The sequence below is a fragment of the Streptomyces sp. NRRL B-1347 genome (assembly GCF_000720325.1).
Classification (GTDB): domain Bacteria; phylum Actinomycetota; class Actinomycetes; order Streptomycetales; family Streptomycetaceae; genus Streptomyces.
This window is the reverse complement of the sequence record NZ_JOJM01000004.1, coordinates 334300-389192: the sequence shown is the minus strand read 5'-3', so window position 1 is coordinate 389192 and position 54893 is coordinate 334300. Positions and strand designations below refer to the sequence as shown.

The 54893-nt window shown below is 71.8% G+C and carries 57 protein-coding genes and 3 pseudogenes (1 of these 60 running past the window's edge); 22 read left to right on the top strand and 38 right to left on the bottom strand.

Annotated features, from left to right (window positions below):
* Positions 1–65 precede the first annotated feature (65 nt).
* Entirely contained in the window at positions 66–194 is a 129-nt protein-coding gene (locus IG74_RS49230; protein WP_078868638.1) for an SDR family oxidoreductase, read from the bottom strand.
* Between the two features lie 73 nt (positions 195–267).
* Positions 268–627 (bottom strand): annotated as a pseudogene (locus IG74_RS53270) (undecaprenyl diphosphate synthase family protein); the annotation flags it as partial.
* A gap of 631 nt (positions 628–1258) precedes the next feature.
* Between IG74_RS53270 and IG74_RS0107230 the strand changes: the two are divergent.
* Positions 1259–2389 carry an NAD(P)/FAD-dependent oxidoreductase gene (locus IG74_RS0107230; protein WP_030671454.1) on the top strand — a complete coding sequence of 377 codons (1131 nt, stop codon included), beginning with the start codon at positions 1259–1261 and terminating at the stop codon, positions 2387–2389.
* 88 nt (positions 2390–2477) lie between these two features.
* Here the strand turns inward: IG74_RS0107230 and IG74_RS0107225 are convergent, their stop codons facing one another.
* Together IG74_RS0107225 and IG74_RS0107220 are read right to left on the bottom strand one after the other, a co-directional pair.
* Positions 2478–3158: a pyridoxamine 5'-phosphate oxidase family protein gene (locus tag IG74_RS0107225; RefSeq protein ID WP_030671452.1), complete on the bottom strand. Its 681-nt coding sequence runs from the start codon at positions 3156–3158 to the stop codon at positions 2478–2480.
* Positions 3159–3332: 174 nt separating this feature from the next.
* Positions 3333–3914, bottom strand: a complete 582-nt coding sequence (locus IG74_RS0107220) for a TetR/AcrR family transcriptional regulator (RefSeq protein ID WP_030671447.1) — start codon at positions 3912–3914, stop codon at positions 3333–3335.
* 226 nt (positions 3915–4140) lie between these two features.
* Between IG74_RS0107220 and IG74_RS45650 the strand changes: the two genes are divergently transcribed.
* Together IG74_RS45650 and IG74_RS0107210 are read left to right on the top strand one after the other, a co-directional pair.
* The gene (locus IG74_RS45650) at positions 4141–4860 is read left to right on the top strand and encodes an agmatine deiminase family protein (RefSeq protein WP_420709863.1); all 720 of its coding nucleotides are present in this window, start codon (positions 4141–4143) and stop codon (positions 4858–4860) included.
* A 111-nt stretch (positions 4861–4971) separates the two neighbouring features.
* Positions 4972–5160 carry a hypothetical protein gene (locus IG74_RS0107210; protein ID WP_030671444.1) on the top strand — a complete coding sequence of 63 codons (189 nt, stop codon included), beginning with the start codon at positions 4972–4974 and terminating at the stop codon, positions 5158–5160.
* A 210-nt stretch (positions 5161–5370) separates the two neighbouring features.
* On the opposite strand, the gene IG74_RS0107205 is transcribed toward IG74_RS0107210, so the two are convergent.
* The 5 genes from IG74_RS0107205 to IG74_RS51970 form a co-directional block, all read right to left on the bottom strand.
* Positions 5371–6834, bottom strand: a complete 1464-nt coding sequence (locus IG74_RS0107205; protein WP_234334251.1) for a WGR domain-containing protein — start codon at positions 6832–6834, stop codon at positions 5371–5373.
* A 188-nt stretch (positions 6835–7022) separates the two neighbouring features.
* Positions 7023–7646, bottom strand: coding sequence for a hypothetical protein (locus IG74_RS0107200; protein WP_030671438.1), 624 nt, complete (start codon positions 7644–7646; stop codon positions 7023–7025).
* Positions 7647–7918: 272 nt separating this feature from the next.
* On the bottom strand, positions 7919–8236 hold the full coding sequence (locus IG74_RS0107195; RefSeq protein WP_234334250.1) for a hypothetical protein: 318 nt from the start codon (positions 8234–8236) through the stop codon (positions 7919–7921).
* Between the two features lie 248 nt (positions 8237–8484).
* The gene (locus IG74_RS0107190; RefSeq protein ID WP_030671433.1) at positions 8485–9048 is read right to left on the bottom strand and encodes a dihydrofolate reductase family protein; all 564 of its coding nucleotides are present in this window, start codon (positions 9046–9048) and stop codon (positions 8485–8487) included.
* A 72-nt stretch (positions 9049–9120) separates the two neighbouring features.
* Positions 9121–9432, bottom strand: coding sequence for a tRNA-dependent cyclodipeptide synthase (locus tag IG74_RS51970; RefSeq protein ID WP_051854651.1), 312 nt, complete (start codon positions 9430–9432; stop codon positions 9121–9123).
* Between the two features lie 412 nt (positions 9433–9844).
* Between IG74_RS51970 and IG74_RS0107180 the strand changes: the two genes are divergently transcribed.
* Positions 9845–10501 (top strand): DUF4360 domain-containing protein, encoded by a 657-nt coding sequence (locus tag IG74_RS0107180; RefSeq protein WP_030671427.1) that lies wholly within the window; start codon positions 9845–9847, stop codon positions 10499–10501.
* A 167-nt stretch (positions 10502–10668) separates the two neighbouring features.
* Here IG74_RS0107180 and IG74_RS0107175 read toward each other — a convergent pair whose 3' ends face one another.
* The 3 genes from IG74_RS0107175 to IG74_RS0107165 all read right to left on the bottom strand — a co-directional run bounded on the left by IG74_RS0107175 (position 10669) and on the right by IG74_RS0107165 (position 12693).
* Positions 10669–11322, bottom strand: a complete 654-nt coding sequence (locus tag IG74_RS0107175) for a DUF1707 SHOCT-like domain-containing protein (RefSeq protein ID WP_030671424.1) — start codon at positions 11320–11322, stop codon at positions 10669–10671.
* A 415-nt stretch (positions 11323–11737) separates the two neighbouring features.
* Entirely contained in the window at positions 11738–12106 is a 369-nt protein-coding gene (locus IG74_RS0107170; protein WP_030671420.1) for a YbjQ family protein, read from the bottom strand.
* A 119-nt stretch (positions 12107–12225) separates the two neighbouring features.
* Positions 12226–12693: an NUDIX hydrolase gene (locus IG74_RS0107165; protein ID WP_234334249.1), complete on the bottom strand. Its 468-nt coding sequence runs from the start codon at positions 12691–12693 to the stop codon at positions 12226–12228.
* A 333-nt stretch (positions 12694–13026) separates the two neighbouring features.
* On the opposite strand from IG74_RS0107165, the gene IG74_RS0107160 reads away from it, so the two are divergent.
* Entirely contained in the window at positions 13027–14148 is a 1122-nt protein-coding gene (locus tag IG74_RS0107160) for a serine hydrolase domain-containing protein (protein WP_234334248.1), read from the top strand.
* Between the two features lie 12 nt (positions 14149–14160).
* Here IG74_RS0107160 and IG74_RS0107155 read toward each other — a convergent pair whose 3' ends face one another.
* Positions 14161–15084 (bottom strand): NmrA/HSCARG family protein, encoded by a 924-nt coding sequence (locus IG74_RS0107155; RefSeq protein WP_030671411.1) that lies wholly within the window; start codon positions 15082–15084, stop codon positions 14161–14163.
* A 103-nt stretch (positions 15085–15187) separates the two neighbouring features.
* On the opposite strand from IG74_RS0107155, the gene IG74_RS0107150 reads away from it, so the two are divergent.
* Positions 15188–15751, top strand: coding sequence for a TetR/AcrR family transcriptional regulator (locus tag IG74_RS0107150; RefSeq protein WP_030671409.1), 564 nt, complete (start codon positions 15188–15190; stop codon positions 15749–15751).
* Between the two features lie 102 nt (positions 15752–15853).
* A complete protein-coding gene (locus IG74_RS0107145; protein WP_030671393.1) occupies positions 15854–16330 on the top strand; it encodes a DUF1801 domain-containing protein in 477 nt (158 codons plus the stop codon).
* A gap of 99 nt (positions 16331–16429) precedes the next feature.
* Here IG74_RS0107145 and IG74_RS49215 read toward each other — a convergent pair whose 3' ends face one another.
* The 4 genes from IG74_RS49215 to IG74_RS0107125 all read right to left on the bottom strand — a co-directional run bounded on the left by IG74_RS49215 (position 16430) and on the right by IG74_RS0107125 (position 20668).
* On the bottom strand, positions 16430–16900 hold the full coding sequence (locus IG74_RS49215) for a hypothetical protein (protein WP_051854650.1): 471 nt from the start codon (positions 16898–16900) through the stop codon (positions 16430–16432).
* Positions 16901–17030: 130 nt separating this feature from the next.
* Complete coding sequence (locus IG74_RS0107135) at positions 17031–18068, bottom strand: sulfotransferase (protein ID WP_037824727.1); 1038 nt, start codon at positions 18066–18068, stop codon at positions 17031–17033.
* Positions 18069–18119: 51 nt separating this feature from the next.
* Positions 18120–19070, bottom strand: a complete 951-nt coding sequence (locus IG74_RS0107130) for an ADP-ribosylglycohydrolase family protein (RefSeq protein ID WP_030671387.1) — start codon at positions 19068–19070, stop codon at positions 18120–18122.
* Positions 19071–19189: 119 nt separating this feature from the next.
* The gene (locus tag IG74_RS0107125) at positions 19190–20668 is read right to left on the bottom strand and encodes an MFS transporter (protein ID WP_037824607.1); all 1479 of its coding nucleotides are present in this window, start codon (positions 20666–20668) and stop codon (positions 19190–19192) included.
* A gap of 232 nt (positions 20669–20900) precedes the next feature.
* Here IG74_RS0107125 and IG74_RS0107120 point away from each other — a divergent pair, with 232 nt between their 5' ends.
* Positions 20901–21908: a YdcF family protein gene (locus IG74_RS0107120; protein ID WP_030671382.1), complete on the top strand. Its 1008-nt coding sequence runs from the start codon at positions 20901–20903 to the stop codon at positions 21906–21908.
* Positions 21909–21961: 53 nt separating this feature from the next.
* Here IG74_RS0107120 and IG74_RS0107115 read toward each other — a convergent pair whose 3' ends face one another.
* Positions 21962–22885, bottom strand: coding sequence for an LLM class flavin-dependent oxidoreductase (locus IG74_RS0107115; RefSeq protein WP_030671379.1), 924 nt, complete (start codon positions 22883–22885; stop codon positions 21962–21964).
* A 111-nt stretch (positions 22886–22996) separates the two neighbouring features.
* Between IG74_RS0107115 and IG74_RS0107110 the strand changes: the two genes are divergently transcribed.
* The 10 genes and pseudogenes from IG74_RS0107110 (at position 22997) to IG74_RS0107065 (ending at position 32733) form a co-directional block, all read left to right on the top strand.
* On the top strand, positions 22997–23401 hold the full coding sequence (locus IG74_RS0107110) for a MerR family transcriptional regulator (protein ID WP_030671376.1): 405 nt from the start codon (positions 22997–22999) through the stop codon (positions 23399–23401).
* Positions 23402–23709: 308 nt separating this feature from the next.
* Entirely contained in the window at positions 23710–24456 is a 747-nt protein-coding gene (locus IG74_RS0107105; RefSeq protein ID WP_030671373.1) for an FG-GAP repeat domain-containing protein, read from the top strand.
* 145 nt (positions 24457–24601) lie between these two features.
* Entirely contained in the window at positions 24602–25258 is a 657-nt protein-coding gene (locus IG74_RS0107100) for a helix-turn-helix transcriptional regulator (RefSeq protein WP_051854649.1), read from the top strand.
* 26 nt (positions 25259–25284) lie between these two features.
* Positions 25285–25611 (top strand): annotated as a pseudogene (locus IG74_RS50880) (Pvc16 family protein); the annotation flags it as partial.
* Between the two features lie 261 nt (positions 25612–25872).
* Positions 25873–27897 (top strand): FAD/NAD(P)-binding protein, encoded by a 2025-nt coding sequence (locus IG74_RS0107090; protein WP_158857509.1) that lies wholly within the window; start codon positions 25873–25875, stop codon positions 27895–27897.
* Positions 27898–27922: 25 nt separating this feature from the next.
* Positions 27923–28699, top strand: a complete 777-nt coding sequence (locus IG74_RS0107085; RefSeq protein WP_030671363.1) for an L-iditol 2-dehydrogenase — start codon at positions 27923–27925, stop codon at positions 28697–28699.
* A 34-nt stretch (positions 28700–28733) separates the two neighbouring features.
* Positions 28734–30107 carry a glycosyltransferase gene (locus IG74_RS0107080; RefSeq protein WP_030671360.1) on the top strand — a complete coding sequence of 458 codons (1374 nt, stop codon included), beginning with the start codon at positions 28734–28736 and terminating at the stop codon, positions 30105–30107.
* 40 nt (positions 30108–30147) lie between these two features.
* Entirely contained in the window at positions 30148–31335 is a 1188-nt protein-coding gene (locus IG74_RS0107075; protein WP_030671356.1) for an MFS transporter, read from the top strand.
* A 19-nt stretch (positions 31336–31354) separates the two neighbouring features.
* Entirely contained in the window at positions 31355–32161 is an 807-nt protein-coding gene (locus IG74_RS0107070) for an acetoacetate decarboxylase family protein (RefSeq protein ID WP_051854647.1), read from the top strand.
* Positions 32158–32733, top strand: a complete 576-nt coding sequence (locus IG74_RS0107065) for a 5' nucleotidase, NT5C type (protein ID WP_063761217.1) — start codon at positions 32158–32160, stop codon at positions 32731–32733. Before IG74_RS0107070 ends, IG74_RS0107065 begins: the two co-directional genes overlap by 4 nt.
* Before the next feature lie 83 nt (positions 32734–32816).
* Here the strand turns inward: IG74_RS0107065 and IG74_RS49205 are convergent, their stop codons facing one another.
* The 6 genes and pseudogenes from IG74_RS49205 to IG74_RS0107040 all read right to left on the bottom strand — a co-directional run.
* Complete coding sequence (locus IG74_RS49205; protein WP_078868635.1) at positions 32817–33068, bottom strand: ANTAR domain-containing protein; 252 nt, start codon at positions 33066–33068, stop codon at positions 32817–32819.
* The gene (locus tag IG74_RS47765; protein ID WP_051854645.1) at positions 33055–33576 is read right to left on the bottom strand and encodes a response regulator; all 522 of its coding nucleotides are present in this window, start codon (positions 33574–33576) and stop codon (positions 33055–33057) included. The genes IG74_RS49205 and IG74_RS47765 overlap by 14 nt, the downstream gene beginning before the upstream one ends.
* A 357-nt stretch (positions 33577–33933) precedes the next feature.
* A complete protein-coding gene (locus IG74_RS0107055) occupies positions 33934–34161 on the bottom strand; it encodes a DUF5133 domain-containing protein (protein WP_030671343.1) in 228 nt (75 codons plus the stop codon).
* Between the two features lie 135 nt (positions 34162–34296).
* On the bottom strand, positions 34297–35121 hold the full coding sequence (locus tag IG74_RS0107050) for a hypothetical protein (protein WP_158857507.1): 825 nt from the start codon (positions 35119–35121) through the stop codon (positions 34297–34299).
* A 179-nt stretch (positions 35122–35300) separates the two neighbouring features.
* A complete protein-coding gene (locus IG74_RS0107045; RefSeq protein WP_030671337.1) occupies positions 35301–35483 on the bottom strand; it encodes a CsbD family protein in 183 nt (60 codons plus the stop codon).
* A gap of 85 nt (positions 35484–35568) precedes the next feature.
* Positions 35569–35998, bottom strand: a pseudogene (locus tag IG74_RS0107040) (carboxylesterase/lipase family protein); the annotation flags it as partial.
* Positions 35999–36502: 504 nt separating this feature from the next.
* Between IG74_RS0107040 and IG74_RS0107035 the strand changes: the two are divergent.
* The 4 genes from IG74_RS0107035 (at position 36503) to IG74_RS0107020 (ending at position 38013) form a co-directional block, all read left to right on the top strand.
* On the top strand, positions 36503–36706 hold the full coding sequence (locus tag IG74_RS0107035) for a hypothetical protein (protein WP_030671331.1): 204 nt from the start codon (positions 36503–36505) through the stop codon (positions 36704–36706).
* A gap of 185 nt (positions 36707–36891) precedes the next feature.
* Positions 36892–37263: a phage holin family protein gene (locus IG74_RS0107030; RefSeq protein ID WP_030671328.1), complete on the top strand. Its 372-nt coding sequence runs from the start codon at positions 36892–36894 to the stop codon at positions 37261–37263.
* On the top strand, positions 37260–37742 hold the full coding sequence (locus tag IG74_RS0107025; RefSeq protein WP_030671324.1) for a DUF3618 domain-containing protein: 483 nt from the start codon (positions 37260–37262) through the stop codon (positions 37740–37742). The genes IG74_RS0107030 and IG74_RS0107025 overlap by 4 nt, the downstream gene beginning before the upstream one ends.
* Before the next feature lie 4 nt (positions 37743–37746).
* Positions 37747–38013: a DUF4235 domain-containing protein gene (locus IG74_RS0107020; protein ID WP_030671322.1), complete on the top strand. Its 267-nt coding sequence runs from the start codon at positions 37747–37749 to the stop codon at positions 38011–38013.
* A gap of 29 nt (positions 38014–38042) precedes the next feature.
* Here the strand turns inward: IG74_RS0107020 and IG74_RS0107015 are convergent, their stop codons facing one another.
* The 14 genes from IG74_RS0107015 to IG74_RS0106950 form a co-directional block, all read right to left on the bottom strand.
* Positions 38043–38663 carry a DJ-1/PfpI family protein gene (locus IG74_RS0107015; protein WP_030671318.1) on the bottom strand — a complete coding sequence of 207 codons (621 nt, stop codon included), beginning with the start codon at positions 38661–38663 and terminating at the stop codon, positions 38043–38045.
* An 86-nt stretch (positions 38664–38749) separates the two neighbouring features.
* The gene (locus tag IG74_RS47760; protein WP_051854644.1) at positions 38750–39193 is read right to left on the bottom strand and encodes an SsgA family sporulation/cell division regulator; all 444 of its coding nucleotides are present in this window, start codon (positions 39191–39193) and stop codon (positions 38750–38752) included.
* Between the two features lie 14 nt (positions 39194–39207).
* Positions 39208–39930: an alpha/beta fold hydrolase gene (locus IG74_RS0107005; RefSeq protein WP_030671314.1), complete on the bottom strand. Its 723-nt coding sequence runs from the start codon at positions 39928–39930 to the stop codon at positions 39208–39210.
* A gap of 90 nt (positions 39931–40020) precedes the next feature.
* Positions 40021–40836: a helix-turn-helix domain-containing protein gene (locus tag IG74_RS0107000; RefSeq protein ID WP_234334247.1), complete on the bottom strand. Its 816-nt coding sequence runs from the start codon at positions 40834–40836 to the stop codon at positions 40021–40023.
* 214 nt (positions 40837–41050) lie between these two features.
* Positions 41051–41902, bottom strand: a complete 852-nt coding sequence (locus IG74_RS0106995; protein ID WP_030671309.1) for an alpha/beta fold hydrolase — start codon at positions 41900–41902, stop codon at positions 41051–41053.
* 161 nt (positions 41903–42063) lie between these two features.
* On the bottom strand, positions 42064–43311 hold the full coding sequence (locus IG74_RS0106990) for a PucR family transcriptional regulator (RefSeq protein ID WP_030671306.1): 1248 nt from the start codon (positions 43309–43311) through the stop codon (positions 42064–42066).
* A 140-nt stretch (positions 43312–43451) separates the two neighbouring features.
* Complete coding sequence (locus tag IG74_RS0106985; RefSeq protein ID WP_234334246.1) at positions 43452–46316, bottom strand: helix-turn-helix transcriptional regulator; 2865 nt, start codon at positions 46314–46316, stop codon at positions 43452–43454.
* A 27-nt stretch (positions 46317–46343) separates the two neighbouring features.
* Positions 46344–46958 (bottom strand): FMN reductase, encoded by a 615-nt coding sequence (locus IG74_RS0106980; RefSeq protein ID WP_030671297.1) that lies wholly within the window; start codon positions 46956–46958, stop codon positions 46344–46346.
* Complete coding sequence (locus tag IG74_RS0106975; RefSeq protein WP_030671295.1) at positions 46955–48088, bottom strand: LLM class flavin-dependent oxidoreductase; 1134 nt, start codon at positions 48086–48088, stop codon at positions 46955–46957. The genes IG74_RS0106980 and IG74_RS0106975 overlap by 4 nt, the downstream gene beginning before the upstream one ends.
* A 97-nt stretch (positions 48089–48185) precedes the next feature.
* A complete protein-coding gene (locus IG74_RS0106970; RefSeq protein WP_030671293.1) occupies positions 48186–49022 on the bottom strand; it encodes an alpha/beta fold hydrolase in 837 nt (278 codons plus the stop codon).
* 159 nt (positions 49023–49181) lie between these two features.
* Positions 49182–51917, bottom strand: coding sequence for an ATP-binding protein (locus IG74_RS0106965; RefSeq protein ID WP_107058899.1), 2736 nt, complete (start codon positions 51915–51917; stop codon positions 49182–49184).
* A 17-nt stretch (positions 51918–51934) separates the two neighbouring features.
* Positions 51935–52822 (bottom strand): carbohydrate ABC transporter permease, encoded by an 888-nt coding sequence (locus IG74_RS0106960; RefSeq protein WP_030671285.1) that lies wholly within the window; start codon positions 52820–52822, stop codon positions 51935–51937.
* Positions 52819–53784, bottom strand: a complete 966-nt coding sequence (locus tag IG74_RS0106955) for a carbohydrate ABC transporter permease (RefSeq protein ID WP_030671282.1) — start codon at positions 53782–53784, stop codon at positions 52819–52821. The genes IG74_RS0106960 and IG74_RS0106955 overlap by 4 nt, the downstream gene beginning before the upstream one ends.
* A protein-coding gene (locus IG74_RS0106950; protein ID WP_030671280.1) for an ABC transporter substrate-binding protein crosses the window boundary here: on the bottom strand, positions 53784–54893 show its 3' portion. 222 nt of this gene lie beyond the right edge of the window; the window shows 1110 of its 1332 coding nt (coding positions 223–1332); its start codon lies beyond the right edge, outside the window; its stop codon occupies positions 53784–53786. The genes IG74_RS0106955 and IG74_RS0106950 overlap by 1 nt, the downstream gene beginning before the upstream one ends.

Below are 54893 nucleotides of genomic sequence, written 5' to 3'. Positions count from 1 at the left end.
TCATTCTTGCCGCCGGTGAGTCACCCGCAGGCCAACCACCCGAAGGTGAACCACCCGCCGGCGAATCACCCGCAGGTGGCGCCGCCGTCGACGGGCATCGCAATGCCGGTGACGAATGAGGCCTGGTCCGAGCAGAGCCACGCGGCGGCTTGCCCGATCTCCTGCGGAACGCCGATACGGTCCAGGGGTTGCATTCCCCGGGCCTCTTTCTCGGTCAGGGCGCCGCTGCGGATGGCGTGGTCGAGCGCTCAGGCCATCGACGTGTTCGCTCTCCTTCTCTGCCCGCAGGAGGACTTCAGCCAAAGCTCTCGGCAGCAATGACGAGTCCCTGATGTGACGCAGCTGCCAGCGGCCGGCGGCCGTAATCCGAGAGACGACGTCCCGATTGATCTCATACAGATCAGCCAGTTCCGCAGGCGTGCGGCTCTGGATGTTGTCGTCCGACAGCATCCACAACGTGACGATCCCGATGCCCGCTTCCTCGCACCAGCCCAGAACTTCCGGAATCTTCCCGAAGCCCGCAGCATGCCCTTCCCGCGCGGCACCGTGCCCGTTCCTGCGTGCCCAGCGGCGATTGCCGTCCAGAATAATCGCCACATGGCGCGGAGTCGCCCTGAATCCAGTCATGCGCTGATGCTCCCGATTTCCTCCTGAGTCAAGAACCTGAGCCAAGAAACGGAATGCCGGACTGAGCCTGGCACACCGCTTCCATAAGAACCGGACGACCCATCCGGAGATAGAGCGCATACACCAGACCCGGATGTAAACGGGAACCCTTCCGTCACGGCACACACGCATCTCGCGCAGCGGAAACCATCCTCTGCACGACCCGTACGCCGGTTCACAAGCGGCACGGCCGCAACTGTCCATGGCAGACCTACCGGCGCCCCAATCCGACACCACAGACGCCGGAACGCACATCGGGTTGTGCTCATCCCCAGGGGTTCACCCTCGTACCGAAGCCTGAGCGAGTGGACCGGCTTGCGCGACGCGAGGACAACTGGCCGCCGTCTACGTCGCAGCCGACCACAAGTGCCCCCCGTGCCACCTCGCAGGCCGACGATCTCGCCGTACTTGTAACGCTGTTGCACCCCGACCGCGGCTGCGCTGGAGCGGCCGCTTCGACGTCGTCGACGGCCGGATCACGACGGTCCAACGCGTGGCCAATCCAGAGAAAGTTTCGCGCACCTGTCACAACCCACGCCCCCGCCTTGTCTCCCTGGCGGACCCATCGAGGGAACCGGACCAAGGAGAGAGAATGAACCACATCGTGATCGTCGGCGGTGGCTTCGCAGGCGTGTGGAGTGCCGCATCGGCCGCCCGGGTGCGCGGCGGCGCCGACATGCGGATCACACTCGTGTCGCCCAACACGGACATGGTGCTGCGGCCGCGCATGTACGAGGCCGAGCCGGAGCTGGCGGTGGTGCCCCTGAAGCGGGTTCTGGAGCCCGTCGGAGTCGAACACGTCCAGGCCGCGGTGACGGAGATCGACACCGCGGGCCGTCGGGTCGTCACCAGCGATGGCGATGCGCTCACGTACGACCGTCTGGTGCTGGCGACGGGCAGTCAGCTGATCCGCCCGGAGATGCCGGGGGCGGACCGCGTCTTCGACGTCGACACCTTGGCCGGAGCCGTCGCCCTCAAGGAGCGTCTGCGCGGCCGGACCGGCTTCACGGCGGTGGTCGTCGGCGCCGGGTTCACCGGCCTGGAGGTCTCCACGGAGCTGGCCGCGCGGGGCCGGGTGGTCCTGGTGGACCGGAACCCCGTCGTCGGCCCGGAGCTCGGCGAAGGGCCTCGCCCGGCGATCGAGGCGGCCCTCGACCAACTGGGCGTGGAACGGCGCCTCGGCACCACCGTGACCGCGGTGAAGGAGGGCTCCGCGCAGTTGGCGGACGGCACCTGGATCGAGGCGGACGCGGTGATCTGGACCGCCGGGCTGCGGGCCAACCCGCTCACCGCGCAGATCGAGGGTTCCCGTGACCGGTTCGGCCGCCTGGAGGTCGACGCCCAACTGCGGGTCTCCGGGGACGTGTTCGCGGCGGGCGACACCGCCGCCGCGCGGCTCGACGACGGCCACGTCACCGTGCAGAGCTGCCAGTACGCGGTCCCCATGGGGAGGACGGCGGGCCACAACGCCGCCGCCGACCTGCTCGGCCTTCCGCTCATCGACTTCGCCCCCGGGCCTTACGTCACCGACATCGACCTCGGTGGGGCGGGCGCGGTCTTCACCCGGGGCTGGGACCGCGAGGTCGAGTCCACCGGGGCCGACGGCAAGCTCGTCAAGAAGTGGATCATGGAGAAGATCGAGCCTCCGGTCGACGACGCGGAGGAGATCCTGAACGCGGCGGCGTACGTGTACGTCGTGATTCCCGCGGCCCACGAGCTGTGACGGGCTGAACCGACGTACGACGGGAGCAGCCGGGGCGCCATGGCCCGGCTGCTCCCGAGACCGAGACCGAGACCCGCCTCCCCCGCCGCTATCCGGCGCGGGTGTGGCCGCGCGCCGCGATGTGCGCGGGCGGTGCGATGCCGTCGGGCAGCAGAGGATCGGCCTCCGGTTCGCCCCACGTGGACGTCAGCGGCAGCACCCCCGCCCAGATGCCGAGGGCGGCGTCCGGACCGTCTCCGTCGTCGGGCGCGCCGGTGCTCGTCTTGACCGACGCCTCCTCCAGGGAGAGCGCGAGCAGCGCGGTCGCCGCCAGTTCCTTGCGGTTCGGCCGCCGGGCGTAGTCCCACTGTCCCGGTGTCGCCTGCTCGGTCAGGCAGCGCAGGCCCGCCAGCTTCTCCTCCGGGTCCGTGACGAGACGCGGGACGCCGTAGATCATCGCGCTGCGGTAGTTGACGCCGTGCTCGAACACCGAGCGGGCGAGCACCAGGCCGTCCACGTGCGTGACGGTGACGCACACCGCCTTCTCGGGCGAGGCGACCAGGCTGCGACTGGCGACGGAGCCGTGGAAGTAGAGGTTCCGGCCGTCGCTGCCGTACACGGTCGGCACGACCATCGGGACGCCGTCGACGACGACGCCCAGATGGCAGAGGAATCCGGCCTCCAGGACGGCGTCGAGCTGGGCGCGGTCACGGCTGCCCTGCTCACGCAGGCGACGATGGCAGGTCCGGTCCGTCTCCGGGAGTACGGACGGCAGTTGCACGTCGGTCACGTCGCCTCTTTCAGAACGCCAGCTACCAGCACGGGTCGTTCGCTAACGATATCCGTCGCAACACCCTTACGCACCTACGGAATCCGCACTTTCCTCCTGCGACAGGAACTGAAACCCTTGAATGCGGCGTAGGCGCGCAGGGCGCCCTCGACGACCGCGGCGCCTGCGCGTCCGTTACGACCGGTCCAGCCGGGCCAGTTCCGCGTCGACGGCCTCCCGGACGAGGCCTCGCGCGTGGTCGAGGGACAGGCCGCCGCTCAGCCAGCGCATGCTCAGGCCCTCAAGGAGGGCGGTGAGGCGTTCCGCGGCGGCGGCGAGGACGGCCGCCGCCGCCAACGGCCGCACCCGTCCGAGCAGTCCGGCCACGTCCTGCACCCAGACCAGGGTCGCGCGGGCCAGGTCCTCGCGCAGTGAGGGGTCGAAGACGGCGCTGGCCCGCAGCTCACCCCAGGCGGTGCTGTTCTCCCGCACCTCCGGTGAGTCCTGGAACTCGAGGAGCAGCACCTCGTCCAGTTCCTCCCGAGGACCGAGCGGCGCTCCGCCCTCGGCGCGCGCGGCGGTGTACCGCTCGGCCCGCTCGTTGATGAACTCCAGCGTGTGCCGCAGGATGCCCGTGCGGTCCTTGAAGTGGTAGTAGATGAGGCCGGTGGAGACCCCCGCCTCGGCCGCGAGTTCCTCCACGCGGAGCCCGCGGACACCGCGCCGGGCGATCAGCCGCGCGGCCGCTTCCAGGATCTGAGTACTGCGTGACGCCATGACCATGAACCCTATCCGGACACCTGTCCCCACCTGATCCACGGGCTGCCGCGACAGCTTTCACGGGCCGCCGGGACCGCGCAGGCCAGGTCACACCGCATCGACCCGGCGGCCTGACTGACTCTTCAGCTGAAGCCTTAGCACTGAGCACAGACCCTCGCCTCAGGTGCAGCAGGATACGTAATCAATCACCATAAACTCGGACACACTATCTCAGGAGGTCTCGGTGCCACCGCGGCCTGCGGCTCCGACAAGTCCACCCGGACCGATCGGACACCGGCACGGTGCCGGCACCAAGCGGGCCAAGGCCACGGACAGCGGGCGCCGCTTCGGCGCGGAGTGGGAGAGCCACGCGCGCACGTTCATGTCGTGGCCGGCGCTGGCCTCCGTCGGGGAGGAGGACCTGCCCTACGTACGCGAGGACATCGCCCGCATCGCGCGGGCCGTCGGGGAGTACGAGGCCGTCGTGATGATGGCCAGGCCCGACCAGCAGGAGGCCGCCCAGAAGGCCTGCGGGCGCGACGTCGAGGTCACCCCGCTCACCATCGGCATCGACTTCAACTGCAACGGCTGGGGCAACAAACAGAAGCACACCAACGACGCCCAGGTGGGGCGGAAGCTCCTGCGCGAGTACGACATCCCCCGCGGCAAGTCCCGCGACCAGATCGAGGCCGAGCTGCTCGACGCCCTCGGCCTGGAGAAGATGATCAGGATCACGGGTGCGGGCGACGACTTCGTGTCGACGTACGCCAACTTCTGCATCGCCAACGACGCCGTGTTCATGCCGAAGTTCGGGGACCGGAAGGCCGACGACCGCGCTCGCGGCATCCTCCAGGACCACTTCCCCCAGCGGGACGTCACGCCCGTCCGCATCGACACCATTGCTTCCGGAGGCGGCGGGATCCACTGCTCGCCCCACGACGAGCCGGGCAAACCCGCCGACTGACGGGCGGGTCAGGGGCCCAGGGTGCCGCCGACCGTGACGGCGGCGGGCCGTTGGCCAGGCCTGTGGCCCCGATGCCGACATATCGGCATCGGATTCGGGAAGCCGCTCTTCATGGAGACGGAAACGAAGTACGACGCCCTGCGGGGTCAGCTGGAAGAGGCTCGCGCGTTCTCCCTCTACCTGCACGCGGCGTCCCGTGCGCTCCTCAGGGAGAACCACCGGCTGCTCGTCGAACGCAGCGAACTCAGGCGTGATCGCGTCCAGGAGGTCGAGGACAGCGATCCGCTCTGGCGGGCGTGAAGATCCTGCCTGCCCGAGCCCGGACCACGGGCGCGGGCCCCGGGGTCGTCGTGGTGACAGCCCCGGGGCCCGCCGTGCACTTCTACGTGAACGCGCTGTCCAACGACTCCCCCATGCCCCGGTCATGGTGTCCGCGCAGGCCGTGATGCATTCGTGGCCTCCCGTTCGAGCGCCGTACGCGTACGGCGTGGAGAGCGTGCGCCCGCCCGGTCACAGCAGCCTGCGGATCTCCCCGCGCACCCGGTAGAACCCGCCCGCGGCCGCGTGCAGGGCGTCCACGGTGTAGCGCGCGCCGGGCTCCCGTATCGCGCGCGGGAACTGGACCCTCCAGGAGGAGTCGTAGCCCTCGGACACCACGTGCACGCGCACGCGGCCGCGCTCCTGGACGCACTCGACGACGATCGCTCCGGCGGGGGCGTGGGCGACGGTGGTCACCGCGGCCACGGCCGTGTCCGGTGCGTAAGTGGGCACCGCGGCGGCGAGCTTGACGTCCCGGGCGACCGGGACCGTGCCCTGCTGGGCCGCGGAGATGGCCGCGTCGCTCGCGTCCACGCAGACCAGCGAGCCGTCCGTGGTCACCAAGTACAGCCGCTCGTCGTGGTACTGCATCGAGAGGGCCGAACCGCCGCCCGTGCCGAGCTTCCACAGCCGGGTGCCGTTCTGGTCGAAGCAGTACACGGACGACGCCGCGTCACCGGCGAAGACGAACCGGCCGCCGGGCGAAGTCGCGCATGAGTACACCGCGCTGTCGCAGGCGTACGTGGCCTCGATCGCGCCGGTGGCCTTCGAAAGCCGCTGGACGGCGCGGTGCGCGGTGCCCGCGTACACGGCCTCGGCCTCCTGCCAGCCGAACAGGACCCCGCCGCGGGTGGAGGTGTGCCACAGCTCGCCGCCGCCGTCGGGCGCGTAGGCGGTGACGCCCCGGGAGTGGCCGTGGTAGACGGCCCGGTCGTCGGCGCGGACCATCCAGGCGTGCTCGCCCTGGCTGCGGCGGGCCCACTGGTGTTCGTCCTCGTGGTCGATGACGGTGAGCCGGCCGTCTCGGTCCGACACGTTCAGCAGGCCCTCGTGGATGTCGAGCCAGAAGATGTCGACGTCCGCCGCGATGTCGTACGCGGCGAACGGCAGCTTCGACGAGAGGTCGTAGACCCGGCCGTCGTCGCAGCCCGCGTAGATCCAGAAGTCGTCGGCGACCAGGCACTTCACGCCGTCCGGCAGGCTGAACCGGGCCAGGACGCCGCCGTCGTGGTCCAGGGTGTACACATCACCCGACTGGTTGCCGACCCAGCAGTGGTCGCCGTCGACATGGATCCCGAACGCCGAGGAGCCGGTGCGGAACCGCCACAGCACGGGGGCCACGGACCGCGCGGTGGACGGAGCGGAGGTCACCTGACGCCGGGTCACCGGGCGTGGTGCGCGCTGTCCGGGGATCGCGGGGGCGTACCCCTTGCGGACCTTCTCCCCCACCTTCTTCGCGGCTGCCGCGCGTGCCTTCTCCGCCGTCGCGAACGTCGTGCTCTGTATCTGCCCGGCGGCGCCGATGCGTCCGTACCGCACCGTCACCAGCAGGCCCGCGACGGTCACCTCGTAGAACTTGTGCGCGCCCCCGCCGTCCTGCGACAGCTCCAGATACGTCGTCGACTCCGGCGCACCGGACATGGCGGACCCAGACATGGCAGACCCCTCCCCAAAGCGGACCCACGGCCGTTCCGGCGGGCCCCACTGCTCAAACCGTAGGAGGTGGCACTGACAATCGGCCCGGGCCGCGTGTCCCGCGAGGCGCGCGGCCCGGGCCGACGGAGCTGTCCGTGGAGACTGCGCGGAGCCGTCAAGTGCCCCTGGCGCACTGCCACATGGGGGTGCTACTGCACTTCGAGCCCGATGACGACGCCGTCGAAGTCATAGCTGTTGGTGTCCACGGCCAGCGGGCTGCGGCCGCCGCCCTGGCTCGCCCACGGGGTGACGGCGGGAACGCTGTAGCGGCCCTTGTCGACCGTGCTGATGGAGAGCCGGAAGTCGACGAGGGTCGCGCTCGACGGCCAGCGCCGGGTGTCTAGGAAGAGGCGGTACTTGTCGGGGTCGTAGCCGTTGTCGTCCGTGGCGAGGGGCGAGTCGCCGCCGCCCTCGCTCGCCCACGGGGTGTACTGCACCGGTCCGTAGTGGCCGTTGCCGTCCATGGCCTGCGCGCCGATCCGGAAGTCCAGCTGGTTGAGCAGGTCACCGGGGACGGTGCTGAGGTCGATGAGGGCCGCGTCCGGGTCGTAGCCGTTGGCGTCGCCGGCCCACGGAGAGTAGCTGTTGCCGAACTTCACGTTCTTGGTGAACTGCTCGGCGCCGAACTGCGAAGTGCCGCCCGCGTCGGCCAGTTGGATCCCCACCCTGAAGGTGGGCAGATTCGCGGCCTGCGCGGGCACGGCGCCCGCGAACAGCGAAACCGCGGCCGCGACTGCGGCCGCGGCGGACAGGACACCAGCTCGTCTTCGCACGGTGAGATCCCTCCCCTGTTGACCCACCTTGGTGTGGGCGGCTTCACCGTAGGGAGGTCACACCTCCCACACCAGTCGAGCTTTTCAGCCATAACTTTCACATTCACCACACATTTTCCGCGCCTTTACCGATCACCTGGCCACCTTCGTGCCGACGGACCCTGGCCAGTGGCGCAGTTCGGCTGAATCGCGGCGGGTGAACGCATGCCGACCGGCCACGCGAACAGCCCGGCGCGTGCGCGCGCCGGGCTGTGCTGGAGCGGGGGCCGCGGTCAGCTGGTGACGACGTTGTACGCCGGGATGATCTGCGGCTCGCCGTCGGCATGGCCCAGGTCGGAGAGGATCGGCTGGAGGATCTTCGAGAAGTTCTCGAGCGCTTCCTCGGACTCCCATACGTCGACGACCCGCCACCCGCCGTCGACCGGACCAGCCACGTGGGAGATGAGTCCGGGTGCGGGAATGTCGGCGAGCGAGGTGAACTCGCCGCCGTCGGTGAGGCGGCTGATGACGGCGTCGTACAGCTCCTGCCCGACGTCTGGGATTTCGATGGTGACGATGATGGCCATGTGGTCCCCCCACTGGTCGTTCACGGTGTGAACCGCTCGTTCACCGTGCGCGGCGATCGCTCCGGTCGGCGCGACCCCCTCATGCGTACCCGACCGCCGTCCGGGCGTCGACGGTTTGCGGGGGCCGGGCGGGGGGAGCTGAGGCGCGCCGGGTAGGTCCGCGCCCCTGGTGAGCCGACTGCGACCCGGGCGCGCGCCGCGCTGCGGCCGGTCGGGGGTGCACGCCCGACCGGCCGGCCTTCGGCGATCAGCGGCATCGGCGACTGCGCTGGCTAGCGCACCACGCGGTGGCGGAGGTAGACGACCTTTGAGCTGAAGGTGCGGGTCTCGACGAGTTCGAGATCCACCCGGCGTTCGTGCCGGGGAAAGTACGGCGTGCCGCCGCCGACCAGCACCGGGTAGACCACGGTCCGGTACTCGTCGATCAGATCCAGCGCGGCCGCCTCGGCGGCGAGGGTCGCGCCGCCGATCGCGATGTCACCCTCCCCCGGCTCGGCCCGCAACCGCTCGATCTCCTCCGCCAGGCTGCCGGAAGCCAGGCGGTCACTGCCCTGCACCGCCGACAGCGTCTTCGAGAACACCACCTTGGGCAGCGGGTTCCAGAGCCCGATCCACTCGCGCTGGGAGTCGTCGAGCGACGGGTCCTGGTCGGCGGTCTCCCAGTACAGCATCGTCTCGTACAGCCGCCGTCCCAACAGGTGGACGCCGACGTCGCGGATCTCGTCGATCCAGAAGCGGAAGACCTCCTCGACGGGCGCCGTCCAGTCGAAGCTGCCGTCCGGGCCGACGATGTAGCCGTCCAGTGAGGTGTTCATGGAATAGGTCACGCTGCGCATCAGGAGTCCTCCTCGGTAGCGGCTTCGACAGTACGACCGCCGGGCGCCGCGGGCTCGTCAGGGCTCGCGGAATCATCCGGGCCGGCCTTCGCCACCGGCGGCCGGGCGCAGGACGACGTAGCCCTGGTGCGGGCTGGGCGACCAGGGCAGGCGGTGCTCGAAGAGGGCTTCGACGAACGGCGTGGTGCGGTGGTAGACGTACACCGAGGTCTCCGCCCCCGTGATCTGCGGGGTGTCGACGAGCAGGGGGATGTCGGCGAGGAAGTACCGCACCGCCTCGCCGACCTGGTCCTCGGTCGGCTCGCCGGGCATGCGGTGGGCGAGGACGCAGCGGGAGGCGTCCAGGCACAGGTCGCGGAAGCCGGGGTAGCACCGCGCGGCCACCCCTGCGGCCGAACTGAGCCGTTGCCCCTCGAACCGCGTACGGCTGCTCGGAGCCGGTGTCGGCACTGACGGCCGCGACCCGCCACCCCGGCCGTTTCCCCTGGCCGAAATCGCCCTTGCGTACTTCGAGCGGCGCACTTCGAGGCACCACCTGAGCCGATCACCTGCCACCCCGGTCGTTCGGCCAGAGTGTCTCCAGGGGCGCACATGGCCGAACTTGCACTAGGCAGCCGCACTCTTGGTTCGTACCATTCGTGTCGCCTGAGGCCCTCAGTCAGCGGGCGGCCCGCTCGTCCCCCATGCCCGCCCGCTTGGCATGCCCCACCTGATTCCTAGTGGGCACATGCCCCCTCTCCTGAAACCGCTCGATTCACTTTCAGGATTCAGGCCCCATCAACGCGATAGGAAAACCATGGCCGGTGGACTTCTCGCGAGCGGCGCGCTGACAGCGTTGTTCGCCATGGCTCTGGCTCCACCCAGCACGTCACAAGACGTCCCCACGACTCCCCAGCCCGCCGAAAGAATCCGGGTCGAGGTCGCCACGGTCAACGGATCAGGCTGCCCCGACGGCACGGTCGCCGTGGCGGCCGCCCCGGACAACTCGGCGTTCACCGTCACCTACAGCGACTACCTCGCCAGTGCGGGAGAGCAGTCCGATCCCGTCGACTTCCGCAAGAACTGCCAGCTCAGCCTGATCGTGCACGCCCCGGTGGACTACACCTACGCGATCGCGAGCGTCGACTACCGCGGGTACGCCTCGCTGCAGTCCGGCGCCAGCGGTGTGGAAAAGGCGTCGTACTACTTCCAGGGCTCGCCCGAGACCACGTCCGAATCCCACCGTTGGCGCGGCCCGTACGCCGACAACTGGCAAGCGACCGACACGAAGCCGTGGGAAGACTTGGACTGGGCACCGTGCGGCGCCAAGCGGAACCTCAACGTCAACACCGAGTTGCGGGTTCTCCTCGGGACCTCCGACCGCGACAAGACCAGCTTCATGACCATGGACTCGACGGACACCAAGGTCAGCAGCGTCTACCGACTCGCGTGGAGGCCGTGCTCGAAGTCGTAGGTGACTTCCCCGAGTGCACCAGCGCAGTAGAGGAGTTCGGCCGCTCGGCGTGAATCCCCAGCCGAGGGCGGGCGGGAGGCCCCACCCTTGCGGGCAGGGCCTCCCGCTCAGCAAGCAACTGTGAAGGAGGCTGAGGACAGGGCTGCTTGCGCTCACTTCGTCGGCGGCTACGCCGAAAGGGCCGCCGGCCTGCGCAGCAGCCACTGTCCAAACGTACGGCGCGGGGGTCGCACCACCACGCGTCCGTGGGCCTTCTGGCCGACCAGCTCCACGCGCAGAGCGACCGGCGCGTCGGGGTCCGTCGGAGTGCGCGCGAACTTGACCCTGCTGTGCACCAGTTGCAGACCGTCGGTGTCGATCACGATGCCAGGGCCTGTGACCAGCGTCAGGGTCTTCCCCGTCATGTCCACGTCTATCCGCAAGGTGTCATGCGTGATCACCGCCCCGGTGAAGTCGAGCGTCACGTCGCAGTACGTCACCGCGAGCTCCAGCCTCCGCGGTACCACCCAGCGTCCCGTGCGCTCGACCGCGCCGCTGTGGACCTGCTCGATCCGGACCACGTCCTTGACGTCTGCTCCAGCTGCGCCGGGTGCGGAAGGCGCGGGCGGCAGGTCGGCGGTGAGTGCGGTCAGCTCGCTCAGGGTCCGCGCCGTCAAGGCGGCTTCCAGGCGCTCGTCCAACTCGTCCGCGGCCAGCAGGCCGTCCCCCGCCGCGATGCGCAGCACGTCCACCACCCGGTCGCGATCCGCGTGCGAGGCGCGCAGCTCGGGCGGCGAGCCGGGGCCGGAGGGCTGCCCCATGGGTGAGATCTCTCCCGACATGCTTCCGTCCTGGTCCTGTCGAACGTCTCAGCGCGGGGCAGGGAGTCGCGCGCCGGTTTGAGGACTAACGCTATATCGCGACATGGATCCAGGCTAGGGCCTCTCTCAAGGAGGCGCTGGCACGACCGCGGTGGCGGGCTCCGGACGGCACGCCACGCCGGGCGGCACGCCCCGGGCGCACGCATCCCGTACGAGTGTGGGGCCGAAGGCGACCGGACGGGACACGTCATGCGGCGGCATCAGCAGCACGCGGCACGCCGAGCAGAAGCTGCTGATGATGCTCAACAACGCGGACGTCACCGGTGAGAACGCCGGGAGCGACGTGCTGATCCGCGGCCGGAAGCACCCGCGCCAGGCCTGTCTCCGCCCGCTGAACCACTTCAAGGGTGACCGGGCGAGCCGGGGCTGCCGCGTGCTACTCCTTCGGGGCGATGACGACGGCGGTTCCGTACGCGCACACCTCGGTGCCCACGTCGGCTGCCTCCGTGACGTCGAAGCGCATCATGAGGACCGCGTTGGCGCCCCGTGACCTGGCCTGCTCCACCAGCCGTTCCATCGCCTGGTTCCGCGTCTCGACCAGGGTCTTCGTCAGCCCTTTCAGTTCGCCACCGACCAGGGACTTCAGTCCCGCGCCGATCTGCGAGCCGAGGTGCCGGGAGCGCACCGTCAGGCCGAAGACCTCACCGATGACCTGCTGCACGTGATATCCGGGTACGTCGTTGGTGGTCACCACCAAGACGTCGGACTGCGCGGTCTGGCCGCCGCCGAAATCCTCGATGCCCATGCGTGTGCACCTCCTCGGGGCCAGCATCACCCGCGGCACGGCGTTACGCCAGTGGGCGCTGGGTCTTGGAGCGCTCCGCCAATGCGCCCGCGCGCCCGCGCAACGGGCGTTTCAACGGATCATCCGGGCTGGGCGTGCCAGGTCGTCTCGTGCCAGTCGTGCGTGTGGATGGAGTGCGGTTCGCCCTTCAGGTAGTGCGCGAGGACGAGGGCGTTGTAGCGGACGGTGTCGGTGGGGAGCGGGTCGACGGGGGCCCAGAGGAGTTCGCTGCACTTGTGCGGTTCGGCGTTGACGGCCGTGCCGGTGAAATCGTGGTCGAGGGTGAAGAACCAGCCGACGCGGTCGCTGCGCTCGGGGGTGCGGAAGTACATGACGTGTGCGAGCCGTACGGCGCCGGGGTCGAGGCGGATGCCGACTTCCTCGCGGGCCTCGCGCACGATCGCGTGGCGGGGGTCCTCGCCCGGCTCGACCTTGCCGGAGGGGAGGGTGAGCAGGCCGTCGGCGTATCCGGTGTGCTGCCGTCGGGCCAGGAGGACGGTGTCCTGGCGCCTGAGGATGAGCATGGCGTCGTTCTGCGGCTGGCCCACCGGGTCCTCCCACCGTCGTGTCGTCCGCGCGGACTCTACGGGGCACTTGGCCAAGTGCCCATCAGGACAACCTGCTTGGGCCTCCGCCGGACACGCCCTGGGCGCGGCGCGGACCGAGGGGAGTGCGCGGACCGGCGCGCCGATGTCGCGGCGGGCCCTGCCGAGGGAGTGCCGGCGACGGCCCTGCGTCCACCGGCGGCCGCGCGTCGTCGCACACCCGTACACTTCCTCCGTCAAATGATCTTCGTTGACCACTTGGTCGACCACTTGGGGGGGATACGCATGTCCAAGCGTGCGACGCGGAAGAACCGGACTTTCCTGCGGGGCGCTGCCGTGGCGATCAGCGCCGCGGTGGCCTTCACCTGTGCCACCGGCACCGGCAGCGCGGCCGAGGAGACCGGCAAGCACGACGCCACCCAGCGCGCCCTCGACGCCCTTGAGCGGGCCGGGATGCCGGGCGTGGCCGCCGAGGTGAGCGGGCCGCGCGGCAAGTGGTTCGGATCCGCCGGGTACGCCGACACCGCGACCAAGCGCAAGCGCACCGCCGCGGACCACCTGCGCGCGGGCAGCAACACCAAGTCCTTCATCTCCGTGGTCCTGCTGCAGCTCGAGGCCGAGGGCAGGCTCAGCCTGGACGACTCCGTCGAGCGCTGGCTGCCGGGCGTGCTCAAGGGCAACGGCTACGACGGCACCAAGGTGACGGTGCGCCAGCTCCTGAACCACACCAGCGGCGTGCACGACATGGTGTCCACCCCGGAGTGGCGGGAGTACATGAACGGCCCGGGCTTCCTCGCCCACCGCTACGAGACCTGGACGCCGCAGCGGATCGTCGGCCTTGCGCTCAAGTACAAGCCCGACTTCGAGCCCGGTACGAGCTGGAACTACTCCAACACCAACTTCGTACTCGCGGGCATGATCATCGAGAAGGTCACGGGCAACACCTACGCGCGCGAGGCCGAGCGGCGCATCGTCAAGCGCCTGAAGCTGCGCGAGACCACCTTCCCCGGCACCGACCCGAAGATGCCCGCCCCCTACGCGATCGGCTACTCCAAGCTGTACGCGGCGAACCCCGGCCCTGAGGTCTACGACGCCACGGAGTACAACCCGGCGTGGTCGGGCGCGACCGGCGAGATCATCAGCACCACGGGCGACCTCAACCGCTACTACAGCGCGCTGATCAAGGGTGAGCTGCTGCCTGCCGCGCAGCAGAAGGAGCTCCTCGACACGGTCAAGACGGGCACCTTCTTCGACTACGGCATGGGTCTGATCGTCCGCACCCTGTCGTGCGGGGTGAAGGTCTACGGCCACGACGGCATCGTTTGGGGCTCGCTCACCAGCACGGCGACCACGGCCGACGGCAAGCACACCCTGACCTTCCACCTCAACGGGGACTGGCTGGAGGACGGCAAGCCGTACGAGGACGTCTTCGAGGCGGAGTTCTGCGCCAAGGGCTAGCCGACCACTCCCTCAGGCACGGGTCCGCAGGTGTTCGCGGGCCCAGGCGTCGAAGCCGGTGAGGGGGATGCCGAGGTCCCTCGCGTACTGCGGGCGGGCCGGTTGATCGGCCGTGTTCAGCCACGCGTGGGTGGCAGCCATCGGCGGCATTCCGGCCGCGATGGCTGCCTCCTCGGTCAGGTCCGGCGCGGCCAGGGGCGTGCCGAGGGCGCGTGAGAGGATCTCGGCGATCTCCGTCATCGACAGGTGGTCGCTCGCCAGCTCCAGCTCGACCCCGTGGAAGCGCTCCGGCTCGGCGAGGGCCGCCGCGGCGGCCGTGCCGATGTCGTCGACGGCGACCAGGGACAGCCGGGTGTCGGGTTTCAGGACGCTCACCAGGCCTCCCTCGACGCCGCGCGGGAACAGGAACGCGGCGGACGGCAGGAAGTTCTCCATGAAGAAGCCCGGCTTCAGGAGGGTCCAGTGGCGGAAGCCCGCCGTGCGGACCCGGTCCTGGATCGCGGTCTTGGCGGCGAAGGAGCCCTCAAGGCGGGCCCAGCGGCCCTCGGCCCAGCCGGGCGTCTCGGTGTGCCGGCCGGCGCCGCTGACGGTCGTCTGCACGAACTGCGCGACCCCGGCGGCCCTGGCCGCCTCGACGAGGTTGAGGCCCTGGGCCTCCTCCCCCGCGAAGTCGGGGCCTTCCGCCGTGATGGCGGGCATCTGTACGGAGAAGACGGCGCGGGCTCCTTGAGCGGCCCGGATCACCGAGTCACGGTCGAGCAGATCGCCCTTGACCAGTTCGGCACCGAGCGCCTCGACGGCCCTGGCCCGGGCGGTGGCGGGATCGCGGACGAGGGCCCGGACGGGGATGCCGCGCGCGAGCAGCGCGCGGGCGGTGGCACCGCCTTGTTTGCCGGTGGCGCCGGTGACCAGGACGGGTGCGGCAGCTAAGGACATGGCTGCTCCTCGGGTAGGCGACCATGAAGTGGCGGGCCCCGCCGTTTATGCTCCGGTACGATACGGCGGGCCCCGCCACTTGGCAATGCTGGAGGTGACCGTCATGGCCGAGCGCCAGCGAGCCGACGCCCGGCGCAACTACGCGCGCATCCTCGCCGTGGCCGAGGAAGAGGTCGCCGCCCGGGGCGCCGACGCGTCGCTCGAGCAGATCGCGCGGGTCGTGGGGGTGGGTTCCGCGACGGTGCGGCGCCACTTCCCCACCCGCCGCGCCCTGTTGGAGGCCGTGGCCCAGAAGCGCATCGCGGCCCTGTGCGCCCGCGCCCGTGAGCTCACCGACAAGGACGACAGCCGTGCGGCCCTCCTGGAGTGGCTGGGCGACGTCGTCACGTACTGCGTCGACGCCCGGGGGCTCGCGGCCGCCCTGGCCTACGACGGCGCCGGGACCGATCCGGCGCACGGGAACAACTGCTCGGCGGCGCTGGAAGAGGCCGCGGGCCCGCTCCTCGAACGGGCGGCGCGGGACGGCGCGGTGACGGCGGGCGTCACCGTCAGCGATCTGATCACGCTGAGCGTCGGCATCGCCCTCGCCACGGAGCACCACCTTGATCCCGTGGGCCGCGCGGAGCAGCTGTTCCGGCTGACGGTCACGGGGCTCAGCCCGCGCTGACCGCGGCCGCCGGACCGGTCAGGATTCGAGAAGCCTTCTCCCCGGCAGGCTCCCTAGCATGGGAAACACCAGCAGCGAGCCGCACAGACAGGGAATGCCGCGATGACGAAGGACACCCGGAAGGCCGCCGACAGCAGCGCCGCGCAGGGCGAGACGGCCGTGGCGTTCACCGACGAGGAGCGCGCGGCGATGAAGGAGCGCGCCAAGGAAGTGAAGGCGACGCAGCGCAGCTCGCGCGGGACCAAGGCGAACGGCGAGAGCGACGTCCTCGCCAAGATCGCGGAGATGGCGGAGCCGGACCGCGGCATGGCCGAGAGGATCCACGCCATCGTCAAGGCCACCGCTCCGGAGCTCACCCCGAAGACCTGGTACGGCATGCCCGCCTACGCCAAGGACGGCAAGGTCGTCTGCTTCTTCCAGAGCGCGGCGAAGTTCAAGTCGCGCTACGCCACGCTCGGCTTCAACGACGACGCGCGCCTCGACGAGGGCGCCATGTGGCCGACCGCCTTCGCCCTCACCGAGCTGACCGCCGCCGAGGAGGAGCGGATCGCCGGGCTCATCAAGCGAGCGGTCGGCTGAGGGTCGCCGGGGCGGGGCGGTGTGACTCGGGAGTGCCAAGTGGGCACTTGGCACTCCCGAGTCACCTCGTCCTGTCGACGCGGCCGGGGTGGCGGTGGGTCAGATGCCCATGGAGGCCATCTCCATGGCGGTGCGGTAGTTCCGGGCGACGTTCACGACACAGATGCGGTACGTGCGGTTCTCCTTGACGACGAGGAAATAGTCCCGCAGCTGCTTCCAGTAGTTGCGCAGGTAGCTCAGCCCCGGGAGGAACGCCGGGGGTCTGGGGACGAGCGCGAACGCTTCGGAACAGCGGAGGATCTCGCCGGTGGCCTGGGAGAGCACGTCGGCGACGTCCGTGTTCATGTCCCAGCCCGCGGCCTGGTCGGGCCAGATGGCCGCGGCGATCTGCCGCAGCTGCTCCTGCTCCTCGGGCGGCAGGGAGCCGAGCGGGACGCTCTGCGCTGTCGCCGCGCTCCGCGTCGTCGTGGTGTCCGCCGCGGTGGCGACGGAGGCCGTGCCGGTGGCCAACAGGCCGCCGACGACCAGGGTCGCGACGGCGGGTATCAGACGGGTCCGCTGCATGGTCATGTCTCTTGCTCCTCGTTTCGGAGTCGGAACGGCCGGACGTGCCAGCAGACCGTCACACGGGGGCGGGAGCAGGGCAACGGGATCATCAGGCGCTGGCCGAGAACCGCCCTACAAAAGGCGATCGCGCGTCTCAGTCACCGACTCGGGCCCGCTCCAGGACGTGCGTGCCCGGGGCGCAGGCCTCCCTCAGCTCGTCCAGTTCCGCGTCCGTCAGCTGCCGGGCGGAGCCCCGTCGGCTGTGGTCGAGCAGTGCGCAGGCGCCGTCCAGCCACTGCGGAAGCGGGTCGACGCCGACGAACGCGGCCAGGCGGGTCAGCTCGTCGCGGGGAGCGTCGAGGAGGTCCTCGTAGGCGAGCGTCGTGCCCTGATCGATGGGCAGCCGGTCGAGGAACTCCGTGCCCTCGGTGACGAGTTCCGACCACAGGTCGGCGAACGTCCGCAGGGGGATGTGCCGGTCGCGTACGAGGGCGGCGGCGAAGCGCTCCCCGAGCAGCGGCGAGAGGTCCGCGGGCAGCGCGCGTACCTGCGCGTCGGTCAGGTCTGCGAGGTCCTCGACGCCGGTGCGCTCCTTGATCTCGCGCAGCAGGGCGATCGCGCGGTATCCGGTGTGGCGGCTCATGGACAGGGCGCAGTCCGGTCCGTCGCGGAACATGTGCACGAACCGTGCGTACGGGAAGGCGGTGCGCAGCATCGGCGCCCAGCCGGTCGAGTAGCCGGAGCGCTCCACGACGGCCGTACGGCCGAACCGGGCGCGGAGCAGGTCGAACAGTGCCTCGTGGTGCTCGGCGGCGGTGCGCTCGGGCCAGGGGGTCACCGCCGCGCCGAGTTCGTCGAGGAGTCCGTCCGGGTCGTCGGTGAGGTGGGGCAGAACCATGAGGGAGAGCGCGGGGATGCCGGTGGTCTCCGACGCGTACCTGCCGGGGCGGCGCGTGTAGAGGAACTCCGGCAGCGGCACCCCGCTGAGGATCATCCGCTCGAAGTGCGGGGCGGGCCGGAACAGCGCCTGCCAGAACTCCTCGCCGGTCACCTTGCCTTCGGGGAAGGCCGCGCCGCCCACGGAGGCCAGGTACTCGTTGAGGCTGAGGACGGCCGGGTGCGAGTTGAGGATGCGGGACAGCGCGGTCGAGCCGCTGCGGCCCGTACCGATGACGAAGGTCAAGGTGCGCACGGTCACTCTCCGGGAGGGGTGGGGGAAACGGATCGTTGTGGGCGAGGCCCGCTACAGGTCCTCCCCCGCCTCGCCTCCTGCCATCCACCCCGGCAGCGTTTCGCACGCGTCCCGCCAAGCGGCCAGTATCGCCGCCGTGCCGACCCGGGCGGCGACGATCCCGCCGACGATCGCGCAGGTGGTGTCCACGTCCCCGCCCACGGATGCGCACGCCCACAGCGCCGCCTCGTAGTCCTCCAGGTGCCGTGCCGCGCACCACAGGGCGAACGGGACCGTGTCGGCGGCGCTGACCTGGCGGCCGTTGCCGAGGCGGTGTGCCGCGTACTCGGCGTGCGGCTGGTCCAGGAGCTGCCGGGCCTCGGTGACACCGGCCCGGACGCGGCCCTCCGGTGTCAGTTCCTCCACTGCCGCGAGGAGTTGGGCGCCGGTGAGGGGGCGGACGCGGCCCCGTGCCGCGCACGCGGCTCCCAGGGCCACCGCGATCGCTCCGGCCACGGCTTCCGGATGGGTGTGCGTCACGCGGGCCGACCGCCCGGCCTGCGCGGCCGCCGCGGGCAGGTCCACGGCGCACCACGCCCCCAGGGGCGCCACCCGCATCGCCGCTCCGTTGCCCCAGGAGCCCTGGCCGTCGAAGAGCGCGGGCGCCAGCTCCCGCCACTGTCCGCCCTGGCGCACCAGGCGCAGCAGCCGGTTCATCGCCGGGCCGTAGCCGCGGTCGAAGTCGTGCCGGTGGGCGAAGCCTTGCGCCAGGTCGTCCTGGTCCACGCTGCCGCGCCGACGCAGCACGTCGAGGACCGAGCAGGCCATCTCGGTGTCGTCCGTCCACGGCCACGGCGCGGCGGGCAGTCGCCGCTCGCGGAGGCCGGGGAGGTTGTCGGGGACGAAGAACTGGGCGCCGAAGGCGTCGCCCACCGCCAGCCCGTGCAGTGCGTCACGGGCGGCGGTGCGGTGGTCGAAGGAACGGATGGCGGCGGAGTCGAGGGAGGGCTGTCGAGTGGGCATCGGCCCCATCCTGCCCAGACCGCTCGCCCCGGCGCCACGGCAATTCCCGGTGCCGTCCCGGCCGTCGGGGCTCCCGAACGTCCGCACTTCCGGCATTCGGCATTCGGCATCCGGCCGGTTCAGCTCCGGGCGCCCGTGGAAGCCGCCGTCGACAGCGGTGCCGCGATGTCCTCCAGGGAGCGGCCCTCGGCGTTGACGGCGAGGGCGGCGGCCACCAGTCCGGCCAGGGTCATCAGGCCCGCGCCGACCTGGAAGGCGAGCGTCGTGTCCGCGACGACGCCCGTCTCGGTCAGCTTCGAGAAGAGCAGCGGGCCGCTGATGCCGCCCGCCGCCGTGCCGATGGCGTAGAAGAAGGCGATGGCCATGGCGCGGGTCTCCATCGGGAAGATCTCACTCACGGTCAGATACGCCGAACTGGCTCCGGCGGAGGCGAAGAAGAGCACCGCGCACCAGCAGGCCGTGAGGGTCTTCGCGGTGAGGTGCCCGCCGTCGAAGAGCCAGGCGGTGACGGAGAGCAGCAGCCCGGAGGCCACGTACGTACCGGAGATCATGATCCGTCGGCCGAGGGTGTCGAAGAGGCGGCCGAGGAGGAGCGGCCCGAGGAAGTTGCCGACCGCCATGACGGCGAAGTAGTAGCCCGTCGAGCCGCTCGGCACGTCGTAGAACGTGGTGAGGATCGCGCCGAAGCCGAACGTGATCGCGTTGTAGAGGAAGGCCTGGCCGATGAAGAGCGAGAAGCCGAGGGTGGCGCGCTTGCGGTAGGTGGAGAGCACGGTGCGGGCGATGACGCCGAAGCCGATGGCGGCGCGCGGACGGACGGTGATCGCGCCCTCCGGTTCCGGGAGCGGGCGGCGCTTCTCGGCCGTGATGCGCGCCTCCACGTCGGCGACCAGCCGCTCCGCTTCCTCGCCGCGGCCGTGCAGGAACAGCCAGCGCGGGCTCTCCGGGACGTTGCGCCGCACCAGCAGGATGACCAGGCCAAGGACGACGCCGAGGGCGAACGTCAGCCGCCAGCCGACGTCCATCGCGAAGAGGTCGGTGTCGAGCGCGAGCACCGAAAGGAGGGCGCCGCCCACCGCGCCCAGCCAGAAGCTGCCGTTGATGACGAGGTCCACGCGGCCCCGGTAGCGGGAGGGGATGAGCTCGTCGACGGCGGAGTTGATGGCCGCGTACTCGCCTCCGATGCCGAAGCCGGTGAGGAAGCGGAACGCGAAGAACCACCAGCTGGAGAAGGACACCGCGGTCAGCGCGGTCGCCGCCAGATAGACGGCGAGGGTGATCAGGAAGAGCTTCTTGCGGCCGTAGCGGTCGGTGAGCCGGCCGAAGAACAGCGCGCCCGCGCAGGCGCCCGCCACGTACAGGGCCGCGGCGGTGCCCGTCACCTGCGCCGCGCTGACGGGCAGTCCGCTGCCCTCCTCCGACAGGCGCCCCGCGACGCTGCCGACGACCGTCACCTCCAAGCCGTCCAGGATCCACACGGTGCCGAGCCCGATGACGACCGTCCAGTGCCAGCGCGACCACGGGAGCCGGTCGAGGCGCGCGGGCACGGAGGTCGTGATCGTGTCGGTCCGCGTGTCCGCCCGGTCGTGCGTCGCCATCGCCGCCTCCTCCGCCCGCGCGGCCGCGGCCCGTGTGCCCGGTGTCCCCGGCCGCGCCCCGTCCGTCGCGTAGCACCGCGTTCCCAGTGCGTCCCGGCGCACACGCTCCCGGAGGCCGCACGACGGACAAAGGCGATGAACCATGACATCCGGCCCGCGGCCCCGGGGCGCGTGGCGGTGGTGAGGCGGGGGCAGGGCCGCCGCCCCGTGCCGAGCCGCCTACGCTGTCCGCGTGTGGGTATACGCGCCGGCTGCGCTGCTCTTCCTGGTCTTCTGCTGGCGGGTGCTGCGTGAGCGCCGGAAGTTCAGCAACGCGGTCCTTCTGGGCCTCACCGCGCTCAGCGCCCTCGTGGCGTGGATCGCCGAGCTGGTCAGATCGGGCTCGGTCTCGGGGACGGTCGTCGCCGGTTCGGTCCTCGCGGTCGGGGCGCTCGGCATCCTCCTCCTCACGTGTCTGCTGTTCCTGAACGGCCTGCAGATGGTGCGCAAGGAGGGCCGCAGCCTCACCAACCTGTTCTCGCTGATGGCCGCGGTGTCGGTCCTCGCGGTCATCGCCCTGCTGATCACGGCGGCGGTGGCGGGCACGCCGGTGCTGCTCGGGGTGGGCGCGACGGCCCTGGGCCTGACCTGCTACCTCTCGTTCCTGTTCCTGTGCTTCGTCGGCTACTCGTTCCTCTACGGTCGGTTGTACGTGCGCCGCAAGGCCGACTACGTGGTCGTGCTCGGCTCGGGTCTGATCGGCGGGTCCACCGTGCCGCCGCTGCTCGCCAGTCGGCTCGACCGGGCCCGGGAGGTGCACGCGCGGCTCACCAAGCGCGGCAACTCCCCCTCCGTGATCACCTCGGGCGGGCAGGGCCCCGACGAGGACCTGCCGGAGTCCCACGCCATGGCCGCCTATCTGACGGACCGCGGCTTCCCCGATGAGCTGATCGAGCGGGAGGACAAGTCGACGACCACGGAGGAGAACCTGCGGTTCAGCAAGGCCATCATGGAGAAGGCGAACCCCGGCTACCGGTGCGTCATCGTCACGAACAACTACCACGCCTTCCGCGCCGCCCTCACCGCCCGGCGGATGGGGATCCGGGGCCAGGTGGTCGGCTCGCCCACCGCCACGTACTTCTGGCCCAACGCGACGATCCGCGAGTTCACGGCCGTCATCGTCGCCTACAAGCGGACCAACGCGGCCGTCTTCCTGCTGTTCGTCGTCGGGGGTGTCCTGGTGTGGGCGGCGGCACGCTGACGACCCCCTGCGCGAGCCTTCCGCCGACGGGGAGCCCTCGCGGGCGCACGGGCTCAGTCGAGCAGGAGCTCACGGGTGCGGGCGAGCAGTTCGTACTGGCGGCGCAGGCCCCCGCCGGACAAGTTGACGACGAAGGTACTCGCTCCCGCGCGGCGGTACTGGTCGAGTCGCTCGGCCAGCCGCTCGGGAGGCCCGCTGACGACGAGGCCGGCCGCCTGCCGCTCGGACAGCCCCTGTTCCCCGGTCAGCGAGCGCAGATAGCGGACCAGGCGCTGGTGCCCCTGGCGGTTCTCCTCGGCGTCGGTGCTCAGCGCGGCGAACACCGTGGTCCCGACCTCGGGTGTCCGTGTCCCCGCCGCGGCCGCCAGCGCCGTCAGCGCGGCGGCCCTCGCCGCCAGTTGCGCGGGTTCGAGCAGTGACGCGAGCCAGCCGACGCCGTGGTCGAGGGCGCGCCGCAGCGCGCGGTCGGACATGCCTCCCACCCACAGCGGCGGCGCGGGAACGGCGGGGTCGAGCGTCATCACCGGCTCACCGGGCTCGGTCAGCAAGGGCGTCGGGCGGCCCGCGAACAGATCGGGCAGCGCCCGCAGCACCGCCTCGGTCCGGCGGCCGCGCCCGGCGAACGGGACCCCGCCGACCGGCCAGTCCTCGGGGTGCACGCCCGCACCGACCCCCAGGACCACGCGGTTGCCCGACAGGTACTGCAACGACGACAGCTGTTTGGCCGCCCAGGCCTGCTGCCGCAGTGCCGGCACCATGACCCCGAAGCCGATCCGCACGCGCTCGGTGACCGCGGCGGCCGCGCTCAGGGCGACCACGCTCTCCAGGAACGGGGGACGCGCGCACAGGCGGTCGCCCGCCCACACCGTGTCGAGGCCGACCTGCTCGGCGTGGAGCGCCAACGCGGGTATCTCGGCGAGGCTCTCCTCGCCCGGCTCCGCGAAGGTCGGCAGGCAGACGCCAAGGTTCACCGGCATGTCGGTCCTTTCCACGGGGCGGCCGCGGCCTTCGAGGGGGGGGGGCGGCCGCCTTCGAGTTCGGTGCGGCCGACCTTGCCCGCTCAACCGGGGTTGAGTTCAACTGGCCCGATGAACGACCTGGCTTCGATCCGGCAAGTCGCCGACCACTTCGATCTGCCCGTGTCCACGCTGCACTACTGGGAGCGCCGCGGACTCATCACGCCTCACCGGCGCTCCGGGCAGCGCTACTACAGCGCCGATCAGTTCTACCGGGTCGCGCTGATCCGGCTGTGGCGGACCACCGGGCAGCTGTCCCTCAACGAGATCGCCGCGGCCCTCGCCGAGCACGCGGACACGCCCGGCTGGCGCGACACCGTCGCCTCGCGGATAGCCGCCATCGAGGCCGAGATGGCCCGATTGGACACAGCACGCGCTTACTTGCGCGGCCTGCTCGCGTGCCCGCGCGAGGACGCGCTGGAGCACTGCGAGGGCTTCCGCGCCCGGGTGGCGCTCCCAGCGGAGCAAACGCCCTAATAGAGTGAGAGCGCCTCTTGGCGGTGTTGGTTGCCTGTTGCGCAGAAAGCCTTTGAAACTTTTCGCCCGCCGTTCTCCGCGCGATTCGGCGTGTCCCATTCGCGCATTCCAGGCGCTTTACGTTTCCACAGGTCAGCGTCCGTTTCGGCGTTCCATTGTCCCCAACTTCCCGGCGTTCGTAGCATTCTGGGCGGGTTATCGCGCATGCTCGATCTGTGCTCATCGAAGGGTTCCCACGTCCCCAAGGACGCGGGGCGAAGCCCGGTTCTGAACCACGGCAGAGCAGCAATGACTTGAGGAGTTCCCAGATGTTTCGCAAGCGCTCACGTCTGATCGCCGCGCCCGTCGCGGCTGTCGCCCTGACCCTGACGGTCGCCGGTTACCAGGCCAGCGCGGCCGAATCGGCGGGCTCGGGCGGCGCGGAACGACCGGAAGGGGCCGCTCGGGCGGCGGCCGCGTGTCTGTCCGGCACCACCACGCTGGTGGGCGACCTGGACGGCGACGGCCGCGCGGACAAGATCAGCAACCCCGGGCACACCGGCACCAAGATGACCGTCCAGTGGGGCAACGCGGACGGCACGTTCGGCTCCAAGCAGACCGTCAGCAAGCTCCTCGGCAAGCGCACCGGGGAGGTCGCGACCGCCGCGGTCGCCGACTTCCAGAACGACGGCAAGCTGGACATGGTCGTCAACATCGTCAAGCCGTCCGGCGTGGACGACCCCGCGACCGCCCGCGTCGCGGACTACCGTCCCGGGCCGCTCAAGCGCTCGAACCTGAGCTCCACGCGCACCCGGCACCTGGACATCGGCGACAGCTCGGAGGTCAAGGAGCTCCGCGTCGCCAACTACGGCGGCGACGCGTACCCGGACCTCGCGCTCCTCACCAACGCCGGTGACGGCGTCTGGGAGCGGAACGTGCGCCTCACGAAGGCCGCCAGCGGGCCGGGCAAGTACAACTACGAGGACCAGCAGAAGTACGGCGCCACGGGCACCCCGGCCGAGCCGCCGTCCATGCCCAAGAGCGGCTGGAAGCACTTCTACAAGCCCTGCGCCTGACGGCCACCGGGTGCCGCCCGTCGTCGGGCGGGCGGCACCCGGCTCCTGGGATCGATCACGGTCCCCTGCCCGGCCGACGGCCGGGAGTCCCCATCGGCCTGTCCCCAGCCGAGCAAAGCACGCGTCGCCGAAGTGAGGAATCCGCTTGTCCAGCCCGTCCCCCGCCCCCGTTGCCTCCCCACCGAAGCCGAACCGGGTCCGGATCACCGTCGTGGCGCCCGATCCGATCAGCCGCGAGGGAGTCCTCAGCCAGCTGCGCCGCTATCCCGAGGTCGAGCTGTGCGAAGAGCCCGGCCCCGCCACGGTCTCCCTGCTCATCGAGGACGTGCTCGACGCGGACGCGCTCGCCCGGCTGCGGCGCACCGTGCGCAGCGAGGGCTCGCGGGCCGTGCTCGTCGTGGGCACGGTCCGCGAGCACGAACTCCTGGACGCCATCGAGTGCGGTGTCGGCGCCATCGTCTGGCGCCGCGAGGCCACCGCCCGCCGCCTGGTGCAGGCCGTCCTGACCGCCGCCAAGGGCGGCGGCGACTTACCCTCCGACCTGCTGGGACGGCTCATCAGCCAGGTGGGACGTTTACACCGGGGCTGCGCCGACCAGCCGGGGAGCTCCCTCGGCCTCACCCAGCGCGAGGTCGACGTGGTACGCCTGGTCGCCGAGGGCCTCGACACCTCGGAGATCGCGCTCAAGCTGTCGTACTCCGAACGCACCGTCAAGAACGTGATGCACGGCCTCACCACACGCCTGCACCTGCGCAACCGGGCGCACGCGGTGGCCTACGCGCTCCGCGAGGGCTACATCTGACCGGCAGGGCCCCGGGGCCGCCCAGAGTGATTCATGAGGTGGACGAGGTCCTCAAGGGCCTCATCGGCGACTGGGCGGCCCGGCGCAACGCTCCCGTGGTCAACGCCTACTTGTACGACGTCCGGGAGGACGTGTCCCGGCGGCAGCGCGGCCGCACGTCGCTGCGGGACGACCGGGCCGTCGTCGTGCGCCACCGCAGGCCGCCGCGCTGGTTCCGCCTCTCCTACCTGGTGACGGCGTGGACGAAGACGCCGTAGGACGAGCACCGGCTGCCGTCGGCGGTCCTGGCGACGCTGCTGCCCGAGGAACTGGTCCCCGCCGACGAGCTTGCCGGGAGCGCTCGGGCGCCTGGCGGCGGGGAGCTTGCTGGGGACGTACGCCGCGGCCGGACGACTCCGGCGACCGGCTCGTCCTGTCGGCCGCTCGGGCGGCGACCGGACCTGACCGCACCGTCCTCCCCTCCCGTCCCTTCCTCCCCCGGACCTCGCCGGAGTACGGCGACTTCGGCGAGTTGCCACGGTGAAACGGGCTTCCTTGCCCGGCGTCGAGCCCGCCCAGAATGCTGAGCGCACCACCGGGTCGATGGCTGCTCACTTTCCTGAGGGGGGATACCGGTGCCTGGAGTCAGCGTGCGCTCGCCGGTGTACGACCGGCATCTCGGTCCCGCACCGTTCATGACCCGTCCGGCGCCATCCGGCAGCCCGGCCCCCGCGCCGACCGACCTCGGGAACGGCTACGCGGTCGCCGTGGTGGGCACGGGCCCGCGGGGCATCTCCATCCTCGAACGCCTGGGAGCGCGGTTGCTCGGCAAGCGGCCCGCGCGGCCCCTCACGATCTACGCCATCGACGCGGACGAGGTCGGCTCCGGCCGAGTCTGGCGTTCGGGCCAGCCGCGGTGGCTGTCGATGAACAACCGCTGCGGCGAGGTCACCATGTTCTCCGGCCCCGCCGACGACGGCGCCTGGCGCCCCGGCGCCGGGCCGACGTTCGCCCAGTGGTGGCAGCGCGTGGACGCCCGTTTCCCCGGCCCCGACGCGTACGCGCCCCGCAGCCTCTACGGGCGCTATCTGCGCTTCGTCCTCGACGTCGTGGAGACGAACCTGCCGCCGGACGTGCGCCTGGTCCGCGTCCCCGGTCTCGTCAGCGGCATCGAGGAGCGCGCCGGACGGTTCGAACTCCGCGTCGGGGACCGGCTGATCGCCTGCGACCAGGTCGCCGTCTGCAGCGGCCATCCGCGCGAGCAGCCCGAGCGCCCCGCCCTCGCGGGCCGGACCCCGCCGGAACGGCCGCAGCGCCGCGCGCCCTCGCGTGCCTTCGACGGCACCGGGCGCCTGGGAGTGCTCCCCGGCAGCGTGATCGGCGTCCGCGGGCTCGGCCTCACCTTCCACGACGTCGTGGCCATGCTGACGGTCGGCCGCGGCGGGCGCTTCGTCGGGCACGGGCGCGACTGCGTCTACGTGCCGAGCGGGGACGAGCCCGACCTGATCGTGGCCGGTTCCCGCAGTGCCCTGCCCATCCCGACGCGCGGGGCCGCGCAGCGGCCGTTCGACTTCAGGTTCGCGCCCCGCCTGTTCACGTCCGAGCGGATCGCCCGGCTGCGGGCGGCGGGGCCGCTCGACTTCCGCGCGGACGTCATGCCGTGGCTCGAAGCCGAGGTGAACATCGCCTTCTGGAAGCGGCGCCTCGCCCCGGACTCGTTCGCGGCCTTGGAAGGGCAGCTCGCGAGCTTCCCGTACGACGACCCCGAGGTGCTGCCGAGGCTGCGGCAGGCGGCGTCCGACCTCGGCTGCGACGAGGCGCTGGCCCTGGAGGACCTCGCCCACCCCTTCCGGGGACGCGACTTCGCCGGTCAAGGGGAGTTCCGGGGCGAGCTCGGACGGCTCCTGGCGAGCGACGTGGACGAGGCGATGCGCGGCGAGGTCGACGGCGCGCTGAAGGCCGCCATGGAGGTCATCCGGGACGTACGCCCGACGGTGCGGGCCGCGGTGGACTTCGGCGGGCTCACGGCGGCGTCCCACAAGGACTTCGTGGAGTGCGTCGGCCCGATGCTCGCCTTCCTCTCCACCGGTCCTTCCGCCGTCCGGTCCTGCCAGCTCATCGCGCTGATGCGATGCGGCCTGCTCGAAGTCCTGGGCCCGCAGGCCCGGTTCACGGCCCACGACGACGGCTTCGTCGGCCATTCGCCGCTGGTCGCCGACTACAGCGTCTTCTGCTCGGACGTCGTCGACGCCCGCATCCGGCAGCCCGACATCGACAAGGACGCGGGACCGCTGGTCAAGAAGCAGCGGGACGCCGGGGCCTGGCGGCCGCACGTGTGCGCCGGTGATCCGGCGTTCCGCACGGGCGGCATCGACGTCACCACGGCGCCGTACCACCCCATCGCCGCCGACGGTTCGGTGGAGCGCCGGATGTACGTGCTCGGCATCCCGACGGAGTCCACGCGCTGGTTCATGCAGGTCGGCATCGGCCGTCCGGGGCCCTGGGGCGAGTTCTTCCGCGACGCGGACACGATCGCCCGGGCCGCCCTGGGCGAGGTCGAGCTGACCGGCCTTCCCGCAGAGGACGGCGCGCCCCTCGGGGCGCGCGACATGGACTACTGCTTCGGCCCGCAGGACCCGGACGGGGCCTCCCCTTTCTGAGTACCGAAACCCATGGAGGTGTGTCGTGGAAAGCAAGGTCCTCAACGACAAGGTGGCGGTGGTCACCGGCGCGGCCCGAGGCATCGGCAGGGCGATCGCGCAGCGGTACGTCGAGGAAGGCGCGCTCGTCGCCATAGCGGACGTCGACGCCGCGGCGGCCGAGAAGACCGCGGCGGACCTCGGCGAGCGGGCCGCGGCCTTCGCCTGGGACGTCGCGGACACGGCGGCGGCGCACGCCATGGCGGAGCAGGTGTCCGCCCGCTTCGGCAGGATCGACATCCTGGTCAACAACGCGGGCGTCTTCGACATGCAGCCGATCCTGGAGATCACCGAGGCCGAGTACGACCGGGTCTTCGACATCAATGTGAAGGGCCTGCTCTTCACCCTCCAGGCGGTCGCCAAGGACATGGTCGACCGCGGCGTGCACGGCAAGATCATCAACATCGCGTCCCAGGCCGGGCGCAGGGGCGAGCCGCTCGTGGCCGTGTACTGCGCGAGCAAGGCCGCGGTCATCAGCCTCACGCAGTCCGCGGGCCTCGCCCTGATCGGGCACGGCATCAACGTCAACGGCATCTCGCCGGGCGTCGTCGACACCTCCTGGGACAACGTCGACGCGCTGTTCGCCAAGTACGAGAACAGGCCGCTCGGCGAGAAGAAGCGGCTGGTCGGCGATGCCGTGCCGTTCGGGCGCATCGGCCGGGCCGATGACCTCGTGGGCGCCGGCGTGTTCCTGGCCTCGCACCACGCGGACTACGTCGTCGCCCAGACCCTCAACGTCGACGGCGGCAACTGGATGAGCTGACGGGCGGGAGCGCCCGCAGGAGACGGAGGCGGTTATGGCGGTACCGGGGCACGACGACAGGCGCGACGCGATCGAGGCACCGGCCGGAGGCGGTCCGGCGCACGGCAGCGCGGAGGAGGTGCCGGACGCCGCGCTCGTCGTGGTCTCCATCGACGGCCTCTCCTCGCTCAAGTGCGGCATCGGCTGTGTGGTCCACTGGTTCTTCGAGGCGATCGACGAGATCGTGGCGTCGACGGCGGAGCTGCGGCACGACAACTGGTCGCTGCACGCGCTCAGCCCGCGCCTCGACCCGGCGTCCGAGGACTACGCGAGCGACATCGTGGCCGACGTCACCACCGCCTGCGGCCGGTACCGCGGGGACTTCCGGTGGTTCGACGTGGCGGACAACTCCTCCCTCAAGACCGTCTGGTCGCTCGACGACGTCGACCGCTGGCGCTCGATGTGCCACAGCGCGGCCGCGGAGATCCGCAGGCTCGCCGAGGGCCGGAGCAGGGTGACCGTCCTCGCGCACGGCACGATGTTCGCCACGCTCAGGTCCCATCTGGCGGCGTGGCCCAATGTGCAGTTGATCTACATGACGCACACGCTCGGCCGTGTCTTCCTCGACGCCAACTCGCGCAACAGGACGTCGTACGAGGACGAGGGCTTCGCCCTGATGCGGACCGCGACCCGGGACCGGATCGGCTTCGTCGGCACCTACTACCGCGACGTGCTGCTCACCGAGTACGACCGGCGCGAGAAAGACCTGGTCCCGTTCCAGAACGCGGTCTACATCCGCTCGCGCCGGTTCGGCGAGCTGGCCGACGCCGGGGCGGGCACCGATCTGGGGCCGGTGCCGAGCGACAAGCGGCTCGTCTTCTCGTGGGGCAGGTGCGTGCCCCAGAAGGGCTTCGACGTGGTGATTCCCGCGTTCGGCGCCTTCCTCAACGAGCGGGACGACGCCGAGGACTGGCATCTGGTGCTGCTCGCGCCCCAGGAGGTCGCGGCCGCGGAGTACGTGGCGTCGCTGCGCGAGCAGCTGCGGGAGCTGCCGCCGGGCAGCTACACCTTCGTCGAGCACTTCGAGCCGCTCCTGCCGTTCCGCATCCTGGCGAGCCCGGCCCTGGAGATCTGCGTGTTCGCCTCCCGGTTCGAGGCGGGGCCGCTGACGCTCATCGAGGCGCTGGCGTTCGGCCACGAGGACGTGAGCATCGCGTGGCACGACATCCCGCCGATGCGCCACCTCCTCAGGGACCAGCCCAAGACGTTCGGCTTCGCTCCGTTGCGGGCGCGGGAGATGGCGGAGGCCATGCTGCGGGCGGCGGACGACGGGGGCGGGATCGTCAAGGGCAGCGTCATCGACTTCGCGACGAGCATGTCGGCCGGTCTTTCGGCCTCCTTGAGCTGGTGGGACACCGCAGGCGCGTGAACCCGTCCGACGCAAGCGCACGGCAGCGAAGGAGACCAGCATGATCCGCCTGTGTGCGGCCTTGTTCTGCCTGTTCGGGTTCACGCTCGGCAGCTGGCAGGCGTCGCTCCCCGACCTCGTGCGCGGCCTGGACATGTCCCCGCTGGAGCTGGGCCTGTGCCTCACCGTCGGATTCGCCGGAGCGCTGCCCGCCATGTTCATGGGCGGTCGGCTCATCGCCAGGTTCGGCGCGAAGGGCCTGCTGATGGCGGGGGCGGCCGGCATGGCCTGCGCCCTCGTCGGTGTGGGGTTCACCGGCTCGTACGTCGTGCTCGTACCGCTGGTCCTCGTCCTGCTCGGCTGCCAGGGCTCGTTCGACGTCGCGATCAACGCGGTGGCGATCGCCATCGAGCAGCAGTCGGGCAAGCAGATCCTCGCCTTCATGCACGGGGCGTTCAGCCTGGCCGCCGCGGCGGGGGCACTGTGCTTCGGCGCCTACCGTCCGCTGGGCTTCCGCGTCGGCTACTTCGGGGTCGCGGCCGTCCTCGTCCTGTTCGTGTGGTGGATGGCGCGCTGGCGCGCCCTGCCCGAAGCGAGGTCGTCGGCCGCGCCCGAGGCCGGGCCCGGGGAGCGGCGCGTCCTGCTCGGGGCCGACGTCCTCCTGGTCGCGGGCGTCGTCGGCGTCTCCTTCCTCGGCTCGGGGATCCTCGAGAACTGGTCCGCGATCTACGTCCGGGACACGGTCAGCGACCTGGCGATCATCAGCTCCTTCGGCCTGGCGAGCTTCCACGGGGCGATGGGGCTCGGCCGCGTCCTGACGTCCGCCGTGCTGCGCTACTTCGACCGCCTGGTGACGATCGCCGCGTGCGGGCTCCTGATGGCGGCCGCCATGGTGTGGTCGCTGTTCGCGCCGGGCCCGGTGCAGGCGGTGGCCGCGCTCTTCATCGTCGGGATCCTGCTGTCCGGCATCGCGCCGATCGGGTTCTCGGTCGCCGGGGACCTGCGGCCCGACCGGGTCGGCGAGGTCAGCTCGACCGTGGCGATCGCCGGGTACGCGAGCTTCCTCGTGGGCCCCGTCCTCGTCGGAGTGCTGGCGGACCTGCTCGGCCTGCGCGCCGCGCTGGGCTCCGTGGTCGTCGTCGGCGTGGTGATCAGCCTGCTCGCGCTCCTGCTCAGGGGGCAGGGGCCGCGGCGGGCGCCGTCCGCACGTGCTCCGCTCGACGTCCGGCTGGAGAAGGCGGAGCGATGAAGACTGAGAGGGCAGGGCGATGAGGTTCGATCCCGACTACACGTATCGCATGCCGGTCGCGTTCGGGCCGATGCCCGGACCGCGCCAGGCGCTGCCCGGCTGCGCGCCCAAGGGCGGCGAGGCCTCCCTCACCTCGTACGCGCTCCGCTTCACGACGACGGCCGAGGCCGTCGGCGCGTTGCTGCCGCCCCGCTTCGCGCTGGACGGCGAGCCCGTCGTGACGGTGGAGTACACCGAACTCACCGACGTGCCCTGGCTGGCCGGGCGCGGCTACGACACCTTCGCGGTCAAGCTCCCGGTCCGCTTCGAAGGCCGCGAGGACCAGGTGACGGGTTCCTTCGTCGCCGTCGTCTGGGAGAACATGGCCGACCCGATCATCACGGGCCGGGAGGAGCTCGGCTACGCCAAGCTCTTCGCCGACCTGACGTCCCGGCCGACAGGACGGGACGCGCACCGCTGCACGGCGTCCTGGGACGGCCACACCTTCGCGGAGCTGGAGTTCGAGCGGATCACCGAGGTGCGGCCCGAGCCCGCCGCTCCGTCGGACGGCGTACTCAACTTCGGATACGTCCCCGGCGTGAACGCCGGGTCGGAGCCCGACCGCATGGGCGCGGTGCTCACACCCGCCGTCGACGGCGTCGACACCATCGGGCAGGCGACGGCGGTGGGCCGCGTCCGCTTCGTGAGGTCGTCGTGGGAGCAGCTGCCGACCTTCTACAACGTCGTCAACGCGCTGGAGCGCCTGCCGGTGCTGAGCCAGGGAGAGTGCGTCGTGCGCCGGCTCCGGCGCAACATCGAGAACCGTGGCCAGAGGCGCCTCGTATGACCACTGATGCGACCGCTCGTCTGACCGCTCGTACGACCAGGAGGGTGCTCGCCGTCGACCTCGACGAGGTGTCAGCCGACACGGTCGCCAAGAGGCTCAGGCGGTACGAGGCGGACTACGGCGAAGCGCTGCCGCGCGAGGCCATCCACGGCAGGCAGATCCGCGAGGCCGTGCCTCCCGGGCGCAGCGTCCAGGTCGAGGCGTGTCTCGACGAGCCCGGGTTCTCGCGGGACGTGCCCGTGATGGCGGACGCCCGCTGGGTGCTCCAGGACCTGGCCGAACGCTTCGAGGTCATCTTCGCCACCTCGGCGATGGACCACCCCGTGTCCCTGCACGACCGGTATCTGTGGCTCCAGGAGCACTTCCCCTTCGTGCCGGACCGCGGCTATGTCTTCTGCGGCTCCAAGGAGTACGTCAAGGCGGACTACCTGATCGACGACAACCCCCGCAACCTTGAGATCTTCACGGGGCGCGGCATCCTCTTCGACGCGCACCACAACGTCTCGGAGGGCCGCTTCCCCCGGGTCTCGTCATGGCGGGACGTCCACCGGTACTTCGCCGCCACCGGCTGATCGGGAGTACACGCCCCGCGTGCCGACGGTGTCCGATCGGTCGCGAAGTCACGCGCGGTGCCAGTGGCCCGCGGCACGGGCAACTACGCTCCTCGGTGGGTTCGGCAGTGAGCCCGCCTACCGCTCCCCGTCCCGTCGGGCGGGGAGCGGGAGACTGCCGTCGGGCGCCGACGACGAGGTGACCGGGTCATGGAGACTTCCCGCAGCACGTCCCACGCCTCCTGCGGGCTCAGCCCTCCCCTCGCGATGAGGGCCCCGATGGCCTGGTCGACCGTCGCGTGGGCTGATCCGGCTGATTCCGGCTGCTCCCGGCGCGGTCGGTCAGCCAGCCTCATGCTCCTGGATCCGGGTGTAGAGGGCGGCGAGGGCCGCCACTTGAGCGCGCAGGGCCCAGGGGCTGACCGGTTTGGTCAGGAAGCCGGCCGCTCCCAGGCGGAAGGCGCGCTCCGCCAGCTCGTCGCTGCGCCCCACCCCCGTGATCAGGATCACCGGCAGCTGCCGGGTCTGATCGAGGCGGCGCAGGTAGCCGAGCACGTCCAGGCCGTCGAGGCCGGGCATGAGCAGGTCCAGGAGCACGACGGCGACGTTCTCGCGCAGCACGGTCCGCAAGGCCTGTTCGCCGCTGGTGGCGCGCAGGACGCGGCATCCCAGGGGAAGGAGCACGTGCTCCATGGCGAAGAGGTTGTCCGCGTGGTCGTCGACGACCAGCACGGCGTACGAGCCCTGTGGCGCGCGGTCGTGGTGGCGGGCCTCAGTGGTGGGTTCCGTGTCCGGGGTGTGGTGCGCGGGGGCCTCGGTGTCGTGCACGGGGACCGGGGTGCGGTGCGCAGGCGGCAGCCTCATGAGTGATGTTCTCCAGATGGCGCGCGAAGAGCACGAAGTGGCCGCTGCCTGACCATCTTCCAGACCGCCACCTTAGCGCCGCCGCCGTGCCCCATGCTCCACTCCGGCCGCTCATCCCACTGTCTGAGGATCTCCGTAGGGCTTGACGTCGTGGTTCGACTTGTCCAGTGGGTTCCGTGGGCGGTGGGCTCGCTCAGGTGCCCGGTTGACGGTACGGCCCTCCACCACCGCAGCCACGTGGCGGCGAAGGGCCTCAGGGCTGTTGCCCCAACCCTGTGCCCCACGAGTCGCCAACTCGCGTCCTCTCACACCGGTCTCTTGCGGGAGCCGCGCGGCCCGCGGAGGCGCGCCCCGGATTCAGGCGGTGAGGACGGAGTCGTCCTCGGGCCGGGCGCCGGGCAGCTGATGGCGGGCCGCGATGAGGGCGGCGTCGACGTCACGGGTGCCCGTCGACACGCACAGCGTGTAGGCGACGTCGTCCATGCGCTGACGGACCTGCGGACGGCCGTCCTGGGCGTGCAGGATCCGCAGCGTCTCGTACTGCTCGACGAGGTTGCGCAGGATCGCGGGGTGGGCCATGAGCATGGAGTACCTCCTAGTCACCGGACTTCCCCGGCACCGGACTTCGCTGAATCACACAGCGATCCGTGTGCCCCGGCTCCCGACCGCCATTCCCGTGGATCACGGCGGGCGGCCGGGGCCGGGCCACGCGGCAGCGGCCTAGGCGCCCTGCTGGCCCGCGAGTGCGGCCTCTTGCGCGATCTGCGTCTCCGAGGCCGCACGCGGAGGCGCGGCCACGCGGAAGGGCTTGCCGAAGCCGCTGTACGTCTCGTCGAGGTCCTTGGCCGGGTACGTGACGCGGAGGAGGTGCGGGGTGCTCCCGGCGGTGACGTGGAACTCCAGCGGTCCCCCCGCAAGCCGATACGTGATCTTCGTGGTGGGCCGCCCGCGCAGCGTGCCCGCGCGCTGGACGGGGATCTCCTCCGCGAGCTCGTCGAGGGACGGCATGCGCTCGTCAAGCCAGGTCCGCCGGGTCTTCTCCACGCACATGTGCCGCATGGCTTCGTAGACCACGGGCCTGCGCTTCACCCAGCGGTCGGCCATCACCTCCACGCGCTCCGGGTGCCCCTTGCTCTGGGGCGACATCTCCAGCGCCTCCCTGCTGCCGCGCGAGTAGAGCGCGGAGCCGGTGATGACGAAGTCCATCGCCGCCTTGCCCTTGCGGCTCCGGGCTTCGCAGGTGGCCGCGGAACCGCGCCCGGCCACGCGCAGCACCGTGGTCCCGTCGGTCCGCATCCGCCGAGTCGAGGTCAAGTAGTCCTGGCCGAGCGTCACGTCGATGGCCTTGCCGATGAGCCGCGCGGTCTTCGCCCCGTCCGGTCCACCGCCACTCGGCGAAGCGGACGTACTGCCGCGCTCCTTCGCATCGTCCTCACCGGTGGCGGTGCCGCACCCGGCCAGTGCGACGACCGCGACGGCGACGGCCCCGGCGCCCTTCAACACTCGTCGGACACGCCGGTCCGGCACGCCCGTATCGCGCGGCATCAAGAATCCCCCTGGGAGTTACGACAAATGGTGATTCCATCATCCCTTGTCATGCCCCTGGAACATGCGGCGGGTGCCGGTCGCGGTGCCGCGGGCGGATCGGCGGTCGTGGTCGGCAGCGTCGGGGAACCGCGCGAGCCGCCCCGTCCGTGCGGGCGGGGCGGCTCTTCGGTGCGTGGTCAGCGGTCGTCGCGGTCGCGGAGGGAGTCGCGGACCCCCTCGGCCCGCTCGCGTGCCTCGTCTGCGACCTCGCGCAGCTTGGCCTTGGCCTGGTCGGTCTTGCCTTCGGCCTGCATGCGTTCGTTGCCGGTGACCTTGCCGACCATTTCCTTCGCCTTGCCCTTGGCCTTGTCCACGCCCATGATCACTCCTCTGGTGGGGTTTGGGATGTCTGTCACGCTATGGGCGATCAGGGCGGTGTGCATCCGGAGGAGGCTCCGCGCGCCTTCAGCGTGCTGACACGTTCCCCCTCCAGGCCCGTCGTTCCTGGCCGCGTGGGTCGTCGCGCTGGGTCCACGTCGTGTCGATGCGCATCGTGGCCCTGCGCTCGTCGTCGTAGACGAAGGGCAGCTCGACCGCGTGGGCGGCGCCGAGCCCGCCGTCCAGGGCGTGGGAGCGCCAGGCGAACTCATAGGCGTAGGTGGCGGATTCGGGGTGCGCGGCATGGGCTTCGGCCAGGGCCCAGCTGCCCGCGCCGAACAGCGCGTCGCCCAGGAGGGCGGAGCGCAGCTCGCCGGAGGACGCACCGAGGCGTGTCTCGCGGTACGTCACGACGAGACGCGGGGTCCGGGTGCGAGCGGGCCGCCACGTCGTCGACATCGCTGCACGTCGAGGTGGCGTACTGGCCCACGGGGACCAGGTAGAGGTTCCCTTCTTCGATGGTGGAAGATTCCGGGCCGGGACCATGTCCTGCCCCGCGGCGTCCTTCGGTGAGCCGTCCGGGTAGAGCTGGGTGAAGCAGGTGGCACGGCGTCGTCCCGCGCGGCACGCTGCACCGGCGCGGCGCCGTCCCACGGCTCGGCCCGGCCGTGCTGCGCGTGCGGGGCCGCCGCCCTCTGCACCGCGACGGACGGGGCGACTTCCCTTCCCGCGGCGAAGGCGGCGCCCTCCACATCCGCCGTCGGCCATCCCCGAGCCGTTGTCGGTGCCCGTCTCGACCTCGCCCCAGGAAGTTCTTGTGGAGGTGGCTGAACTCGTGCCCGATGAGCGACAGGTCCTGGATCGCCCCGGGCGGGAGGAACACATGGGCCGATCGTCATTACCTGCTCCTCGCGACCACGGATCGGGCGCCCGATGGTCACCAGAACTTCACACGCGTCGGCCGGTGCCGGGCGGCACGACGGGCACCCGCATGCGGTGACACCGGCCAGGAGGGATCCACGTGCTGATCGCCGTCGCCATTCTGCTGCTCCCGGCCCTGGCCGTGCTGCTGTACGCGATGGACCGCCTTGAGGGCCGGTTGTTCGACGGCTCGCCGAAGGCGCGCCACGCGCGGGCACGGCACCTGCGGCTCGTGCACAGCACCGCCGAGCCCCGGGGACGCCGCCGCCACGCGGAGCGGCGCGCGCGCAGGGACGCGGCCTGAGCGGCCCGCGATCCCCTTCGCCGGATCTCGTAGGCACCATCCGGCCTGTTCGGGGTACCCGCACCGACCGGGGGCCGGGTGCCGCGGCGCCCGGCCCTGAACACAGCCCCAGACAGGAGGTGATCGCTGTGTCGAGTACGCGGCCGCACAGCGGACCAGACCCACACGCACCGGGCTCCGAACCGGTGAGCGAGCTCGTACAGCGCGCGTCACAGCAGTTGACCGAGCTGGTGCGGGGCGAACTGCGCCTGGCACAGGCGGAGATGAAGGAGAAGGGCAAGCGCTACGGCAGGGGCGGCGGCCTCTTCGGCGGCGCGGGTCTCGTCGGGTTCCTGGCGCTGCAGGCCCTGGTGGCGACGGCGATCGCCGCCCTCGCGGTGCCGCTGCCGGTGTGGGTCGCGGCCCTCATCGTGACCGGGGTGCTCGGGGCGGTCGCCGCGCTGATGGCGGTGACGGGCAAGAAGGAGGTCTCCCGGGCCGCGCCGCCCGTGCCGGAGAAGGCGATCGAGAACGTGAAGGCCGACGTGGCCGAGATCAAGGAGAGTGCACACCGATGACCCAGCTTCCGCACGAGGACGAGTCGGCCGGGACCCCGCAGGAACTGCGCGAGCAGGTCGAGCGGACCCGCCACGAGCTCGCCGGGACGGTCGAGGCGCTGGCGGCCAAAGCGGACGTCAAGGCACGCGCCCACGACAAGGCCACCGAGGTCAAGGACCAGGCCGCCGCGAAGGCGGGCGAGCTCAAGGAGCAGGCCGCGGTCAAGGTCAAGGAGCTGCGGACCAAGGCCGCCGACGCCGCTTCCCGCGCGCAGGACAAGCTGCCCGAACCCGTCAGGGACAAGGCCGCCCTGGCCGCCGAGCAGGCCCGCGCCCAGGCGGCCAGGACCGGCCGCGCCTGGGAGGAGAAGGCCCCCGAGCCGATGCGCGCCACGGCCGCGGAGGGCGCGCGGATGGCCCGGAACCACCGTGCCGTGCTGCTGGCGGCCGGTGGAACGGCCGTCCTGGTGTGGTGGGCGTGCCACCGACGGAACGGATGACCGCATGAAGGCCTCGAAGATCGCCTACAAGCCGGTCGGTCTCGCCCTCGGCGCGGTCAGCGGCATGGTCGCGGGAGCGCTGTTCAAGCGGGCCTGGCAGGTCGTCGGCCGCGACGAGGACGCCCCGGACGCCACCGACGAGCACCGCGGCTGGAGCGAGGTGCTGCTCGCCGCCACCCTGCAAGGAGCCATCTTCGCCGCGACGAAGGCCGCCGTGGACCGCGCCGGTGCCACCGCCGTGCGCCGCGTGACCGGTTCCTGGCCCGGCTGACGGGGACGGCGGCGGCACCCGCCGCCCGGTCAGCGCAGGGTGCGGGCCCGTGCGAGGACCTCGGCCGGGGCCTTGGCCACCGAGCCGGTGTCGAAGGGCGGTTGCGGGTCGTACTCGGTGTAGAGCTGGATGGCCTGCGCGGTCACCTCGTCGGTGAGCAGGGCGGCCAGCTGGACGGCCATGTCGATGCCGGACGAGACCCCCGCCGAGGTGATCACCCGGTCGTGCCTGACGACCCGCTCGGGCGTGTACGTGGCGCCGTACGACTCCAGTTGGGCGGCCGCGTCCCAGTGGGTGGTGGCGGTCAGGCCTTCGAGGAGGCCGGCCGCGCCGAGCACCAGGGAACCGGTGCAGACGGAGGTGGTGAAGCGGGTGCCTTCGTGGATCCGGCGCACCCAGTCGAGGAAGCCGGGGTCGTCCCGCATGGCCTTGAAGCTGCCCCCGCCCGGGACGAGGAGGACGTCGCAGTGTTCCACCTCGGCGTACCGGGTCGGCACGTGCACCGGCAGGGAGCCCAGCGTGTCCCGCACCGGGCCGGGTTCGTCGGTGACGAACCGCACGGTGGCGCCCGGCAGGTACGCGAGGATCTCGTAGGGACCGATCGCGTCGAGCGGCTCGAAGTCGTCGAAGAGCGGGATCACTATGTCCATGCGCCGCAGCATAACCACCGCCGGGCGGGGCTCACCGGGGCCCGTGCAGTCCGGGGCAGGACGAACGAGCAGGTCACCCCCGGGTGTCAAAGATGCGGCGGCCGGGAGTCGGTGTTCCTGGTGCCCGGCCGGAGGGTCTCTGCCAGGATCCGGTCGAGCGCGGTGGCGACCTTCTCGTCGGAGTGCTCGTCGGCGGTCCGCGTCCTGGCGACGAAGTCCCGTACGTCGTCCGCCGCCAGCCTGACGACGCACCAGGTCCGCCCCGAGACGAGTTCGACGTCCGTCTCGTCCTCGCCGTGCGGCCGCACCCGCACGTCCCCCTCGCCGGTCGGCAGGATGAGCCCCGTGGCGAGCAGGTCCCGGCCGAACACCCAGGTGGCGTCGGGCAGTTCGGCCCCGGTCACGTACAGGTCCATCCACAGGGCCAGCGGGTCGTCCGGCGAGTACCCCAGGCGCACGGCCAGGCCGTGCGCCACGTACTCCGCCGTCCTCACGGTCGCGGCGATCGTCATCTCCAGGGGCGGCTGCATGCCCGTTCCTTTCGTCACCAGCTCGTCGCCCGTACCGCGTCGCTGATCAGCTCGGCGACCTGTCGGGGCTCGGACAGGGCGACGGCGTGCGAGGCGTCCGGGAGCTCGACCACGACGGCCCCGGCCCGCCGCGCGCCGAAGCGCTGTACCTCGGGATTGATCGCCCGGTCGGCCCCCGCGACCAGGGCCCAGCACGGCTTCGTCAGCCACGCCGCCGCGGAGGCCGTCTCGGCGAAGGCCGCGGCGGCGAGGGGGCGTTGGGCCACCGCCAGGACCCGGGTGACCTCATCGGCCACGTCCGCGGCGAAGACGGAGGGGAAGGCCGCCTCATCGATGGTGACCTCCACGGCGGAGTCCCCGTCGACAAGGGGATAGGTCCACTCCTTCAGGTTGCCCGGCAGGAGCGAGTCGGGAAAGCGGCCCTGCAACTCGCCCACGCTCTCGTCCTCGTGCGGTACGTACGCGGCCACGTAGACGAGGCCGACGACGTTCTCCGCGGCTCCGGCCACGGTGATCAGCGCGCCGCCGTAGGAGTGTCCGACGAGGACCACGGGGCCTTCGATCTGGGACACCACGGAGGCGACGTAGGAGGCGTCGGCGGCGAGGCCGCGCAGGGGGTTCGGCGGGGCGAGGACCGGGATGCCGTGGCCGCGCAGCTCCGAGATGACGCCCAGCCAGCATGCCGAGTCGGCGAAGGCACCGTGCACGAGGACGACGGTGGGGGTGCGGGTGGTCATGGTCAGCTCTCTTCTCGGTGTCAGGCCACGTGCGGGGCCACGGTAGAGCCGCAGCGGCGGCACCGATGGCACGCCGGTGCACCGCCGCTGTCATGCCAGCGCACGTCGGTCGCCGGATGCGCGGGCGCCAGCCGTGGCCGTCGGGGCGAAGGCCGACGTCGCAAGGGACTGCCACTCGCTGGGAGACATGCCGTACGCCCCCCGGAACGCGCGGCTGAAGTGCGAAGGGCTGCTGAAGCCCCAGCGATGGGCCACCGCGGCCATGGTGAACCTCCGGCGCGACCGGCCCAACTCGATGCGGCAGGACTCCAGTCTGCGGCGGCGCACCCACTGGCTCACCGTGGTGCCGTCGTTCTGGAAGAGCTTGTGCAGGTACCGCACGGAGATGTGGTGGGCGCGCGCGATCGACTCCGGGGAGAGGTCGGGGTCCATCAGGTGTTCCTCGATGAAGGCCCGGATCCGGGTCAGCGTCTCGTGACCGCCCCTCGACGCGTGGGCGGCCCCGTCCGCCGTGTCGGCCTCCAGGAGCTCCACGACCAGGACGGAGAGGAGGTGGACGGCCGTACGGGCGAGCCGGTCCCCGCTCGTGGACCGGTGCTGGCGCGCCTCGGTGGCCAGCGCCGACAGGAAGTCCGACACGAGCGCGCCCAGCCCCTCGCCGCCGGGCACGGGGACTCCCAGGACCTGGTTCAGCTCCGCCTCCGTGACTCCCAGATAGCACGGAGGGATCCGGAAGAAGACCATCTGGCAGTCGTCGCCGAACCGCAGCAGATGACGCCGGGCCGGGTCGCAGAAGACCAGGTCGTTCGGCTCCAGGGGTCTCTTGGCTCCCGCGCGGACGCTGGTGACCGGCCCGCGGACGTGCATGCCGAGGTAGAGGAACTTCCCCTCCTCCTCGCCCGGCATGTCGGAGAGCGTCTGAACGAGCCACTCGGCATCGGCGGCCGCGTGCGGGGCGGATGCCGACCGCGGCGCGGGGGTCGGCCGCGGACCGACCGTCGCCCGCGGTTCCGTCGCGGGCACGCGTGACATCACTGACTGAGGCATGGGAACTCCAGACCGTACGGTTCTTCGTGGTGGGCGCAGGCACTCGCACAGGCCTGCGGATCGCGGAGGCCGGCTAGGCCCGTGTACCGGGTTCCTCGGCCAGGAACTTCTCCACCACCGCGTTGAAGGCCGCCGGGTTCTCGAGGAAGGGGAAGTGCGAACTCGCCACGTCGGCGGTGAAGACGTGCAGGCGCGCGAAGGGAATCCGCTCGGCGACGAAGCGCTGCGAATCGGGGTGCACATGGCTTCCCTCGCAGCCGATCACCAGGGTCGGCACATCGATCCTGGGGAGCACGTCCCGCCAGTCCTGGGCGCAGTGGTCGAACAGCAGCGGCACACCGGCGTGGGCGGGCGTCGCGGTGATCTGTTCGGCGACGAAGGCGAGCACCTCCGGGTCGGGGTCGCCGGAGAACATGCCGCGCACGAAGTCGGCCCGCACCTCGTCGCCGCCCGGCGCGGCGAGCGCGGCGCCCAGGGCGAGCAGCCCCGGCACGTCGAAGATGGCGCCGCAGTCGCGCTGCTCCCGCTCGGTCATCCAGGGCACGGCGGCGACGGCCGCCGGCTGGTCGACGGCGACGAAGCGCCGCATCCGGCCGGTCCCGTACTGGTCGATGAAGCTCCACCACACCGAGACGCCCATGGACCAGCCGAGCGCGTCGAAGCGCGCGAGGCGGAGGTGCTCGACGAGTTCCCACACGTCGCGGGCGAGACGGGCGATGCGGTAGCCGTGCCGCGGTTTGCCGGAAAGGCCGTGGCCGCGCAGGTCGACGGTGACGACGCGGCGGCCGGGCGCGAGACCTTCGACCTGGTGGCGGAACATCGCCTGTGTCTGGCCCCAGCCGTGCAGCATGACCAGGGGGACTCCCTTGCCGCCGCTGTCCTGGTAGGCGAGCCGCGTCCCGTCCGTCGTGATCAGTTCTTTCATGGTCTCTTCCCTGCTCACAGGCGGCCTGTCGGCATGTCCGCCCCGTCCCGCACATCTTCGGACGCGGCCCTCGGCCGCCACCACCGCGTGCTGTAGGAATCCGCCGGGAGATCGTTCTCGCTTTGTCGAAGCGCCGGAATTCAGCCACGCGAGGGCCTGGTTCACACGGCCACGTCGTCTCCCGTGCAGAGGAGTTCCTCGATCCGCAGCCCCAGGTGCAGCGTGAGCCGGTGGGCGCCGTCGTCCAGGTCGAGTCCGGTGATCTCCTGGATCTGGCGCAGGCGGTAGTAGAGCGACGTGCGGTGCAGGCGCAGCGCGTCCGCGGTCCGAGGAATGGACCCGGCGTGTTCGAGGAAGCTCCGCAGGGTGTCGCGGAGGCGTTCGCCGCCGTGGGCGTCGCTCAAAGTGCGGAGCGGCTTCGGGACGAGGGAGTCGTTCAGGGCGTGCTCGGGAAGCTGGAGGAGCACGGCGAACTCCCCGAGCAGGTCCCAGTCGCCGACGCCCTTCAGCGACGCCAGGCGGCGCGCCGCGCGGGCCGCCACGAGCGCCTGCTCGTACGACGTCCAGGCGTCGTGCAGGGCCGGGTGCCGCCCGCCGACGCCGACCACGGGGGCCGCCGACGGATCGAGGAACGTGGCGAGTTCCTCGAGGATCCGGGCCGACTGGGCGGCGATCTCGGCAGGGCCGGGAGGCCGGTCGCGCAGCTGGAGCAGGATCGCCCGCTCCGGGTCGATCGCGGTGACGCCCTGCGCCCAACGCGTCTGCCGGAAGCTCTCCAGCGCCCCCCACAGGGCCGCCTCCGACTGCCGTACGGGTTCCGTGCCGCGGCTGAGGTGGACGACGGTGACGAGGACGTGCTCCGCGTCACCGAGCAGCCCGCGCTCCAGCGCGCGCCGACGGGCGGCGGTGCGCGTGGCGACGTTGGAGTCCACCAGTTCCAGGACCAGGGTGCGCTCGTCGGTCTTCCAGGTGGCGGCGGCGAGGTGCTCCACGTACATCTGCGCGGCCATGAGGTCGGCGGCCCAGGCGATGGCTTCGGTGTCCTGCTCTCCCAGCGTCTTGTCCGGCGCGACGACCATCAGGAGGCCGAGGAGGTGGCCGCGCTCGCGCAGCGGCACGACGTAGCGCGGCAGCAGTCCCAGGTCGTCCCGGCCGTCGATGAAGCCGGGCCGCGACCACTGGGCGACTCCTTGGGCGAGCACGTGGCGGACGGCCGCGTTGTCGGCGCGGCCCTGCAGGAGGGTGCCGATCCGTACCGGGTCCTCGTCGCCGAAGTGGCGGCTCGTGCACACCATGCGGACCAGCGGGTCGTCGACCGCTACGGACCGTCCCAGCTTCTCCGCGAGTTCATCGACGAGCGCTTGAAGCTCCGCGCTGCCAGGACGGGCTCGCTGGGGCCCTGCGGTCATGCGCTGTTCCTCTCTCGACCATCTCTTGCCCGCGGATCGTTGCTCCGCTCCGCAGCTCTTGATCATTTTGAGGACGCGGCGGCATCGGCACATCGCACGAACCGTCCAAGGGCACGGCGCCGACAGGGGATACGAAGCAGTTACTCTCCGCTGTCGCGCTTCTCCACCAGACGGGTCAGCTCCTGGCGCGAGGTGAGGTCGAGCTTGGTGAAGGCGCGGCGCAGGTGCGAACTCACCGTGTGCGGCGAGACGGAGAGGCGCTCGGCCACCTGCGCGTTCGTCAGGCCTTGCGCCACGAGCCGGGCCACGCCGAGCTCGGCGCCGGTCAGCTCGGGCCATTCCTCGGCCTGCCCGGCCGACGCGGGCCGACGGCGGACACCCGCGGCCCGCAGCCGGCGGCGCACCCGGGCGACGTCCCGCTCGGCGCCCGCGCGCGTGTACAGGCCGAGGGCCTTGTCCAGCTGCGGCACCGCGTCGGACCTGCGGGTGACCGCCAGTTTGCGCCCGGCGTCCTCCAGCGCGGACGCCCGGGCCAGTGGCCGGGACGCGCCCTCGTACAGCCGGACCGCGCGCAGCAGGTGGTCGAGGTCGTTGTCGAGCAGCCCGCGGGCGTGCGCGGCGGTGGCGGCGAGGAGCGTGACGCCGGGGTTGAGCGCCGCGCGGCGCTCGGCCACCGCGACCGCCCGCACGGCCGGGTCGTGGGCTCCGGCCCGCAGAGCCATGCGGACGAGGCCGGGGGCGTCGGCGGGGTCGAGCGGGCTGCCGTGGGACGGCGGTTCCGCGCCGAGTGCCCTCACCACGTCGTCGAGCGCGGCCACGGCACGGTCGGGGCGGCCTTCGAAGTCGGCCAGCAACGCGAGGAGCCAGGAGCCGACTTGGCGGACGAGGGGTGCCTCGTCGGTACGCATCCGACGCGCGTCCGCCGCGTACGCCCGTGCGGCCTGCTGGTCGTTGGTGTGGACGGCGACGCGGGTCAGCGCGTACAGAAGGGTGACGTCGGTGAGGTTGCCCGGGCCGAGTTCGTCGGCCGTCGCCGATGCGGCTTCCGCCTCGGCGCGGGCGTCCGTCAGGCGTCCGGCGTCGAGGAGCAGGCGGGTGCGGTACGTCCGCCACATGCGCGTGGCAGCCGTCTGCCCGTGGTGCCGCGCGTGCCGCACCCCGGCGTCGGCGGCGGCGAGCGCCTCCGCGGAACGTCCGGCCGCGTTCAGCAGGAAGCTCCGCCACAGGGCCTCCGGCACCCACAGGGAGGGGGCCGTGCCCGGGCCCGTGGCCAGGGCGGCGGCCCGGTCCGCCTGACGCAGTGCCTCGCTCCAGTCCATCCGGCGGAAGCAGGCGACCGATTCGACCACCGCCAACGTGGCCTGGGCGGTGCGGTCCCGGGCCGCTTCGGCGGTCTCGCGCGCCTCGGGCAGGGCCCGCTCGGCCGCCTCGCTGTCCCCCGAAAGGGACAGGCCGAGGCACAGCAGCGCGAGGAGCCGGGCCCGCAGGTCCGTCGGGATGCCGGGCAGTTCCGCTCCGGCGCGGGCCTGCCGGACCGCGTCGGCGAAGTCGAACTGGCTGGACAGACGCGCCAGGCCGAGGCGTATCCGCGCCTCGTCCTCCGGTCCGGGGCCGCCGGTCGCCAAGGCCGTGGTTCCGAGGTGCCGGGCCTCGGCGGCCCGGCCCGTCCGCCAGAGCAGCGGGATCGTCTCGGCGATGACCCGCGGCCGTTCCGAAGCGTCCGCGGCGGTCAGTTCCAGTGCCCTGAGGCTGAGGTCCGCGGCGGGTCCGGGAGCGGTGGCCGCGAGGTCGGCCGCGGCGGTGCGCAGCCGCTCGACGGTCGCCCGGTCGTCGGTCGCCCCGTCGTCGGCCGTACGGTCGTCGACCGGGCGCTCGTCGGGCTTCGCACGGCTGGTGGGCGGCACGGGAGGTGCGGTCTGAGACGTCGTGTTCCCCGGCGGCAACCCTCCCTGCTCCGGCAGCGCAGCCGCCGCCTGCCCGCGCAGGGACCGGCGTACGGAGAGGGGAAGCCCGGCCGCCACCGAATCGCGGACCAACTCGTGCCGGAACTCCAGGCGATCGCCCCTCTCGACGAGCCACTCGGCGTCCAGGGACTCCCGCACGGCGGTGATCAGCGCCCCCGGGGACCTGCCGAGCAGCTCGGCCAGCAGGCCCACGGTGACCGGGCGCCCCACCGCTGCCGCCGCTTCCACGAGCTCGCGGGCCGCGTCGGACAGCAGGCCCATGCGGCGCCCGACGGAGGACAGGGAGCGGACGGGCGGGGAGGCGCCGGTGAGCCGGGCCGTGCCGTTCTCGATCGCCACCACCCCCTCGTCCCGCAGCACGTCGAGCAGCTCCACAAGCAACAGCGGCACGCCCTCGGCACGGCGGGCGACGCCGAGGACCTCACGGTCGGGGACCGCGCCCAGGACGTCCTCGGTGATCCGCGCGATCGCCCGGTCGTCCAGCGGCCGCAGCGCCACTTCGCGCGCTCCGCCCCGGTGCATCCGGTCGAGCGTGGTGCGCACCTGCGGCGGCACGTCGGCGCCGCACACGGCCACCAGCCACAGGATCGCGTCCGACGAGAGCCGGGCCGCGATGGTGTGCAGGGTGAGGAGCGTCAGCTCGTCGCACCACTGGAGGTCGTCGAGGACGATGAGCAGGGGACCTCCGCGTGCCGCGTCCCGCAGCCGGTCCCCCAGTTCCTGGAGGAGCCAGAACCGCTGGCCGGGGACCGTCGCGAGGTCACGGAGCCGGGCGGCGTCCGGGAGCGGTTCCGCCCCGGAGAGCAGCCCTTCGAGGAGCGGGCCGAGCGGTACGAACTGGTCCTCGGGGTCCGCGCCTCCCCGGAACACCCGCGCCCCGCGCCGCTTCGCGGACGCCGACGCCTCTGCGAGGATCCTGGACTTGCCGCTGCCCGCGGGGCCTTCGACAAGGACGACCCCGCCCTCCCCGCGGGCGAGCGCGTCGAGCCGCTCCTCGATGAACGCCAGCTCCGTCTCCCTGCCACGGACCGGTGCGTTCACGCGGATCAGTATGAACGACTGCCCGGGCTAGTCGAAGCGCAGGTCCGCCAGCTGCTGTTCGAGGGCGGCGACGTCGTCCTCGGGCTCGGTCCCGGCCGGGCGGGCGGCCATGAGCGCGGCCAGTTCGCCGCCCGCCCTCCGGATGCGGGCGGGCAGCCCTTCGGTGTACTCGTCGCCTCCCGAGCCCCAGTCCTCGGACGCCGCGTACACGGCGGTCGGGACGACGGCGGCGCGCAGATAGGCGAAGAGGGGACGCATGGCGTGGTCCAGGACCAGGGAGTGGCGTGCGGTACCGCCCGTCGCCGCGATCAGGGCCGGTTTCCCGGTGAGCGCCGCGGGGTCGATCACGTCGAAGAACGACTTGAAGAGGCCGCTGTAGGACGCTGTGAAGACGGGCGTCACGGCGATCAGTCCGTCGGCCCCCGTCACCGCGTCGATCGCGGCGGCCAGGCGTGCCGGCGGGAAGCCCGTCACGAGGTGGTGGGCGATGTCACCGGCCACTTCGCGCAGCTCCACGACCTCGACGGTGACGTCGTGGCCCTGGGCGGTGAGTTCCTGCCGGGCCGACTCGGTCAGCCGGTCGGCGAGCAGACGGGTGGAGGAGGGGGTGCTCAGGCCCGCGGAGACGGCGGTCAGCTTCACGAGGCGGCCCCTGCCTGAGCGGCGTCGGCCCCGGCCGTGCCGGTCCGGGCCGTGTCGATCCGCGCGGCGTCGACCCGAGCGGCGTGCGTCGGCGCGTCCGGCACGTCGGCCGGACGCCCGTTCGCGAACTCCTTGCGCAGCACGGGCACGACCTCTTCGCCGAGGATGTCGAGCTGTTCCAGGACGGTCTTCAGAGGCAGCCCCGCGTGGTCCATCAGGAAGAGCTGGCGCTGGTAGTCGCCGACCGTGTCCCGGAAGGACAGGGTGCGGTCGATGACCTGCTGGGGCGAGCCCACCGTCAGCGGGGTCTGCTCGGTGAAGTCCTCCAGGGACGGGCCGTGGCCGTACACGGGCGCGTTGTCGAAGTAGGGGCGGAACTCCCGTACGGCGTCCTGGGAGTTCTTGCGCATGAAGACCTGTCCGCCGAGGCCCACGACGGCGTCCTCGGGGCGGCCGTGGCCGTGGTGGGCGTACCGGCGCCGGTACAGCTGCACCATGCGCCGGGTGTGGTCGGCGGGCCAGAAGATGTTGTTGTGGAAGAAGCCGTCGCCGTAGAAGGCGGCCTGCTCCGCGATCTCCGGGGACCTGATGGATCCGTGCCAGACGAACGGCGGGACGCCGTCCAGGGGCCGGGGCGTCGCGGTGAAGGCCTGGAGCGGCGTGCGGAACGCGCCCTCCCAGTCCACCACGTCCTCGCGCCACAGCCGGCGAAGGAGCGCGTAGTTCTCCTTGGCCAGGTTGATGCCCTGGCGGATGTCCTGCCCGAACCACGGGTACACCGGCCCGGTGTTGCCGCGCCCCAGCATGAGGTCGACCCGGCCGTCGGCCAGGTGCTGGAGCATCGCGTAGTCCTCCGCGATCTTCACCGGGTCGTTGGTGGTGATCAGCGTCGTGGCGGTGGACAGGATCAGCTTCTCGGTGCGGGCGGCGATGTAGCCGAGCATGGTGGTCGGGGACGACGGTACGAACGGCGGGTTGTGGTGCTCGCCGGTCGCGAAGACGTCGAGACCGACCTCCTCGGCCTTGAGCGCGATGGCGATCATCGCCTTGATGCGCTCGTGCTCCGACGGCGTGCGGCCGTCGGTGGGGTCGGGGGTCACGTCCCCGACGGTGAAGATGCCGAACTGCATGGGGGTCTCTGCTCTCCTGAACCTGTCTGGATCGTGCGGTCGTGCACTGGGGGAAGCCACGGAGGGCCGCCGGACATTCCGGCGGCCCTCCGCCGCGTCACTTCGCCAGGAAGGCGAGCAGCGCGGTGTTGACCTCCTCCGCGTGGGTCCACAGCAGGCCGTGCGGGGCGCCCTCAATCTCGACGTACTCGGCGGTGGGCAGGGCCCGGTGGAAGGGCCGCGCGGTGCCCTCGGCGGGCAGGATGCGGTCGGCCGTGCCGTGCAGGATCAGGGCGGGCACGTCGACGGCGGGTATGTCGGCGCGGAAGTCGGTGTACCAGGTCGCCGGGGCGGCGGAGGCGGCGAAGGAGCCGCCGCCGGCCGCGGTGTTCCAGCTGTTGCGGACCGCTTCCTCGCTGATGCGGCTGCCCAGGTTCTCGTCGAGGTTGAAGAAGTCGTTGAAGAAGGCGGTGTAGTAGGCGTAGCGGTCGGCCTTGACCGCGGCGACCACGCCGTCGAAGAACTCCTTGGGCGCGACCCCGTCCGGGTTGTCGTCGGTCTTGAGCAGGCACGGCTCCAGGGAGGCCAGGAAGGCCACCTTCGCGACGCGGCCCGAGCCGTACGTCGAGACGTAGCGGGCGACCTCGCCGGTGCCCATGGAGAAGCCGACCAGGACGGCGTCCCGCAGGTCGAGGGTCTCCAGGACGGTGTTCAGATCGGCGGCGAAGGTGTCGTAGTCGTAGCCGGTCGTCGGCTGGGACGACTGTCCGAAGCCGCGGCGGTCGTACGTGATCACGCGGTACCCGGCGGCGAGCAGCGCGGCGCTCTGGCGCTCCCAGGAGTGCCCGTCGAGCGGGAAGCCGTGGATGAGGACGACCGGCTGCCCTGATCCGTGGTCCTCGTAGTAGAGGTCGATGGCGGTGGTGTTCTCCTGGCCCACGGTGATGTACGGCATGGGTGGCTCCCTCGGTTCGGGTCGGCTGGTCCGCGCTCCGGCGCGGCACTTGACGCCGTCACGCTATGGCCAGCTCCGGGCTGCCCGTTGTCGCCCGACGCACCACGCCTTGCCGCTGGGCGCAGAGTTGGCCGATTCACGGGCACGACGGGCCCGAGTTCAGTCGGTGCCGGTCTCCTGGGCGTCGGTCTCCGCGAGGACGAGCCGGGTGAGCTGGACCCGTGAGGTGACCGAGAGCTTGCGGAAGACCGCTGCCAGGTGGGTGCTGACCGTGTGCGGGGAGACGACCAGGTCGGCCGCGGCCGACCGGTTGGTGTGCCCGGCGGCGATCAGCCGGGCGACCTTGCGCTCCGAGGCGGTGAGCGCCTCCCAGCCCTGGCTCGGCCGCGGCCGGGTCGCGGCGCGCCTGCTGGAGCGGGTCACGGCCCGGTCCAGGTCGCTCCTGACCCGGTCGGCCGCGAAGCCGGCCCCCGCCTGTGCGTACGTCTCGTACGCCCTGGTCAGTGCGGGTATCGCGGCGGCGGCGCCGGTGCTGGTGAGCAGGGCGCGCCCGAGGTCGGCGGAGGCCGCCGCGAGGTGCAGGGGGCGGTGCCCGGTCAGGAGGATCCGGACGGCCCGCTCCAGGAGTGCGGTGTCGGCGTTCAGCAAGCCTGCCGTGTGGGCGGCGATGCCTTCCGCGGTGGGCACGAAGGGGTTGCGGGACGCGTGCGCGGCCGCCTGGTCCGCGAGGTCGGCGGCCAGGGCCGTGTCCCCGGCGCGCAGGGCGATCCGCACGGCTTCGACGCAGCGCGTGCGCAGGATCCGCCACCGGAGGAAGGGGTGGTCCCGCTGGGCGGACCGGATGTGTTCGGCCGCTGCCTCGTGGCGGCCGTCGGCGTCGGCGAGGACGGCCTCCAGGTACTGGTGGGCGGCGTGGTTCCCGGTGTTGGGCCGGTCGGCCAGGGCGGCCCTGATCACGTCGAGGTGGTCCCGGGCGGCTCGGCGGTCGCCGCGCAGCATCGCGATGCGGCCCCGGTTGACCCGGATGTTGACCAGGTTGCCGGGCACGCGGAGGTCCGCCTCGAGGCGTTCGGCGGTGACGAAGTCGGCTTCGGCGTCGTCGAGCCTGCCGAGCGCCAGGTTCAGGCTGCCCTGGGCCCACATCAGCATCGCGGGGCGCAGGGGGGCGTCGCCCGCCGTGCCGAGGAGTTGCCGGGCCAGGTCGAAGTCGTCCATGTGGACCCGCGCGACGACCTCCTCGGGCAGGAAGGCCGCGTCGAACGCGCTCAGCGCCGTGTGGTGCTCGACGGCGGCGGCGCCCTCACCCGCGTTGAGGGCGATCTCGCCGAGGCCCCACAGCGCGACGACACGGGCCTCCCGGTCGCCCGCGCGCTCCGCCTCGGCCAGGGCCCGCTCGCCGGTCCTGCGGGCGGTGGCGAGGTCGCGTCCGCGTGACTGCGCGAGTGCCTGGCGCGCGGTCAGCCGGGCGGAGATCGCCGGGTCGGTGACGACGGCGAGCCCCGCCGTCGTGCGGCGGGTCAGCTCGTGGACGTCGTCGAGGTGCCACAGCGTGTCGCCGAGCACGGACTGGAGGCGGGCGAAGACGTCCAGGGGCGGTCGGCGGGCGAGCAGCGCGTCGCCGGTCTCCCGTGCCCGGGTGTACCGGCCCGCGCGGGTGAGCGCGACGACGGCCCGCTCTCCTGCTTCGAACGCCGTGGGCTCGTGCGGCGGGACCAGTTCCAGGGCGCGCAGGGCCAGGTCGGCGGCGAGGTCGGGCATGACGGGGAGGACGTCCGTGGCGGCCCTGCCGAGCAGGCGGGCCGCCTCGTGGTCGCCGGGTTCGGCGCTCTTCAGCAGGTGCGGCACCGCGTCGACGGGGGTGCGGCCCACCGCGACGAGCCGCCGCGCCGCCTCCCGGTGCAGGGCCCGGCGGGCCGAGGGGGCGAGGTCGGCGTACACCGCCTGGCGGAGCAGGTCGTGGCGGAACACGAGGCGTTGGCCGTCGTCGTCGAGGAGGCCCGCGGCGATGGCCTCGTCCAGTTCGCCGATGAGCCCGGTCGCGGGCCGCCCGCACAGGGCCGCGGCGTCGGCGAGGTGGAAGGCACGGCCGAGAACCGAGCCGATCCGCAGGAAGTCCAGGGTGCCGGGCCGCAGGGCGGCCAGCCTGCCGCGGACGCCGAGCACGAGTCGGTGCGGTGGCTCCGGCCCGTCCGGCCCGTCCGGCCCCGACGCGGCGATGCCCGTCAGGAGCTCGGCGGCGAGGAAGGGGTTGCCTCCGGAGCCGTCGAGCAGCTTCGTGACCTTCGCCGGTACGTCCTCGCCGAGTGCGTCGCGGGCCAGCTCGGCGAGGGCCGTGCCGCTCAGCGGCCGCAGCGGAACGGTCGTCAGGCGCGGCCCGTCGCCCCGCAGGTCCGGGTCCTCCCTGCCCGCGAGCAGCCACAGGACCGGGGCGGCGAGCAGCCGGGCGGGCATGACGTTCAGGGCGAACCGGCTCAGCGGGTCGGTCCACTGGACGTCGTCGATCGCGATGAGCGTGGGCGTGCCCGCGGAGCGCTCCTCGATCAGCTGGGCGAGGCGTTCCACGAGCCAGATGCGCTGGTCGTGGTGGCCCGCGAGGTGCGCGAAGTCCTGGGCGGACAGCAGCGGCGGGTCGCCGTGCAGCAGGCCCGAGGCCAGCGAGGCGAGCGGGGCCAGCTCGTGCAGCTCCTCGGCGCGGCCCTGGCTGACGACGAAGCCCTGGACCCGTGCGATCGCGGCGGTCTCCTCAAGGAGGACGGTCTTCCCGATGCCCGGTTCCCCCAGGAGCAGCGCCATCGCACCGCCGTCGCCGTCCCGCACGGCCTCTACCAGGGTGCGCAGGCGTGCCAGTTCGGCTTCTCGGCCGCGCAGCCCGGGCCTGCTCAGCCGGGTGCTCATCGGCTCCTCCGCGGCGCTCATCCCTTGACCGATCCCGCGAGCAGGCCCCGGGTGACGTAGCGCTGGAGGCAGCAGAACACGAGGACCGGGACGGCCGCCGACACGAACGCGCCCGCTGTCAGCCGCTGCCACTCGTCGCCCCGCGTCCCGGCCAGACTCGCGAGCCTGACCGTCGCAGGAGCGGTATCGGCCGTGCCGCCCGCCAGGGTCAGCGCCACGAGGAGGTCGTTCCACACCCAGATGAACTGGATGATCGCGTAGGTGGCCAGGGCCGGGCCCGCCAGCGGCAGGGCGATCCGGAGCAGCAGCGTCCGGTGCGAGGCGCCGTCGACCCGGGCGGCTTCGATCAGCTCGCGCGGCAGACCGGCCAGGAAGTTGTGCAGGAGGAACACCGCGAACGGCAGCGCGAAGACGGTGTGCGCGAACCAGACGTGGCTGAACCGGGCCGGTCCTGTCGCGTCCCAGGCGGGCAGGAACAGCCAGCCCTGGGAGAACAGCTTCAGGAGCGGGACGAGCGCCATCTGAAGGGGTACGACCTGGAGCGCGAAGATGCCGACGACGAGTGCGTCCCGGCCCTTGAAGTCGATCCATGCCAGCGCGTACGCCGCGAAGAACGCCAGGACCAGGGGGAAGAGCACCGAGGGCAGGGTGATGACGAACGAGTTGACGAGGTGGTCGGCGAGCTGTCCCGACGCGTTGCCGCCGCCGAGCAGCACCTCGCCGTAGTTGTCGAGGGTGACGTGCGGCGCGCCGAACAGGGTCCACCAGCCCGTCGTCTTGATGTCGTCCTCGGGGCGCACGGAGGAGACGAGGAGGCCGAGCGTCGGTGTGGTCCAGAGGACCGCGATGACCACGGCGGCCAGCGAGAAGGCACGGGAGGTGAGGCGCTCCCGCACGCGGCTCACCGTGTGCTCCGCTGCGTCCGCAGCTTGTGCGCGACGACGGGGGTGACCAGGACGAAGAGGAGCACGGCGAGTGCCGCGCCGCGGCCTGTCTGGCCGTAGCGGAAGGACTGGGTGTACATCTCGTGGGCGAGGACGCCCGTGTCGAACTGACCGCCGGTCATGGTCCTGACGATGTCGAACGCCTTGAAGGTGCCGATCACCTCGGCGAGGGCGACGACGAGCAGCGTGGGTCGGATGAGCGGCACGGTGACGCGCCAGAAGACCTGCCGGGGCGACGCGCCGTCGAGCCGTGCCGCCTCGACCACCTCGGCGGGGACGGCCTTGATCGCGCCCGCGAGGAGGACGGCGGCGAAGCCGGTCTGGGTCCACACCATGGCCACGATGAGGAACAGCACGTTCCAGGGGGATTCGACGAGCCACTGCCGCGGCTCGCCGCCGAAGGCCACGACGATCTGGTTGAGGAGCCCGATCTGGTCCGCCGCCGCGGGCCGGTAGGCGTAGACGAACTTCCAGATGAGTCCGGCGCCGACGAACGAGAGCGCCATCGGCAGCAGGACGAGGCAGAGGGCGAGCGCCCGGTACCGCGACCGCACGACGGCCGCCGCGTAGAGCAGTCCGACCGCGGTCACCAGGAGGGGCACGAGCACCGCCCACGTCAGGGTGTTGCGCAGGGCGGTCAGTGCCTCGGGGTCGGTGAACAGCCACACGTAGTTGTCGAGTCCGACCCACGTCCGGCCCGTGCCGTCCTTGAACGACAGCGTCAGGGTGCGCAGGCCCGGCAGGAGCAGGCCGACCGTGAGCAGCAGCAGGGCGGGGGCGAGCAGCAGGAAGGCGGCGCCGCGCCTGCGCGCGGGCCCCCGGTGGAGCAGGACGAGGATCAGGCAGACCACCCCCGCGAAGGCGAGAACGCCTTGGAGGAGGTACAGGAGCTTGGGCTGCTGGGCGAGGAGATCGAACGACATCAGGGGCTCGGCCAGGACCGTTCGATGGAGTCGGCGACCGGTTCGGTGCCCTTGCCGCCGATCCAGTCGACGGCGCCCTTCCAGAACGTGCCCGCGCCGACCGCCGCGGGCATCAGGTCCGAACCGTCGAAGCGGAACTGCGTCCTGGGGTTCTGGAGCAGCCGGACCGAGAGCCTGTCGACCGGGTTGGCGGCGTTGGCGAGGTCCACGCCCTTGTTGGCGGAGACGAACGGGCCCCTCTTCATCCGCGCGTTGGCGAAGTCGGCCGTCGCCAGGTACTCCTGGAAGGCCCGGACCTCGGGCCGGTCGGCGAAGGCCGCGGCGAACACCCCGCCGCCGAGCACCGGCCGGCTGGCCCTGTCCTCGCCCGGCAGGAGGAAGGCGTACACGTCCTTGTCCGGTCCGATCTCGGTGCCCTCGGGCCAGTGCTCGGCGTAGAACGAGGCCTGGCGGTGCATCGCGCAGTCGCCGGAGACGATCGGCGTGCCGCCCTCCTGGTAGGCGATGGAGGCCATCGAGCGGGCCGGGCCGTAGCCGCCGTTGGCGTAGCGGTCGTTCTTGAGGAGGGATCCCACGGTGTCCATGGCCCTGATCACTCGCGGGTCGTTGAACGGGATCTCGTGGGCGACCCACCGGTCGAAGACGTCAGGGCCGCTCTGGCGCAGCAGGACGTCCTCGATCCAGTCCGTGAGCGGCCAGCCGGTCGACTCGCCGGACGCGATGCCCGCGCACCACGGCTTGACGCCCGAGGCCGCGACCTTCTTCGTCACGTCCATCAGCTCGTCCCAGGTGCGCGGGACGCTCAGTCCCCGGTCCCGGAAGAACTTCGGTGAGTACCAGACGAACGACTTCACGTTCGCGACCAGTGGGGTGCCGTAGAGGGTGCCGTCCACGGTCGCGTAGCCGTTCCAGTCCTTCGACCAGCCCCGCTTCACCAGGGACGCGACCTCGGGGCTCGCGGGCTTGAGCCGCCCCGCGCGGGCGAAGCGCTCCAGGAGTCCCGGCTGGGGGAAGAACGCCACGTCGGGGGCGTTCCCGCCGTCGGTCCTGACCTGGATCTGGGCCTCGAACTCGCCGTCTCCCTCGTACTGGACGTCGATGCCCGTGCA

Bases quoted from the DNA above. Each gene is read 5' to 3' on its own strand.
- IG74_RS49230 (WP_078868638.1), bottom strand. From the start codon at position 194: ATGCAACCCCTGGACCGTATCGGCGTTCCGCAGGAGATCGGGCAAGCC.
- IG74_RS0107230 (WP_030671454.1), top strand. From the start codon at position 1,259: ATGAACCACATCGTGATCGTCGGCGGTGGCTTCGCAGGCGTGTGGAGT.
- IG74_RS0107220 (WP_030671447.1), bottom strand. From the start codon at position 3,914: ATGGCGTCACGCAGTACTCAGATCCTGGAAGCGGCCGCGCGGCTGATC.
- IG74_RS0107210 (WP_030671444.1), top strand. From the start codon at position 4,972: ATGGAGACGGAAACGAAGTACGACGCCCTGCGGGGTCAGCTGGAAGAG.
- IG74_RS0107205 (WP_234334251.1), bottom strand. From the start codon at position 6,834: ATGTCTGGGTCCGCCATGTCCGGTGCGCCGGAGTCGACGACGTATCTG.
- IG74_RS0107190 (WP_030671433.1), bottom strand. From the start codon at position 9,048: ATGCGCAGCGTGACCTATTCCATGAACACCTCACTGGACGGCTACATC.
- IG74_RS0107180 (WP_030671427.1), top strand. From the start codon at position 9,845: ATGGCCGGTGGACTTCTCGCGAGCGGCGCGCTGACAGCGTTGTTCGCC.
- IG74_RS0107175 (WP_030671424.1), bottom strand. From the start codon at position 11,322: ATGTCGGGAGAGATCTCACCCATGGGGCAGCCCTCCGGCCCCGGCTCG.
- IG74_RS0107170 (WP_030671420.1), bottom strand. From the start codon at position 12,106: ATGGGCATCGAGGATTTCGGCGGCGGCCAGACCGCGCAGTCCGACGTC.
- IG74_RS0107155 (WP_030671411.1), bottom strand. From the start codon at position 15,084: ATGTCCTTAGCTGCCGCACCCGTCCTGGTCACCGGCGCCACCGGCAAA.
- IG74_RS0107150 (WP_030671409.1), top strand. From the start codon at position 15,188: ATGGCCGAGCGCCAGCGAGCCGACGCCCGGCGCAACTACGCGCGCATC.
- IG74_RS0107145 (WP_030671393.1), top strand. From the start codon at position 15,854: ATGACGAAGGACACCCGGAAGGCCGCCGACAGCAGCGCCGCGCAGGGC.
- IG74_RS49215 (WP_051854650.1), bottom strand. From the start codon at position 16,900: ATGACCATGCAGCGGACCCGTCTGATACCCGCCGTCGCGACCCTGGTC.
- IG74_RS0107130 (WP_030671387.1), bottom strand. From the start codon at position 19,070: ATGCCCACTCGACAGCCCTCCCTCGACTCCGCCGCCATCCGTTCCTTC.
- IG74_RS0107125 (WP_037824607.1), bottom strand. From the start codon at position 20,668: ATGGCGACGCACGACCGGGCGGACACGCGGACCGACACGATCACGACC.
- IG74_RS0107115 (WP_030671379.1), bottom strand. From the start codon at position 22,885: ATGCCGGTGAACCTTGGCGTCTGCCTGCCGACCTTCGCGGAGCCGGGC.
- IG74_RS0107110 (WP_030671376.1), top strand. From the start codon at position 22,997: ATGAACGACCTGGCTTCGATCCGGCAAGTCGCCGACCACTTCGATCTG.
- IG74_RS0107105 (WP_030671373.1), top strand. From the start codon at position 23,710: ATGTTTCGCAAGCGCTCACGTCTGATCGCCGCGCCCGTCGCGGCTGTC.
- IG74_RS0107080 (WP_030671360.1), top strand. From the start codon at position 28,734: ATGGCGGTACCGGGGCACGACGACAGGCGCGACGCGATCGAGGCACCG.
- IG74_RS0107075 (WP_030671356.1), top strand. From the start codon at position 30,148: ATGATCCGCCTGTGTGCGGCCTTGTTCTGCCTGTTCGGGTTCACGCTC.
- IG74_RS0107070 (WP_051854647.1), top strand. From the start codon at position 31,355: ATGAGGTTCGATCCCGACTACACGTATCGCATGCCGGTCGCGTTCGGG.
- IG74_RS0107065 (WP_063761217.1), top strand. From the start codon at position 32,158: ATGACCACTGATGCGACCGCTCGTCTGACCGCTCGTACGACCAGGAGG.
- IG74_RS49205 (WP_078868635.1), bottom strand. From the start codon at position 33,068: ATGAGGCTGGCTGACCGACCGCGCCGGGAGCAGCCGGAATCAGCCGGA.
- IG74_RS47765 (WP_051854645.1), bottom strand. From the start codon at position 33,576: ATGAGGCTGCCGCCTGCGCACCGCACCCCGGTCCCCGTGCACGACACC.
- IG74_RS0107055 (WP_030671343.1), bottom strand. From the start codon at position 34,161: ATGCTCATGGCCCACCCCGCGATCCTGCGCAACCTCGTCGAGCAGTAC.
- IG74_RS0107050 (WP_158857507.1), bottom strand. From the start codon at position 35,121: ATGCCGCGCGATACGGGCGTGCCGGACCGGCGTGTCCGACGAGTGTTG.
- IG74_RS0107045 (WP_030671337.1), bottom strand. From the start codon at position 35,483: ATGGGCGTGGACAAGGCCAAGGGCAAGGCGAAGGAAATGGTCGGCAAG.
- IG74_RS0107025 (WP_030671324.1), top strand. From the start codon at position 37,260: ATGACCCAGCTTCCGCACGAGGACGAGTCGGCCGGGACCCCGCAGGAA.
- IG74_RS0107020 (WP_030671322.1), top strand. From the start codon at position 37,747: ATGAAGGCCTCGAAGATCGCCTACAAGCCGGTCGGTCTCGCCCTCGGC.
- IG74_RS0107015 (WP_030671318.1), bottom strand. From the start codon at position 38,663: ATGGACATAGTGATCCCGCTCTTCGACGACTTCGAGCCGCTCGACGCG.
- IG74_RS47760 (WP_051854644.1), bottom strand. From the start codon at position 39,193: ATGCAGCCGCCCCTGGAGATGACGATCGCCGCGACCGTGAGGACGGCG.
- IG74_RS0107005 (WP_030671314.1), bottom strand. From the start codon at position 39,930: ATGACCACCCGCACCCCCACCGTCGTCCTCGTGCACGGTGCCTTCGCC.
- IG74_RS0107000 (WP_234334247.1), bottom strand. From the start codon at position 40,836: ATGCCGGGCGAGGAGGAGGGGAAGTTCCTCTACCTCGGCATGCACGTC.
- IG74_RS0106995 (WP_030671309.1), bottom strand. From the start codon at position 41,902: ATGAAAGAACTGATCACGACGGACGGGACGCGGCTCGCCTACCAGGAC.
- IG74_RS0106990 (WP_030671306.1), bottom strand. From the start codon at position 43,311: ATGACCGCAGGGCCCCAGCGAGCCCGTCCTGGCAGCGCGGAGCTTCAA.
- IG74_RS0106975 (WP_030671295.1), bottom strand. From the start codon at position 48,088: ATGCAGTTCGGCATCTTCACCGTCGGGGACGTGACCCCCGACCCCACC.
- IG74_RS0106970 (WP_030671293.1), bottom strand. From the start codon at position 49,022: ATGCCGTACATCACCGTGGGCCAGGAGAACACCACCGCCATCGACCTC.
- IG74_RS0106965 (WP_107058899.1), bottom strand. From the start codon at position 51,917: ATGAGCACCCGGCTGAGCAGGCCCGGGCTGCGCGGCCGAGAAGCCGAA.
- IG74_RS0106955 (WP_030671282.1), bottom strand. From the start codon at position 53,784: ATGTCGTTCGATCTCCTCGCCCAGCAGCCCAAGCTCCTGTACCTCCTC.